This window comes from Bradyrhizobium sp. USDA 4516 (assembly GCF_054055915.1).
Genome location: NZ_JBSRXT010000001.1, coordinates 5526937 through 5584607, shown reverse-complemented (window position 1 = coordinate 5584607; position 57671 = coordinate 5526937). Strand labels below are relative to the sequence as shown.

Sequence of the window (57671 nt, the reverse complement as noted above, 5' to 3'; positions counted from 1 at the left end):
GGCCTTTATCGGCGTGTCGTCTTCAACGTGCTGATCTCCAATGTCGACGATCACCTCCGCAACCACGGTTTCCTGTGGCTGGGAAAGACAGGATGGTCTCTCTCGCCGGCATACGACCTCAATCCCGTTCCAACTGATCTCAAGGCCCGGGTGTTATCGACGAACATCGATCTCGACGAGGGCACCTGCTAGCTCGATCTGCTGGAGGCCGCATCGGAGTTCTTCGCGCTCACCCTGCCGCAGGCCCGCGCGATTATCAAAGACGTCGCCGTCGTGACGGCAACCTGGCGCGAAACCGCTAAGACGGTCGGCGCCCGCACGGCCGAAATCAACCGCATGGCCAGCGCCTTCGAGCACGAGGATCTAAAACGGGCGCTGGCGCAATGACGAGAACGTTCCTTCACAGCTTCGAGCCAGCGACAGCGAGCCCCATCACCGGCGGCAGACAAAGCTCGAGGCAGCCGACATCAAGCGCTCGTCGCGGCCCGCAAGGGCGGCGCGGCGACCGCCTCGTTCGAGGCGAGCCATGTCAGGGACCCGGAAGCTGGCCACGCCATCCCTCGCCTCGGCGCCCTTCGCAGCCTGTCTCATGTCAACGTGCTGGCGCCGGGTGAGCGCCTCTCGACAAATGCAGTCACTGGCTGCTCGTATATCCGATCTGAAGGGTGCTTCGATCATCGCCTTCAGCTGCGATCGCCACATCGTCCCCTTGCAAGAACATGGCTTGCTCTCCCGCCGACAACTCCGCCCAAAACCCGTCGATTGCGGCAACAAATGATTTGCCTGACTCTGCTGTGATTTTGTTTACCTCAGCCGGAATGAATTCCCTCCCTCGGAAGCTTCGTGGCAGTCGGTTCCGGGCAGAACTCCTGACGATTTCGTCAAACGGAACGTCACCTATCGGATTGGCCAGCGTATGGGTCTTGGTGGACCAATGGACCGCGCCGTTTTGCTCGCGGCTTCCTAACAAGCAATCGTCAGCGTGCAGAACGAGCGCCGTCCCTGTGTTCGGTATATGGGCGAGCACGTAGCACGCGCTGTCCCGCGGAAATCGCCGAGATAAACTAAGATGAGTGCGGCGCAATTGCGCGCTGAGGCATTCTGCCGTTGCGGCTTGGTTTGTCGCGACGTACCGGTCTACAACATCGCGGATAATCTGGCGAGCAAGGTCACCGCTTGTTGGGCCAGAGGTTGAACTGTCGAGAAGGAGACATAACACGGCGTCGGCGCGCACTCCGACTCCTCGGCAATCCCGGTTATCGCGCGTTCTCTTTCCTTGCTCACTGCGCCAGTTGATCTCCATTCCCCTCTCGCTTGCAAGCATCGCTCTGGCTTATGGCGACAAAGCGCTCTCGCACAATATCGACCCGGCCTTCAGGTCCCTTGATATTGCCATCGAGAAAATGATCAAAATCCTCATGACCTAAGAGCGCTTTGAACTTCTCTGCAATGTAGCAACGAATATCATCGTCTGCGTTTTGGATTTCAGCCACGAGTTCCTCTCGACCGTCAACGACGAGAAGGATGTCCTCGATGTCACGGCTGCCTAGGAGATCATCGTTGCCGCGGCCGAGATATGCTTCCAACTTTGTCGCCACGAACAGTTCGGGCGTGAGGCGCTTGATGTTCAGTACCACATTCAGGGGACATGTGATCGCCGTTTCGATGCCTTTGGCGTACCAGCGATTGCTAAAGCCGAGAATGCTTTGATCATCCGGCATGAAATCGACTTGGAGGTCGCCGAGCCTCATGCGGCAAATGACCTCGTCTTCGGGAGATTCCACGAACCCCTTCTGACGCAACTGGTCTTGCAGTTGAGCCCATTGCGCATGTCCAACGAGATCAACGATGAGATCCACGTCATCGGTTGCCCGAACCCCTTCGAGCACGATCTCATCAGTAATGAAAAGGGCTGTTGTGCAACCGCCGACAAACACGAGCCGCTCGCGCAGTTCGTCTCCCAGAGACTGCACGACCGTTTCCAGCATGTGAAGCAATTGGCCTTTGATGGTGGTCATTTCTTGAGAAGCCTTTCCGATAGACGCTCGGCTGCGAGCCCAGCCTCCCTTTGATTTCCAAGCCTGACACCATCAATAAGGGCGAGATACTCATACAGGCGATCGTCTTTTTGGATGGCTTGTGGCACGCTTTTGAACAGCGGGTCTACCGCCTGCCCCATGTCTTTGCCTTTGGCGTATGGCCAAACGTAGATGTACTCGCCAGCGCTGATCAGAAGGTTCTTGAGTGGGGCGGCCGCAAAGGCGGTGGGGATGCCCCGGGTCATCGCACCCGGTTTTGCCGGGAAAACGAACTTTAGTCCGTGCACGACGAAATTATAGAGATTGCGGCGGTTGGGCTTGGCCTGACCGGATTCCCGATCTTTGACTGCAAGTCCCGACGAAACGCTCCGCTTGATCGAGGCATTAACCTCTGTCTTGCTGATACCCAGGGCCGATTCCAACCCGCGTACTGAGTACGGGTCATCGTTATGGGCAACCTCTCCGGGATGCGCATCGTCCTCATTTTTGGCCTGCTCGAGGCTCACGAGCTTCAACAATATAACAAGGTCTTGACTTTTCATGAAAATTCGCCGTCGTCCGCTGTCCTAGGACTGCGGACAGTCAACCACAGAGCGGTCGTTTCGATCAAGAATAGAATGTACCTGTGGCGCTACGAACGACGGGAGGTCTATTTACCAACTAATAGTGGCACCTTTGATCATTAGCGACTTCAAATTGTTGACACTTCAAGCTTGCCCTTGCTGGCCAGCCGAATTCGTATAAGCGCCACGTGCCAGATATTCTATCGATCGCGGCCGAAGACATGCTGGCCACCAAGTGGAAAACTGCGAGTTGGCGCAGCGGGACCAAAGGTCGGTTGAAAGCCCGATTTGCTGCTGTCCGTGTGCGCACCGCCGACGAACCTCCTCAGCGAATATGGGACAAGGGTCAACAGCATCTGCCAGGCGACGAAGCTTGGCTCATCGACCAGCAACACGCGTCCGGGGACAAAAAATACTATCGCGCCAACCTGCCCGCCGCGACAGATCTGCGGACACTAGCCGCCACCATCAAGGCACGATGGATTTGCGAACAGGCCCATCAGCAGCTGAAAGAAGAACTCAAACTTGATCACTTCGAGGGACGATAACGCAGCGACCACGTCATTCAAGCGGCGGGCGTCGACCATTGCTTGTCTTGATGGAGCAGAGCGAAAATGTGATCCTCCGCGACCGGTCGACCGATGAGGTATCCTTGCACTTCATCACAATTGGTTTGACGCAAATAGTCGAGTTGCTCGGTTGTTTCGACGCCTTCGGCGACCACGCCGATCCGCAGGTCCCGCGTCAGTGTGATGATCGATTTTACGATCGCCGCATTATCCGGTCGTCTCAGCATGTCCCGTATGAAAGACTGGTCGATCTTGATGCGAGTGTAAGGCAGTTTCAGCAAATAAGTCAGCGACGAATATCCCGTTCCGAAATCGTCAAGTGCCACCGTCACTCCCAATTGCAGGAGTGACGTCAGGATCGATGACGCCGGCGCGTACTTCGAGATCAGCATCGACTCGGTTATTTCGATTTCGAGACGATGAGGAGCAACTCTGGCTTGGGAGAGGGCCTGCACGATTGTCTGCAGGATGCTGGTGTTATGGAATTGAGCCGCCGAAAAATTCACGGCTACCCTGAGGTCCGACGGCCAGTTCGATAGCGTCGCGCAGGCGCGTCGGACCACCCACTCACCGATTCCGTGGATCAGTCCGGTTTCTTCGGCGATTGGGATGAACTCGGTCGGAGAAATTATTCCACGGACGGGATGCCGCCAGCGCAGCAACGCCTCAAAGCCGGTGATTCGGTTCGCGTGAATATCAAAGAAAGGTTGGTAGAGGAGGAACAGTTCGTCTCTGTCGATCGCGAGCTCCAGATCCCGCTGCAACGCCCTGCGCTCGTGCGCTGATTTGTCGTCGTTGATCTCAAAGAAGCAGATCGTTCCCGGCCCCGCTTGCTTGGCACGATAGAGCGCAATGTCGGCATTCCTGAGGAGCACATGAGGTACGTCGCCGTCGCGCGGGGCCACTGCGATTCCGACGCTGGTCGCCCCCGTGATCTCGCATTTTTCGATCGCGAATGGTTCGGCGAAGGCGCCGACAAACCGCTCGGCGACTTCCAAGGCGTCCTCCACCTTGGTCAGATTGGTCATAACAAGCGCAAATTCATCGCCACCGATGCGCGCAACTGTATCGGTCTGGCGTACGCATCGCTGTAGTCTCACCGCCGCCTGCACGAGAAATTCATCGCCAGCGAGATGGCCGAATTTGTCGTTCACGTCCTTGAAGCGATCGAGGTCGAGAAGAAGAACCGCGAATTCCTCGCCCGTGCGGGCGAGCCCGTTGAGGGCACCTTCTAGGCTCTCATTGAAGGCAAAACGGTTCGGAAGTTGGGTCAGGGTATCCCGTCGGCCCCTCCTTTCGGCCTCCAGTTGAGCAATGGCGCGTCTGGTAAATTCGAAGGAATGGGCGAAAACGCCGCGCAGGAGCACGAAGCCATAGGCCACGACCAGGATAGCGACGAGCAGATAGGCGAAATCGTCGTTTCTGCCGAGGCAAATTGCCGTACCCACAAAGATCGGAGCCGTGAACGCAACTGCCGCCACCGGAATCGTGGCGAAGGCGAATGCGCCACCTGCAAGCATTCCAGAGCAGAGACATGTAATGACGAGCTGCCCGCCATTGGAGGCGTTCGCGAAGAAAGCCACCGGCACAATTGCCCAGGCGGTTCCGAGAACCAGCGCATTCCGTACCAGCCGGTGCATGGCCTGGCGCGACACGAACTGGGGCTTCGTCATCAGTCGTGATGAACGCGCTTTCAGGCCTATCGATAGCGCGCCGCAGACGACAGTCGCCGCCCAGATCAGGGCAAAGTTTCTGTCGGGCGAATGCCAAAGCGCAATTGCGAGCACGGTCGCATTGCAGGCGTTGGCCAGCATGATGCCCAGCGAATAACCAAGCACGAGGGAGATCTGCTCGGCACGAATGTATCCTGCAACCGCTTCATCGGTGGCCGGCCCACCAAATGCCACCAAATCTCCGGCTAGGAGCTTCGAGAGCCAGGAGTTCAGATATGTCCTCATTCCGGGACCCTGCAGGACTGGTTGTAGCGTTGGCGCCAGCTCTGGAAGGTCGCGGCAAATCTTTGACAAAAGATAAACTCTTGATTGTACCAGCCGCCTCGCGACACCTCGCGGCGCGCCGGATTCATTGTTGAGGCTTGGACCGGTTAAAATTGAAGACGAGCTCTGTTCGTTTCGTACAGAACCGTTGCTTTATCGGATCGCAAATCAGAGCTTACACGCATGCGGAAAGCCTCAGCACCGCCGAATAGAACGACGGGTGCGAGATCGATCGGGCCTGACGAAGGGATGGCGGCCGCGCGCATTCCGCGGTTGGGGCGCGTGCTCCGACGACTTTCTCTTTGGGGGCGCCCTCGCGGTTCGCTGTCCTGCTGCACGGCACGCCAGCCACTAAAAGGGGCGATCTTTCGGCAAAGGTGCCAACGATTTTCAGCGCGTCAAAATCGCACTGCAGCTCTCTTACCCATTGCGGTATCAATCCCACCTATGCTTTCGAGCATGGGTGGCGCCCGAGCTGATGGCGGTCACTTGCAACCTGCGTCAACTCGGCCGCGCCAAGGGCGCGATGGTCGTCGGCTGCTCGATTGCAGCGCGCATTGTGCCGAGCGCGGAAAGAATGTCATCAACAATAGCTTGCGCCGCTTCCTGCGATTGCGATCCGACCAGCAGCCGGAGGATTGATCGCCACACGGCCATAGAAACTCAGCGCTGAGATCTCGCGCGCTGGCGGCAAAATCATCCTATTGCTTGGCATGCCAGTCGTGAGGCCCGCCAAACACCAGCACGGCAATCAACGCAGATTGCGGTCCGCCGGCAGGTTGCGCATGTGCGTACGTGCCCGATGCAGTGGCCTGGCAACGTCTATAGGTTCAGAACTGGCAATTGCCTGTATAGCCCCAGCTGCGCCTTTGCAGACAGTAAAGGTCCGGCGGTGGCGGCGCTATGTGCTTCGCGCGGTTTGGTGTGGCTGCGGTCGCTCCCGATGCGAGGCCGACCAGGACGGAAAAGGTGACAATAACTATGAACGGAAGGAAAGGCATACGGTCTTTTGACCCCCGCCATAGATTCTTTCCGATAGCACGATCAACCTCAGAACAACCTGTTTGCGTGAACAGACCGCGCAGCTAACTAAGTAGTCTAGCCCGACGGGCAATGAGTCAAAGCGCGATGTCTGCATGAAACGTACGAACCGCACCTGTGATCGCTTACCCGCCGAGCGGACGCCTTCATGGAACTCTGCGCAAGTCTCCCCAGCCGATTGCGTCCTAACGCCACATCGGAGGTGCACTGGCCAATGCCGCTCGGCCAATTTTCCTGAGAGCATCGGACCGACGTCTCTCCGCGGCTGGCGGCTTCCAGGAGTTTGCAGGCGACGTGAGTTCGGCACCATGCTCGTCACGCGATACATCTTCGCACACTTCGTCCAGAACCGGTCGCAAAGGGCAGCCAATTCGGAATCGACCATACGAAATGACCCTCAATCCCTCGACAATGATCATGTGTCAGCGTGTAGCGGGATAGACATCAGGTTGATTGAACCTCAGGACCGGTCTACGCTTTCGTTCACTCCTGTAGGGCTTAGCTATAACGAGTATTCGGTCAAACCGCGACGCTTGGGCTGCTCTGAGTGACGCATCAAAGACGAGGACGGCGAAAGCTCCAGCTGCGTGATCCAGTCAACCTCACTCGATGTGACGTTATCAGCCCATCGCCGAGCCCATGTCCCGCGGGTCCGCGCGCGGTCACTCGCAGGGCTCTGCATCGACAAATCCAGCCAGAGCGTGGCCGCTCAGACAATGGCAGCGGCCGGGCGAGCGATCGCCTTGCCGAAACCACGGCATTAACGCGGCCTGTGCCACGTGCGCATTCTGTCAGAATACAAGCGCGCTTCATGTCTGAAACCCGCCTCCGACTGTCTTCGAAAGCCACATTGCGTAAAAACGACGCATGAGTGCCCTTCTATAGTGCTGGCCCAAATCCTGCACCGGCTCTCTGCGCCAGGGAGTTTGACGACGGCAACAAGATGGGAGTCGCGTTTGGACCTCGATCCGTCAATCGACAATGCGGTTGCCGCACCCGAGATCGTTTGTCTGCACCACGCTGGGAGAACGGAAGACGTTCCTGCTTGCCACGACCTCGCGCGGCATCGGTCATGCGACCGGAAAACTGCCTTCAGAGGAGGGCCGGCGCATCTTCACTTGCACGCGGCACCCCTTCGGTGCCGCGCGATGTTGGTGGGATTCGGAGACAGACAACCCTGTCCGCGTAAATCTAGGCATTCGTCGGACGGTGCCGCGCGCCACCGTCAGGGTCGCGGAACGGCTTGCTGGCGCACCGCTACACCTATGGAGCCGCGACGCCGGCATTTCGCCATAGACATCGGACCATGCCCGGCGGATGTCGTTGATGGCGTCGTTCGAAAGCTGGATGATGCTGCTCAATCTCAATCAGCCTGGCCTGCCCCTCCTCCCGCAAGTCCTCTTTCCCGAGTTCAAGGCGGCCTCGGTAATGATCGTCGACATGACTTGATCAGCAACCTGGCCGCGCGCAACCGTTTCCCGGCACGGCCATTGCCTCCCGCGTCAACGGTTGCCTGCTCACCCTGAAGCAAGGCGTCAATACATGATCGATGAACTGGATCTGCGAACCTTCACGCCACATCCGCAACGCGACGCTGTGCTCGGCGAAGTGCACGCGCGCCCTTTCACGCGCCTTGTTTCGCCCTTCAGCGTGATCCACTTCGCTTTTCTTGCACAGGGCGAGGCGGCCACGAGCGATCGCTGTCGTTTTATCGATTTTTGCCTCGAGCGCAATCTTACGCCGCCTGAGCAATCGGCGAAACTTCATCAGATTGTCATCGGGCCCGCTACGCTACGCTGGGAGCAGCATTCGGAATTTACAACGTTCACCTGGATCTGGACTAACGCAAATTGCTCTGCCGCAGACCAATTTGACAAAGTTGATGGTACCGTCCGATCGCTGATCCGTGCGTTGCGTCAGACCGGACAGTTGCTGGTCGCGATCAGGCTGGAAGTGGAGCAGGACGCCTCGCCGACCAGGCGGGCCGAACAGATTTTTGACAAGAACAGCCTGGCCATGGTTGCGACAAAGAGCGGCGCAGGCGTTGCGGCCTCAGACTTCCGCGTAGACGAAAAAGGCTTCACGAAAATCCTCGTCTGCGACCTCGGGTTGACGTCGCACGATCTCGGCGCCCTGGTGCAACGGCTCCTGGAAATCGAGACCTACCGTCCATTGGCGCTTCTTGGTCTGTCGGCGGCCCTTGAGCTTGCACCATCTGTTGATCGGATCGACCGCCGTCTTGTTGAGGCACTCGAGAAAATGCAAAGCGGTGAAGGGCTGCAGTTCAACAACCATCTGCTTGCCGAGCTGACGGCGCTGGCCGCATCCTTCGAAAGAGGCGCGACCGGCAGCCTGTTTCGCTTCGGCGCGAGCAGGGCCTATAACGAGCTGGTCCAATCGCGACTGTCCATCATTGAAGGCAACGATGTCTCGGGCTATCCAACCTGGTCGTCGTTTCTGGCGCGCCGCATGGCGCCGGCGATGCGAACCTGCGCGACTGTGGAGGATCGTCAGGCGACTCTGTCGGTCAAGCTCGCGCGTGCCGCCGATCTGTTGCGAACTCGGGTCGACGTCGAAATCGAACGACAGAATCGTGACCTGTTGCAGGCTATCAACGAGCGCGCGAGACAGCAACTTCGGCTGCAGTGCACGGTCGAAGGATTGTCGGTCGGGGCGATAGGATATTATGTGGTCAGCCTGTTTAGCTATCTTGCCAAGGGCGCGCACGATGTCGGACTGCGAGTAGAGCCCTCGTTCCTGACCGCAGCCTTCGTGCCGATCGCGGTCGGCGTCATCTGGCTGGTGAGTTACAATATCCGAAAGCGACACCTCAAGCACGACGACGCGCCTTCGGTCGGTTGAGACTAGAGCTCCTTGAGGGAATCGGTGCGTCCGTCCTGCGAAGCTGGCATGGTCGAGGTGCGACACTGCCGCAAGATCGCGGCCGGCTCCCGCGCAGGGTAATGCCCCGCCCGGTCCAGCCGGGCGAGGCATTGTGGATCGGGTCAGTCGCCGTTGCGACGGCTGGGACGGGACCAGATCAGGCTGAAGCCCTCGTCTTCCTCGTCGGCGAACAGGTTGGCGAAGATCGGAGCGGTGAAGCTCGGATCGTCGAGCTTGAGGCTCAGATAGTCGCGACCCTCGTTGGAGCGCTTGGACCAGCCGGCCCCGATCTCGGCCCGGCCCACGTAGATGCGGTGGCTCGGAGCGTTGTCGTTGGAGCGGTTGGTCTCGGCGACGATACGGACGCCCTTGGCTTGCAGGCTCAGGGTGACAATCTCGCCCTGGAAATCGTTGCCCACCTTCTTGAAAGAACCGATGTTAGCCATGTCACTTCTCCTGTTGTGTTTCGAGCCCGCGACCACCGCGGCCTCGATGGCGATCTAAAGGCCGAGGACGATCGGCGACGCACCCCTTGCGGGCCGGAGCGCAGCGGAGGACGCCGTTGTGGCGACTTTCTTGCCTCGCGAGGAATGGGCGAAGCCCAGGGGAAGAAAGTCGCATCAACGGCGTTGCGGCTCAGACGATCGAGGCGGAGCCGGTCTTCGGCCAGATCAAGCCATCCAAGAGGCCACGTGCGTCCGCGGGCTGGATCGCAAGCTCGGAAGAAGACTTGGCAAATCTCGGTTGGGCTGCACAAGAAGTTGGAACGACTCGGCGAACAAAGAGAAACAACCTGCCGCAAAGGGCGGTGTCGTCATGAGAGAACAATCGAGAACGGCTCAACGTGCCAGGCGACGAGGTGGGCCGGGCCAAAATCGGCGCAGCCTGGTCGAAGCGTTCCGAAGAGGGCCGCAATACCTGTCACTCCAGTCACTCGTCCCCCGTGCAAGATGGCGATCCTGCGCAACCTGTTCGATGAGGAAGCTGACGAGGGATCATTCTTCGCATGGCCATGAGAATGGTTGAGACTGTTGCTCCACCAGTTCAGCCGGGTCAAACAGGCGGGCCTTCGCAAGCAGGAACAGTCACCTGCCGCCAACGCAAAACGCGTCAGCAGCCCGATCTGCGCAAGCGTGAGCACCAGGTGCGACGAAAGGGGTCGGCGGCCACTGGCCGCCCGACGGCCGCCCGATAGAACAAACCAATGCGTGGTGTGGTAACAACAAGACCAGGCGCGATCATGGTGGCGGCTTCATTCAGATGGATTGCGATCGCATCTCCACCGCCGTCACAAGCCGCAACTTTGGACACAAAGCTGGACGCGCCGGAGTGCCAGGCGTCCAACTCCGCTCGATGGTTTGAAAAAGACGGCGCTCACGCGCCGCCGAATTTCCAGACGGGAATGCCGAAACGCCTCGCCTTGTCGGCGAGGTTGTCCTGGATTCCCGTACCCGGAAAATGCATGACGCCGATCGGCAAGAGCTCGAGCATGGCATCATTGCGCTTGAAGGGTGCCGCCTTGGCGTGCTTCGTCCAGTCGGGCTTGAAGGCGATCTGGGGCACCTTGCGGGCCGTCGCCCATTTGGAAGCGATCAGTTCGGCCCCCTTGGGGGATCCGCCATGGAGCAGAACCATATCGGGATGCTTGGCGTGAACCTTGTCGAGGCGATCCCAGATCAGGTGGTGGTCGTTGAAGTCGAGCCCGCCGGTGAGTGCGATCTTCGGTCCTGCCGGCAACATGACCTCGGTCTGGGAACGGCGCTTGGCGGCGATGAAGTCGCGGGAGTCGATCATGGCTGCCGTGAGCGTGCGGTGGCTCACCAGCGAGCCCGACCGAGGACGCCAGGACGAGCCGGTGTGAACCTCAAATTGCTCCATCGCCTGGTCGCGGAAGAGCTCCAGGCAATTTCGGCGCTCGATCAAGGTGATGCCCTCCGCCGTCAGGCGCTCGAGCTCGACCGATCGCACCTCTGCCCCATTCTGCTCCCGCTGGCTCTTGTGCTGCGCTTGTTCATTGTCGTCGAGCTGGCGTTCGATGCGATCGACGGCCCGATGGAACAGATTGACGGTTGACCAGAGGAGTTCGCTGAGATCCGGTTCGAGCCGTGTATCGCTCAGCGCGGCAACCAGGATATCGAACATATCGACGATGGTAGCGGCGATCATCTGGCTCTCGGGGAGAGGTCTTGGATCTGGCTGATCGTCGAAGGGGCGATAGCCGAAGAGCTGCAATTCGCTGAGGACGTGTTCGGTCGGAGACGGGGCATGCGTCGGTTCGATGTCGTCGTGATCGGTCATCGCAAGGTGTCCTTTTGGCGGAGCGGCCGCGCCCATCGCGGCCTTCGTGGCGATCACTCAGACGGCGGGCGGAACGGGCCAGAACCCGGAGCGGCTTGTCCGCCCAGGCCCGCAGGGCGTGGGCGGTAGCGGAGGGCCGAAGCGGCAGCGGAGGGTGGCGAAGACCGGCTATTTTGCTTCGCGATGCAAAGCACGCTCGCCAAATCGCGATCGTGTCTTCTCATTGCCCGCGCGCGGCGGAAAATAGCCGGACGCAGCCATTGCCGGTCCGTGCCGCTTGCCGTCCGATCGCCCACTAGAAGGCCGGAGGTCGCGTCCTCTCCACCAATTGGCCTCGGCTATGACCGATCTTTCGCCATCGGTCGAACTACCGCGACTCCCCGGCCTCGATCGTGGACGAGCGCAGGAAGCGGGCGGCATCGTCAGGAACGAGTTGAAGCCACAACGCTGCCCGGAGGGCCTCAAGGCCGAAGATGTGCAGATCTTCATTGAAGTCGCCGAGCCGAGGCGACAGCGAGATCGCTTCAACGCCGGCGTCGTCCGCGCGCCGGGTCAGGATGGCCTGTACGGCGTCCCCGGCGGCATCGGCGTCGCGGGCGATATAGAGCCGACGCAAGCCGGGCGGCAGCAACATTGCTGAGAGATGATTGGCCGAAAGCGCTGCAGCCATCGGCAAGGTCGGCAGGACGCAGCGCAGCGACAGCATCGTCTCGATGCCCTCGCCGGCAGCAAGCACGTCGTCCACCAGGCCGAAACGAACAGCGTTACCGAGCAGGTCACCCATGGCCCGCCGTGGGGTGTCGATGGGAGCCTTGCCGAGCCGGATGCGATCAAAGCCGTCCGGATCGAGCCAGGTGCGATGCGCGCCGCAGATCCGCCCATTAAGATTCGTGACGCTGGCTATCATCGCTGGCCACGTTTCCATCGGCAGATGCTCGTCCGGCCGATAATAGCAACGTGGATGGAAGCGCAAGCTGCCGCCATGGTGGATACTGACTATTCCGCGACGCCGCAAATAAGCTTCAACCACCGTACTGTCGATGGGGCTGGACATTGCGAACAGGCGACGGGCGGCTTGCTGCGATCCGGCTCGCGCTGCTGGACTGACGGCGTTCGGGGCGGGTTGCCGCTCGCAACGAGGTAGCGTTAGAAAGCGTCTCGCCTCCTCGGCCACTTTGCGAAAATCTCGTAAAGCCATACTTTCGCGGATGATGTCGAGCAGGTCCCCATGTTCTCCGGTGGCGGCATCGGTCCACTTTCCGGCAGGCCCCTTCGTCGATTCCTGGAGCCGCACGAACAACGAGCGTCCTGGCGTGTTGCGGACGTCGCCAACCACCCAGTACCGCCCCACCCGCTTGCCATTGGACAGATAGTGTCGGCATACGCCCTCGGCCTCGCGTGCGAGGCGGCGTGCCAATTCTGAGGCATCAAAGACCATCACGCGCCCTCCCGCTCAACGAGGTGCGCAGCCGGGTAGCCACCGAGCACCTTCGCCACGACGGCGACACTACTTGCGTCGGTGAAAATGCCGGCTTTGACCGGGCTTACGTCCTTCCGGCTCAAGACGAGTTTACGGAAGAGGATGTCCCGCGACGGCGACGGCTTGATCTTCCTCTGAACGGCGCTTGCCATGTCAGCTTCTCCGAACCGGGCGACCGTGAGCCTCTCTCTCGGCCTCCAACCCGTTCGCGGACAAGTCCGTCCTGCTCTCGCTCTGGCTTTCGGCGGCAAATGGCGTTCGTTGGCGGCTGCCGTGCTATCGGAAAAACCGGGTCGCGCCGTTCACATCCCGGATCGGATGAAGCTCACAATGGCAGCCGGCGGTGGCAGAGGCGCCCTATGTTGACTGCCCCTGAGCCAATAGGTTTCGTGGACACGAAGCTGAACGCACGGACGTGGGTTGGTGGCGGCGACCGCATGAGTCAGCCGATCGTGTTGTGCCGAGAACCCAGATGTTCCGAATGTCGTCGTCGCAATCCCATTCGCAGGTCTCAATCGCGCAAGAATCCGAAACCGCCAGGACCTGTCGGCCCGCGATGGACATGACGGCGAGAAAGCAGCGCCCATCACCTGTGAGGCCAAAGGGTAGACGTACCAGGCCGGAGACCTGGATCTCCGGCCTGGCTGACATTACGCTGCCCGGTCGAGCAACTTCTTGGCCCTGCCCTCCATGTCCAGGCGGACATCTTGATGCGGCTTGTCACGCGCGACGGCGGTGATGCCCTGCACGAAGTCGAAGATGCTTTCAGGCGGACGGCCCTCCTCCGCCAGCACTGCGTCTATCACCTTGCCTGTCTCGGCCTTGGAGAAGCCGCGGCGGCGCAAGAACTCGGTGCGATCCTCGTCACTGCGTGCCACGATCCGCTCGCGAGCGGCCTTGATGCCGTTGACGAAAGGCATGGGTGAGGAGTTGGCGAAGTTCGACAGCGCCGGGGCTGCCTCGTGAGCAAAGCGTGCGGCTGCGTATTTGGAATGGCGGATGGTGATCTCCTCGAAATCTTCCACGCCCCACAGATTGCGATTCTGGCAAACCGCACGAAGATAGAAGCTCGCCATGCCGAGCGTCTTCGCACCGACTTCCGAGTTCCAGCAGTAGAAGCCTCGGAAATAGAGGTCGGGCGAGCCGTCGCGAAGACGACCAGCTTCGATCGGATTCAAGTCATCGACCAGAAAGAGGAAAACGTCCCTGTCTGATGCATACAGGGTCGTCGTGGCCTTGGAAATGTCGACGCAGGGATTGTAGATGCCGCTCGACCAGTCGAGCACACCGGGCACCTTCCACCGTGTATCGCCTGTGCCGTTGCCGGCAATGCGCTGTACGGCCTCGACCAGTTCGTGGTCGTAGATCCGGCCATAGTCGGGACCGGTGACGGCGCGAAGCTCGACACGGCTATCCTCGGTCTCGAGCGTTTTGATCTGCTCGAGGCGATTGGCGTTCAAGCCATATTGCAGGTTGATGGCTGCGAGTGACGCAGGGAGCTGCCGCAGGTAAGCGGCCGGAGCGCCGACCTGGCTTGCAAGCTGACCGAAGCTCCAGTGCGTCGGCGCAACCGGTGTGTCGGAGCCGGGCAACATCAAGGCCAGCCGCTCAGGGTCGGCACGGCTTGCGTTGACCTGGATAAGCGCGCTTTCGACCACGCGTGTCCGGCTGCGGTTCGCGCGATCGTGCACCGTGCGCGCCAGTGCGTCGAGCGACAGGTAACGCTCATCCGCCGGGCGGGAAAACCACTCCGAGGACACCCGACCGACGCGCTCGCCGCGACTCACATCCACTCTATATCCGCCGCTCGCAATGCGGCCGGCATCAACAATCTGCGTATTCATGGCAGCAACCTCCATGACGGGCGCCGGAAGACTCTCCTCCGACCCTCAACCCGTCATGGCCAAGGCCACTCCACTCTGCCTCTCCCTTTTTCATCGGCCGCCGAGGCCCATGACATTCCGCGCCGCCGCAGCTACCGTCAGGGATGGAAGCCCGAAGGGTGAAAACCCGGCACAAGCCGGGGTTTCAGCGCCAGCCAACAGCCCGCTCCCGCAGGGAGACGGCAATGAACCCAGCAGCCTGGTCCGCGCGCATCGACGTCGCCCGATGCAATCAAGTTCGAAGGACCAGCGGCCGTGAAGACGCGTGGCCCAAGGTATCCAGCCGCCAGACATTTGAATGACCCTAAACGTTATTTCGATGGCGGCTCGCAGGAGGTCGTTGCGGTCGACAATCCCCGTAAGGCCGTCACTAGGGGCGGCCCTGCGACGGATTTCGCACCAAGCGAGGACCGTCGCGCAAACGCAGACTCACGATAGGGACGATTCAACCGAGAATCCCGGCGACGTTCCCCTATCCCGGCCAGCACCGTGAGAACCGCCAAAGCCGGCCTTCGGATTGCGGTAGACTGCGGAGCCTAGCTTACAGGATGCTGACAAGCGCGACGACAAAAGCGGTGCCTGCCTTGAGATGACTGCAGAGGTGAGAACTTCAAAGCCGCCAGACGCGCGCATCTATCTCCCCCGGCCGGGGACTCCGGCGATTTCAGCAGCGCAGATCCTCGACTCCTCCCGACGATACGGATGTTGTATCGCCACAGGTAAGACAACAACTTCGCGAATTTACCCCAAATCTCCTAAACGATGACCACACAAGAGAGATTAGATGAAGCCACGCTGCTCGTGCGCTTGACACGATGCACGCGGTGCAGGCGGACGGCGCGGCGTTGAGCCGAAATCGTTCGTTGCGAGCAAATCGATCCAGGAGACACGAATGAAATTGGTGAAGACCTCTGTACTCGCATGTGGCCTTGCGGCTTTCCTTGCGTACCCAGTCATTGCGCAAAGCCTTGCCGCGGACGCCAAGGCTCGCAAAGGCGTGCAAGGAACAAGCACACAGAGCGGGATGAGCGATGATGAGGACTCCTCACCTAAGCTCAGGACTGCGGGCGCAAAAGCGGGCAGGAAGTCGACCAAGGGCGCAAAGAATGCAGACGACGGCAACGCATCCGACAATGAGGCAGTCGACGACACCGCAATCAGCAGCACGCCGATAAGCGGCAAGCGGCACTGACGCGAAGCCCTGTTGGGATAAACCTCCGGTCGCGCTCTGCGGCCGGAGGTGCCGGCTGAAGCGCAGCAAGATCGGGTGGCAAGATTGTGATGGTCGCCAGCCTCCAGTAAGACGGCGAACGAAGGAAAGGTCCAGGCGTAAACTTGCGCGGCTGTGCTGGACGGACGCCCTTGCCCTGATCAACTGCAGCGTAACGGCTGCAATGCTCAATAGGGCGAACAGCTAGATGATCTCGAAGTACCGCCGACGTTCAAAGTCAGTGACCCGATGTTGAACGGCCTCCCACTCCCAGCGGCGGGAGCAGGAAAAGGCCTCAACAAACCTTTCCCCGAACACATCATTGGCCGCCGGGGACTGTGCAAACCAATATGTTGCCTCGGACAGGCTTTGAGGCAGCCTCCCGGAGCGAGAACCCATCTCCATGCTTGCATCACCGACGATCGAAGTCGGCAAGACCGCATCTGTCTCGACGCCCAGCATGCCCGAACCGACGGCACATGAGAGAGCGAGGTACGGGTTCATGTCTGCGCCGGCCAGCCTGTACTCAAGGCGATGTGCAGACGGCTCTCCCGGAATGGCCCGCACCGCGCATGAGCGGTTGTCAATTCCCCAGCTTGGGCAGACCGGCGCCCAGTAGCCGGGGACCAATCTCTTGTAGCTATTGAAGTTCGGCGCGGCGAGGACACAGAACTCATTCATGTAGTTCAGTTGTCCGCCGATAAATTGCCTCATGATCTTTGAGACGTTGCGAAACGCGTTATTGTCGTAAAACGCATTCTGGCCGTCCGAGGACATCGAGATGTGAATATGGCCCGACTGGCCGGGCCATTCCTCACAAACCTTGGCCATGAATGTCGCCATCATGCCTTTCGTCTGCGCCCAGGCTTTTATCATTGCCTTGAAGATGATCGCGCGATCCGCAGCTTCCAGGGCATCACAATGATGAAGCGATGCTTCAATCACGCCCGGCCCTGTCTCGAAGTGCAAGCCGCTGAGAGGTATTCTGGCCTTCTCACAAAGCGCCAGGATCTCGCCGAACAGCTCCTGGTGCGCGACAGAGCGGGCAATCGAGTAACCGAAGGGACCTCGCGTGAACGGAGCCCATTGGCCGAACGGCTTGTCCTCAATTGTGTCGGCGTTCTCGTTGAACAGCATGAACTCGAACTCGAACCCGGCCGTGCAGCCGTATCCGTGATCAGCTGCCCTTTTCAGGACTTTACGCAGGATACCTCGCGGGCAGATGTCCTCATGTGCGCCCGTAAACTCGGCAAGGTAGAGATCCTGATCGCCGAGATAAGACACCAAACGACCGGTGCCAGACAGAACACGTAGATCGGCATCTCCGAATGCTGAGAGCGGCTTTTGGGTGAATCCTGCGGGAATGACCCGGTCCGCACAATCCCACGCCAGCACCGCTTCAGAGAACTTGACGACTTTATCCCCGTCCGAGAGATCTTCACCCAAGACGTGCTTACCTCGAAGGATACCGTCAAAGTCGCTTACGCCAATCATCGCAGCACGAGTTGAATTCGTGCGAGCCACACGGATGTCGGTCATTCGCCGCCTTCCTGCGCCATCAGATCGAACACCTGGTTCATCCGCAGCGTACGCAACTGGCGATAGTCATCCTCAAGCTGTACCAGGTCGTTGTTGACGAGGTACACGATGCCTGGTGTGGACGCCAAGTCGATCGTCGGGATCAGCTTTTGGCCTATGGGAACGAATGCAATGGCATCCGCGAAGCTCGAGAGGTTGCGGATTGCATCTAATCCGGAGTAACCCGCAACGACGCCGCTCATATCGGAAATCAACGAGACGCACAGTGCATGAGCCTGTCGCTTGTAGGCGCCACGCAACCTCATACACTCACCAAAGCCCTTGGGATCCGCGTACCGCCAGGCCGTTAGCGACATATGATTGTCACCCAATGCCATGGTCCGGGCTTTTGCCGACATGGTTCCTTGCAGTCTCGCTCCGAAGTCGACCAAAACTGGTCCGCGATCATCGACGATGATCTCTGCATGCGCGGGTCCGTTGACGATCTGAAGCGCCTGCAACGCTCGCACAAGATAATCGGACAGCTCCAGAACGATTGGCTCCTTGGCTCCCAGCAACCACTCGCGGGAGCAGACCGATGACGCTCCCTCGACGAGAACGGTCTCGTAGGTCCAGGCCTCGGTGACGAACGCTTCTCCATCGATCGAGACGGCATTTACGGTATACTGCTGACCGTTTATTTTCTCCTGTGCAAGCGCCAGTTCATTGAACGCTCCGACCCGGTTTGTCTTTCCGACGATGGCAGCCAGAGCGCGTTGAACATCTGCATCAGTCGAGCAAAAGAACACGTCCTCCGTGCCTGTGCTGTTCAGCGGCTTGATCACGATCTCATCGAAGTTCTCTTGACGCTTCCAGCTTGCGATCTCAACGGCATTGTCGGACACGACTTGCCTGATCGATCGCACGCCTGCCGCGGCCAACGCTTCGGACATCCGCGATTTGTCACGCCGGGCGGCTGACAGAGCCGTCCCATTCGAAGGCAAGCCCAGCCGCTCCGAGATGGAATCGGCGAGCTCAACTCCGGTCTCGGACCCCGCTATAACGAACTCCAGCTCCCTGCCGCGGAGCGCCTGAAGATGAAATTCAACGATCTCGTCGTGGGCCATGCATTCGCGGGGACGAATGACTTCGTCATACAGGTCCGCATTGAAATGCGACTGGAAGATGGATGGAATCTGTGCAGCTGACATCACGTGCACCGTTCCAATTCCGTACCGCCTGAACTCTTCAGGTAGAAATCGGCCAGTCGAATATGCGTCGACGATTACACATTTGCGTTCGTTCATGCGGTCCTCCGATACTGCGAGTAGACGTTGCCGACAGCGACAATCGTGATGAGAAGATTTCCAACGAACGTATGTAGCGAAGGCACGATACGAGAATCGAAGTACTGGAACAGGAACGTGATGACAGGGGCGGTGGACAGCACCATGTTGACGGTGAAGGGCTCGACGCGGCGGATACCCTCCTGGATCAAGAGCAAAGGAACAATGATCGTGGAGAGCCCAATCGCTGCGATCGCAGGCCAATGCTGCGAGATCTCAAGCACCATGGAGGAATAGTCGACCAGTCCCAGCAGCAGGAGAATCGTTCCGTAGAACCGATGCGCCAATACCTGTCGACCAGAAAACCCGTATTCGAACAGCAGTTTGACAAGTATATTTGTAAGCGCCAGCGATAGGCCGGCCACGATTGCGAGGACGATACCCAAAGACGATCGAGGCCCCCACTGCACGCCCGCATTGCCGCTGACCGAGATCCAGATCATGTAGCCGCCAATTATCGCAATCGTGGCGCTCACGACGATGTCGGATGCCGGAGGGATGCCCTTCCGCCTGATCAGCGCGTTCAACCACACTGTTGCGGCGGGTCCCAGCGCCACCATGAACGCGACGACGATCGCAGGTTCGGCGTATTTCAGGCCGACAAACAATCCGATCCAGCTGATCGCGGTCACGAGGTTGAGCGACACAAAAGCCACGAGCGCTGGCTTCGTGGCTCGTGCCTTGCCCGTCCCGTGACCAGCCAGCAGATTGAACGACAGACATACCGCGGCAAAGGACACCAACAGAGCGACGAACAGGTCTGCTTGCTGAAAATACGATGCCGCATACACCTCGCCTGCCGCGCTCAGGACGACGTAAAGCGCCACAAAGAGAACTCCCAGAGCGAAGCGGCTGGTCGATCGTCCGCCGTTGCCTCGATGCTGCCGCGGCGCAGCGCGCATCCCGAACCATGCCGGCGCGTCGGTTCCGGTGCACTCCCCTTTTGATCTGGGCGGACCGCGTTTGGTTTGAAATGTCACTGTCCGCCTCTTGTGCTTCTTTGTTCGGCGTAGGCAAGGCACGCCTCTCCGAATGCCGTGAATAGTCGCCTGCTCAGCAGATCGGTTGAAGCGTGCCATTCGGGGTGCCATTGCACAGCGATCTGCAGCGTTGGCGCGCCCACGACCGAGACCGATTCGACCAGACCGTCAGGCGCCCACGCCTCCCGTCTTAGCGCAGTGGCCAGCACTTCTATGCCTTGATTGTGCAGGGAGTTGACCTGCGCTTCGACAGCGCGCGCGATCGGAAAGAGCGCACCGTCGGGACATATCCTGATGCTATGCGCGACATCATACTGGCGATCTCTCGGGCGGTCCGGCTTCTCGGCATGCATCTGGCCACTCCCCAGACTCCACTCGCTAAGGGATGAGCGAAGCGTGCCGCCGAAATAGACGTTGAGCTCCTGCAGCCCCCGGCAGATGCCCAGGATCGGCATTCCCTGCGCAATGGCATTCTTGATCGCTACCGCGGATAGCCTGTCCCGGGGACGATCACGGATTCCATTCTCGATGTCCTGCTGATCAGCTCCCGGACAGGACGCAGGCGCCGTCAAAACCGCAGGATCGACATTGGATTCGTCTCCCGTCAACACGAGTCCGTCGAGAGCCTGCATGATCGCCGGAGCGGTTTCAACCGACGCATCTTCAGCGTCGATCGTCGGCAATATGACGCACGCCAGTCCCGCATGATGAAGCAGGGCCTTGACGTACTTGCGCCGCAACCAATCACGATGCACGCCATCGACCAACAGACGGTTCGAGGTGATGCCGACCACGGCACGGGCTTTGTATGGCCGTTGCAATGTCACGCGAGTTGTCCACTCGGGTTGGTACCGCGCACAGACTGCTCATACAGACGCCGGTTTCGCTCCTTCAACTGAGTGATGACGCTTGGCTGACCTTGCGGCCCCTTGACGAAGAGCCCTCCCCAGCTTGCGGCAACCTTTGCGTAAGCTGGATCCTGCATCCTGATTTTCTGGGCTTTGTGCAGCAGCCAGAACGGGATGCCAGGCGAGAGGTGGTGCTCGAGGTGATATTCATCCAGGTTTTGCCCCAGGATGGCCCGCTCCAGGAAATTCCCCTTCCGATTCCTGGTCAGATAGACGTTCTGCGTTTCGGTCTCGCACATGGGCGAGTGCTCGGCGAGTTCGACAAACCAGCCAAGGACCTGGAACGTGGTGAGATAGGGCACGATCCAGAACAGGACCACGATGTGGAGCAGCCCAAGGGCATATGATCCGCCCAGGATGCAGATCCAGAAAAGATAGAAGCCATATTTGTCGATAAGTATGCCTGAGCGGCTCTCGTCCTCGGCATCTCTGATCGAAAAACGGTTGGTCCAGAGATACTTCAGGTACGCCACTGTCGCACCGCCAAATATCGGCTTCCAGATCAGGTTGAACGCGTACCGCTCAGGTGGCTGCACGTCGTAAACACCGTTGGCCAGGAAGAACTTCAGATCGGGGTCCTTGTCAGGATCGCCGAGATAGGGATGATGCAAATAGACGTGTGAGATCCGGTAGGCCCAGTGGCGCTGGAACAGCGGATAGGCGGCGAATAGAATCCCGAGGACGTAGTTCCAGGTGGTATTCTTCGCGAGCGTGCGGTGAGCCGCATCATGGGCGATAGTCGTCAATCCGCGCTGGTAGGCGCCGATCAGAAGAACTGCGAGTGGATACAACCACCATGAGACCGACACGGTCGCGAGCGTGCACGCTGCGATCACGGCGTAGTCTTTCGCGATATACGCCGCTCCCGTTATGTTATCGGGCCTCAGCTCGGAGAGCTGCTTATTGATCTCGCGGCTGAATGGAACGGCCTCATAGCGTGACGACCTCAGTTTCCAAGCTTCTGGCTGATTCATGAGAATTCCTTCCTGATCGCCTTGCAGGTTGTCAGATTGCGGAGAGCGCTTTGTGCAGATCGCGGACAATGTCGTTGACGTCCTCGATGCCGACGCAAAGCCGGATCGAACCGCCAAATATGCCAGCGGCCTCGCGCTTTTCCCGTGGAACGGTTGTGTGTGTCGTGGAGACAGGATGCGTCACCAGTGTGCGGGCATCTCCGACATTCGAAACGTGATACATCAAGTCGACGTTCTGGATGAACTTGCGTCCGGCCAGCTCGTCCTCCACTTCGAACATGACCATTGCGCCGTGCCCGTATGCCGGGTTGAGCGTCTGGTCGACGGTTTCCCGATCCGCTCCTTCGAAAAGCCCCGGATAGAAGACACGGCGTACCTTTGGATGCTCCTTGAGAGCGCCTGCGACGACCCTGGCGTTGGCGCAATGCTGCTTCATGCGAAGCGGCAGCGTCTCAAGCCCCTGGATCAGTTGGAAGCTCGCAAACGGAGCGATCGCAGCCCCCGTATCGCGCAACCAAGTCATGCGGGCCTTCAGCAGAAACTCGCTTTTTCCAAGATCGTCGACATCTTGCAGCGCGCTGCGCCAGATAATCCCGCCATGCGCCTCGTCAGGACCGTTGAACAACGGAAAGCGGGAGGCGCCGCGGTAGCTGAACTTGCCGTTGTCGACAATCAGTCCGCCCAGTGTGGTGCCATGGCCGCATATGTATTTCGTCGCGGAGTACGTCGTGATCGCAGCACCGAGATCTGACGGCCGACAGACCAGTGGCGTCGTCGTATTATCCACCACCAGGGGAACGCCGTACTTCCGACCGATCTCCGCCAGCTTCTTGACCGGGAGCGGAATCAGACAGGGGTTCGAAATCACCTCTCCGAACAGGCATATCGTGCGATCATCGATGGCACGTTCGAACGTCTCGGGCCTTCGAGGATCCGCCGTCCTGACGCTAATGCCAAGACGCTTCAGCGTGTTATGGAGCAGGTTCCAGGTATTGCCATACAGATATGGCGAGGCGACGACATTATCCCCGACCTGCCCGCTTGCCAGGTTGACGATGGCAAGGAAGGTTGCCGCTTGCCCTGATGCGACGGCGAGCGAATCCCTTCCCGTATCGACCGCCGCATACCTTCTTTCCAGCGCGCGCGTCGTCGGATTGATGATCCTTGTATAGGTGAACCCATCAGCCTTTACGTTGTAGACATCGGCAATGTGGTTCAGATCGCCATCGAGTTCATAAGCCGTGTTCTGATATATCGGCACGGCCACAGCTTTCGTCACCGGGTCGCGACGGTAACCCGCGTGCAGAACGGCAGTCTCGGGGGACCATGGCACCTGCGCGCCCGCTGCCACGCGAGGCGGCACCTTGACGAGGGCCTGGGATGTCTCCTGGGCGGATATTGGTCGCGCCGCGGCACCCTGACCAGGGCGGAAGTATGTCCGGAAGGCGCAACCCAACTGCTGAATCCAACCGGATTGAATTTCCCCGATGCAGCCGATCCGGAAACTCCGCGTCGCAACGTGCAGCTTGGAGTAGATGTAAAGGTTGTGGCTCGCCAGGTGGCGATACAGCCCATCAAATGCTGCCTGATCCGCCATCCCCGACGGCGCAACGAACGCAACGCAGACCGGCGACTGCACGTTCGCGGCTAGCAGCGGGGAGACCACTCCCTCGAGCTCCTTGAGGAGATCGTCCCTGACCTTCTCATACCTGCGGCGACGGGCAGGAACGCTCTCTTCCTCGAGGATCTCCAGTGCCCTGGTCGTTGCCTGAACGATATGGGTGGGAGGTGTCGAACGCCATTCACCTGTGCGCTCCAGCGAGAGCCATTGGTCTCTCACGTCGAGCACAAATGACCTCGGCTCTTGAACCGCTTTCTCCAACAGTTCGCGAGAGGCGATGACAAACGCTACGCCTGGAGGCCCCTCTATGCACTTGTTGCTCGACGTGACCAGGACGTCAGGCCCCCCCTTGCTCAGGTCAATATCGATGCCGCCAAAAGAGCTCATCCCGTCGACGATCGTCTTCACGCCACGCCGTCTCGCCTCCTCCACGATTGCATCCAGCGGATTGACGATGCCGGTCGTGGTCTCGCAATGAACGAAACACAGGTGCGTAACGCCGGGATTTCGGTCCAGATGCTCGCCGATCTCCTGAGGATCCAAACGGTCGGTCGCCCGCTTGGCAAGCGTCTGCGCTTCGACACCCCATAGCCGCAGCATCTTGTATATGCGCTCGCCATAGATGCCGTTTATGCAAACGAGTGGTTTGTGGGCTGAAGACACGAATGTTGACAGAGCGGCTTCCATCGCAAAAGAGCCGCCTCCCTGAATCGGGACCACCGAATAGTCGTCGGCATTTGCCAGCAAATTGAGGATCAGCCGCCGCATGCGGGCGGTCACTTCCTTGAACTCGCAATCGCGCGATGCAAGGTCAAGCTGCATTTGGCTTCTGACATCCAGCGATAACGACAATGGACCAGGCGTCAGCAAAGAACGCTTTCTTGTCACACTATTCCCCCTCAGTTGTATTCATCGATGCATCTGGAGCCGCCCCCAGCAAAGAGACGGCGAGCGCCGTTCAAGAGCTTTGCGCCCTGCGCGATAGAGCCCGGGTGCGCTTCGGATCGGCAGTCGAAGAAGCTGCCCGGGGACAACCTGCACATCCAGTCGCGGACGCGAAGTGATGTCTCGCAAGGCTCTTGAGCGATGTCATTCAGATCTCCCAACAGTTCGCATTATGACCGCCCCTCGAACCCCATTTGGCGCGACGCGCCACTCTGATCCGGCCATACGCATCTCGCAGATTTGAGCGCGAGTGTCGGCTTGTCGCCGCGCATTGGCGGCCCAACCGGCCGGCATACGCGCGCCATTCCGGCAATATTGAAATCGGATTAGCAGTGCGCGTCGGACCGTGGCGGCCGGGCCGGATCCCGGCACGGCGCATTTGATGCTTGCCGCTTCCTGCGTGAGCCTAAGACTTGAGACATTCGCACACTGTCGCTCGTTGGAGGTTTTTTGTACGCTGACGACCCTCGCCGTCTATTTTTCAGATCGTACAACTTGACGTTAGGTGCGTTTCAACCCTCTCCGGAATTTTCTCGCGTGAATTTTTCCTGACGTGCGCCTCCACCTTCGTGAGACAACACGACGTGTGCGGAGATTCTCGAAAGAGCTCCGTAGTCGCCTGGAGTTCAATGACGCTGTCGGAATTCACCTGAGCTAAATGGCCACGGACGGTCAGCCCTGCCTACTCCGCCTGCGTTGCCTGCGCGGCGCTTTGCCACATCGGCAAACAGATACACGGGTCTGTTGGCGCTGCGTGTCCGTCAGCCGCGCCCGGTTCTGCAGTTCGTTAACCTTGAGCTTGACCACATAATTCAACCTCTGCCCGGCCGACGCGCTGGGAAGCTTCCGCTCAGGGCTGTGGCGGTTCAGCCGGTCCTTTCGCAGGCTGCGGACAAACAATGACGCAGCTGGAAGACAATGGAGGACGACTGCTGCTTTCTGGCGTCGCTCCTCCCGATCAGATGATCGCTCATGCTCCGATGCTCGTTGGCATGCGCGAACGGCAATCCAGGGTGACTCTATCGAGCAACTTGCAGCTCTTTGCGTCAGCTTGGGGCGGCCCTCGCAGGTGACCTATCATTGACGACGCGGTATTCGCGAGCTCCTAAGACCATTCGATTGTCTTCGCGAAACTCCGGCTACGGTACCGTCATCTAGTGCAATGTTGCGCGGATTATGCCACCCGCGTGGTGAAAGCTCACCCTTTTTCCGGTCGAGACACTTGCCGCTGGGATCGGGTTTCCAGGACTCTCGAATGAGCGTGCGGAAAACCAGACTTTGGAACGGAACGATGAGCGCATGTCCAACAAAGAGTAACCAGCTCGCTCGGGTTCGACGGCAGGCTTTTCTGACAGAACGATGATGGTCCATAACGCGGGTTGCTGAGGACGTTGCTTGTTGATTAAACCTCCTGAGTGCCGCACGTTTAAATCGCAAGTCGTGCGCGGCCTGTCAGCAATCGGCCGCACGATTTTCCGTCGTGTCTGCCTGGCCGCTGCGCTCTGTCGAGTACCGCCTGTTTGTGTCTACTCTTGCATCGTGACCCTCTTGGCACATGAATCGCTAAGAACCTCATCGGCTTGGCTGTTTATCTTCACGCCCCCAAGGCGGCCAAGCTGGCGAAGCAAACTTGGCGCGGGCGGCTCCTCCAAACACCCGCGCCTTCTTTCCGAAGCGTCGTAAACCGGGGGATTTTGGCACCAGGTCTCTGAGAAGATCGACTCATGGCCCGTAAGAGGCATTAAAGAATGCATGCCGGTTGTGGGTGGTCGAAAGGACAAATCGAAGCTCGCCTGGTACTTGCGGCGAATAAAAGCTTGCTCATGAGCCAGCCCCTCACGATCACTTCACCGAAGTGTGCCGCAAGGCACGGGCTCAAATTCATTTCGGCTCTCCGGAAGCGCTTCGCTCTACAACTTCCGAGAAGCGCGTCTCACTGGGAAAGCGATTCGCGCGCCTTGGGGCCTAACAAAATTCGCGATGATATGTTCTTGTTACTCACCAACGCACCTCAAGAAGATTGATTGGCTCGCTTAAGCCGGATTCCAACTGTTTCATCGTTGACGACCCTGGTGATAACGATGCTGTAGGTCCGCCGTCGGTATAATTCGGCACTTACAGGTTTTGGCCAAGGAGGCGATGACTGCGCAGTGTTGGACATCGCCATCAGGACCTGCGAACGATGCGCGCTCCGTGAGCGTGATCGGGCAGATCGCGCGCGGCGGCGTTATTGTCGAGCTCTATTCGGCCATCTTCGACGAAGCGCGTCACCCCCGCCCAGCGTGAGAGCCCGCATCAGATGGCGTCCGCAAGCTTGCTCCTTGGCTGATCAAGCCGAGTTTTGTTCGCAGCCATTTTTGGACTGCGTCGTCTAGCGGCCGGACGACGCCGATCCACGCCTTGATCGGCGAGAGACCGGCCGCATGTGCTCTGTCCCGTAGCATCAGCGACATTGTGTTTATGCGAAGGCGGCCTTGCTCCTGACCAGGCCTGGCATCGGCCTTATTTCATCAGCGCTTCGACCTCTGCTCGAAAAGCGTGGCGCGAGGCATCTCGTGAATAGAACATGTGGCCGCCCGGAAACACAACAAGTTTGACGCGCGGTGTGGAGGCAAATGGCGGCAGTTGATCGAGCACGATCTGTGATCCGAAATATGGCGTGGCGAGGTCAAACAGCCCGTGCGCCACCAGCAATTTCATGTTCCGGTCCGTCGCCAAGATCTTGCGCAGCTCCGAAACTGACTCCGGAGGGCTGCGGCCGAAATCCCAGGCCTCCCTGACCTTGGGATTGGCCAGTTCATAGGAGCCCTCCGGCCGCCAGGCAAGCTTGCGCGTAAGGAGATCGACAGTGGCGCTGGTCAGAGGCGCCACCAGCGTATCGCTTGAGGGATCGCCTGAAAGCTGGAAATCAGACTCCGGATATGGATCGAGGCCACGCACAGAGGCATCATACCTGCCGATTAACTTGCCATTCTTGCGGTCGAACTCACGGCGGAATTCGGCGACTTCGAAACGGCCGGCGAGCCGACGGCTGACCGCTTGGTCGATGCCGCTCAGCATCGCGACCTTATCGGCCAGACGCGTAGTTGCTTCCTTGTCGGCCTGGCCTTTGATGAGATCGACCAGAAACTCGCCGCGCGCATAAGCTTCCACGTCGGCGAGATCGGCTCGGTTTACCGAACCTTCGGCTTCACGCAGGGTCGCGACATAGCTGGGCAGCGTGGCGACGTACTGCAGCACGCTCCTGCCGGCGCTGTAGTCGAACACTGGCGAGACCATGATCAGGCCCCTAACGCCTATGCCCTGCCGCATCTGCAACTGGTCGACGACCTTTGGCCCACGAATGCCGCCATAACTTTCACCCGCGATGTACTTCGGCGACAACAGCCGGTCATGCTTTTCGAGCCAGCGACGGATCACCAGCGCGAGCGCGTTGACGTCGCCCTCAACGGAATAGAGCCGCTTGCGCGCGTCATCGCCGGTCGCCACGAAACGGCTATAGCCGGTGCCGACAGGATCGAGAAACACCAGATCGGTGAAATCGAGCCACGTTTCCGCGTTTGGCCTCACCTCGGGAAATGTCGATGGCGTGACCTCGTCAGCATTGATCGGCAGCCGCCACGGTCCGGCATTGCCAAGCTGCAGCCATGCCGATGATGATCCTGGTCCGCCGTTGAAGAAGAATGTCACCGGGCGCGTGCCGAGATCAGCGCCCTCAAGCTGATAGGAAGTATAGACGATATCTGCCTGCGGCTCACCCTTATCATCGAACAGGCGGATGGAACCGACGGTCGCGACGAAAGAAAGCGTCCGCCCAGGCAGCTCAAGCGTGTGCCTGGTGCTTGAGTCCGGCGGCAGGCGATGCTGCTCGGTCAGTGACGACATACCCAGGTTTTGCCCGCCACCACCCTTCTGGCCGGCCGGTATTGTGACCTGGGCGGGCGACGGATTGTTGGCCCAAGCGCTCCCCATCGCCTCAGAGGCAAACAGGATCAGCGCAAGAGAGGTGAGACCCGGAGCGGTCAATTTCATCGCGTTTCCCCTGCCCGGCGCGGCCCTTGGTGCGCGAGGCGTATCTGTCAAAATGGCTCTAACGAGTAGCTCATGCGGCTGAACAACAAAGCTACCGGATCGAGTAGTCGTCACCATCGATCGAGACGCAAAACCCGTCATTCCACACACTTCCAAGACGTGCCCGTCACGGTTTCAGCAAAGCGCCCCAAGAGGGCGCATGGTCGTGCGTGTGGACTTTGCGCACAAAACGAGGCGGTGGCTGCGAGGCAAGTCGTGATCGACAACAGGCGGAGCAACTGCTTCGAGAGTAGTTCGAGAGCCAGGCCACATCAGTGAAGCGCATTGTCGATCTGTGTGCTCAAGAGCAATCGCAGTATCCGGCCCTTGGATGCCAATCAGCTCCCTGATTTACAAGTAGAATGTCGGCGCCGCGTCACGCCATCAGGGCAATGTGGCACGGCCGGCGACGATGCCAGACAAGCCTGCAGCGACCTAGACTACTGCATCTCGACCGGGTGAGCGGTCCGATGACTGGGCGCGGGAACTCTTCCACCGTGGCAGGCCAATGGGGATGAGCGGCACGGCTGATGAATAACGGTCGAGTTCTATATCGGACGCCGCCGAGCACCGGCCACATTGCCCGGCATCCATAGCGCAGTCGCATCGGCGTTTCACCGCCCTCGACTAACTCGGCGTGCATTTTGGACTGCCGCCATAAGCCGCCACCTCCGCCCAACAGTCGGCGGTCTCATAAATCCGCACACTCGCGCAATGGGGAATGCGATCAAAGAACCAACGGGCGATGATCTCGGCGGTTGGGTTCTCCAGTCCGTCGACATCGTTGAGCAGTCGGTGATCGACGAGCTTCAGCAGCGGCTCCAGCTCGGCATCCATCTCAGCGAAGTCCCTCACGAAGCCCCTCGCGTCCACCCCTCCGCGCATCACCACTTCCATACGGTAGTTGTGGCCGTGTAGGTTCTTACATTTGTGGCCATCGGGGAGATTGGGAAGGCGATGAGCTGATTCAAAACTATAGGTGCGGCCAATCAGCGTGATCACTCCATCATCGCCGTTCATTCCGTAAGTCCCTCGCGCCAACAACTTGCTCCGCAGAAAAGGGCCTGCTAACTCTTGCCGGCCCTTCCTTATCAGATTGACGGAGCAATGCCAGGCCGAGCAAGGCCGAGAGAGCAGAGCCGAGGCCCGGCAGTATCAGCGTGACCGCGTAACCTAATCTCGCCACGGCAAACCCACTCGCCGCGAAGCCGACCAACGCTGACGCCGACATTACCGAGGTCAGAAACGTGACATCTGTGCCCGCCTTGCCTGGTCGGGCGAGCCCGAGAAACCAGTTCGTGAATGTAACATGCTGAACAGCGAGTGCCGCGAACACGATGCCGACGCTCACAACGGCGCTCACGCGAACGCTGATGTAGCGATCAACCATCGCAAGCGCACCGAAACTTATCGCCATGACTGCGCAGCCCCAGATCAAGCCTCGCTGCGGTGCCATTCGACCGATGATGGCGCTGGTCAGCGGCGCTACCAGCGTATACGTCAATACGTTCGAAAGCGCCCCGATCCATCCAATGTCTGCCGCGGCGAAGCCGAGGTCAACAAGCCGTAACTGAACCGTCGCGAACGCCACAGCGATCCCGATAACCGCCGGCGCGATCAATGCGGCCGTCGTCCACAGGCCAGGGTAGCGAAAGATCGCGGAGATCGAGGGGCGCTGCGTCGAGCTCCATCGGTCGCTGCGTTGCAGCGGTTCAGAAATAGCGAATACCCAACCAGCGAAAACGGCTAGCAGCATCGCCAAACCCAACAAAGCTGGACGCCAACCGACCATCTCGATCAATTGGAGGCAGACGGCGCCGCCGATTACATGGCCGATGGCCCGGCCCCAACCCAGCAGCGCTGCGCCGAGCGGCCGTTCGCTGGAATCGAGAGCTTCGGCTATATAGCCCAAAGTTGCGATCCGCTGCGTGGCGGCAATGGTCGCAAGTACCAGGGAGACAAGAAAAAGCGACACAAAATCGGTCTTCGGGTTCAAGAATGCCATTGCTGCCAACACAATGGTACTGGCGACTTGGGTCAACAGGATCCACGAACGTCTCAGCCCGAGACGATTGAGGCTCCATCGATCCACCACCGGGGCCCAAAGGAAGTTAACGGTGAATGCAAAGAAAGCGGTGCCATACAGACCGACCAGTTCCAGGCTGGCACCGTTGCCCCGAAGGATCACGGGAATGGCTGAATAGATGAACGCGATCGCCAGATACTGCTGACTAGCCAACGCGACCATCCCAATGAGTGGCACGTAACGATTTGCCATCTGCCTATTCCTCCCGAAATCGATTTCGCACGTGCCTTAAGAGAACGGTTTGAAAAGACAGCGGCTAGCCGTTATCAGTTCGGCTCAGGCCATACTCAATGAATGCACACCGCGCCTGACCGTCATCTTGTTGAGCCCAGTTGCCTTCCCAGTAGATGGCGCTGTTGACGTCACATTGGCAAGCAAGGCTCCCTGGCGGACGCCGGTCGTAGCCATCGCCGACCCAGCGCCTCTCCAGGTCCGCAGGCAGGTCGACAGCTTCATCGCTGGTTAAAAATCCACAGTCCGAGGAGAAGCTGCACTTGCCCGTGGCGTTGACCTCTCCAAGGGTCGCGCTTGCCGGCAGCAGCGCCAGCGCAGCGACGACAGCTGTGCCTGCCCTCATCATCACGTCTTCACCACGCGTTCGTGCAATCGGGTAATGGCGTCGAGCGCCGACAGAATCGCTCCCTCCTGCCATGGCAGCTGCGAGGCGTGCTCGCCCGCCAGCGCGATGCGGCCGTCGATCTGGCACAGATTGCGGTAGTGCTGCGCGCGGGCGGCCTCGGTCCACTGGCCGGCGCAGCCGAGCGTGAACGGCACGCGATGCCAGGCCACCGCGACGCCGTGCTCGAATTCCTTCCTGTATTGCGGATGGATTGCGGCACCGAACTCGACCGCACTAGCGACCCGCTCGGCCGGCGGCATGGCGGTGAACTCGAACGAATTGGCGCCCCCATGCATGTAAGCGCCGAGCAGGATGCCGCGACCGCCACTGTTGAAGCCAGTATTCGGATAGGCGATCTGCTGGATCGGCAGGTCGGTGTAGCTGATGCCGCCATAGATCGCCTCGTCCTCTTCCCAGAAGCGGCGTTTGAACTGCAGGCCGATCTTCACGGAGGCGACGTAGGGCACGGAATCGATCGCACTCTTCATCGGCCGGCCGACATCGATCGGCAACTGGCTCAGGATCGACAGCGGAATGGTGCAGATGCACCAGTCGGCGGTCGCCTGCTGCACGACGGATGGACTGGTCGTGTCGACATAGCTCACGGTGACGCGGGAGCTGCTCTGCTGGATCTGCGTCACCTTGGCGTTAGTGCGGATCAGATCGCCGACCTCGCGTGCGAACGCCTTGCCGATCATGTCCATGCCGCCGACCGGCTGGAACATGGTGGTCTGGAAATCGTAGCGCGCAAAGCCTTGCAGATAACGCCATATCCGCGATCGTAACAGCTCCTGCAGCGAGACCGGATCGCTGGGCAATGGATCGGGCATCAAGCCGCCGCCGGGATCGCGGGCATAACCGCGGAACTCGGCGGAGACGAGGTTGGCGTTGTACTTGTAGTCGCGATCGAGCGCGCCCCAGTCGCGCAGCGCCTGCAGCAGGATCTCCTGATCTTCCGTGCTGACGAAGTCGTCGAGCCTGCCCTGCTGGCTGACTTTCGCCAGCAACTCCGCCACGCCGCCCTGGAAATCCGCCTTGATGCTGCGAAAGCGCTGCGGCTTGCCGCCGAATGCCCGCGTCGCGTGCAGAAAGGCATTGTGGTTGAGCTGGATGAAGGGTTCCAGCGTCACATTGAGCCGGCGGCAGTAATCGAGCAGCGCACGGTGGTGATAGGGAATCCGCCACGGGCCGGGATTGAGATAGAGCCCCTGCTCGAACTGACAGGCCTGTTTGAAACCGCCGAGCTCCGTAAAACTGTCACCGCCACGGATCGACCAGTTGCGACCGCCGGCGCGGCTGTTGAATTCGAGGATCTGGACCTTGTAGCCGGCCTTGCGCAGCTCCAGCGCCGCCGTCATCCCGGCAAGCCCCGCGCCGAGAATCAGCACCGAGGCGCCCTTCACATCGCCTGCGAGCTTCAGCGGCCCCTTGTAGGCGGATTCGGACGCGAAGCCGAGGCTCGTCATCGCGTGATACATCGCCGAACTGCCGGCAATGGTGCCAATCAGCGCCAGCAGATCACGCCGCCTGATTACAGATTCGTTCTGCACCCGCGCTCACCCAGCCGCTGACTTCGTTGGCGAAGGGAAACGGCTCCTGCGATCAGTTTCAAGAAAGTGCACGCGTTGCACTGCAGACTGGTGGCGCTGCCGCGGTGCGCCTGCGAGATCGTCTTCGATTATCTCCATCCCCATTGGTCCTGTACCGCGTCGATCGTCGTCGATGAAACAATCATAGCTATCCATCCGCAGCCCCTGAGGCGGGCAGGCCGATCCGCGGTCGCTTCAAATACAGGAAGCTGGTCAGTACACCTGTGTTGATGAACCGACGTCCGCTCACCTCTGGCGGCGATTCGCGAGCCATCGATTAGAGCTCGATGCGTCGAAGCCGCGGACGTTCGTTCCTCGAGGCGCTTGCCGGACATGTATAGCCGTTCGACGGAAAACGAAGCAGTTGATCACGCGACACGAGCCCTTGAGCGACTTCTTAAGTATTCGACTGAGTCTGTTGTACACCAGCAAGAGCGATGCCAACATTTCACGACATCGAAGGCGGAGAAGCGGACCACCCCAGATGTGCGGTAGGCCAGACGATGACTGATGTCCTCAGAGGTGTTGGCGCTCTTTCATTGGCGACTCTCAAGCTCAAGATCAGCAGTTTCTGGTTCTAGTCCCACGACCAAGCCACTCCGCCGACGATTGCGGACACAGCGAACCAGTGGAGCGCCGGGACTAACCGCGCTTGGCCATGGAGCGCAAATGCAGTTTTGAACGCCTGCAATCGGTTATTTTCGACGTCGCTTTTGGACCGGTGGTATTGAACCCGACATTGTTCGATGTCAGACGCACGGAGCTAATGACGCCGAAGACGGGCGATAATTAGCTCGATCTTGTCCATCATGTGCAACGATAGTCGCGTCGGCCGAACGCGGACCGTCGCAGTTGCCCTCTTGCATTGTACAGCTGAAGATTGCGGCATTGGCTCGCCCGCCTTCTTGGTCAGCCCACGGCCTCGGTCGCGCCGGCGACACCAGTCACGCAGCTTGTGTGCGTGAAGCCGTTTGTCGTAGCCATTTTCACGATGACGACCGTCGCGATCCAACCGTCCACTTTGCTGTGCTTTGGAACGCGCCTCCGTCTGATGTCGTTTGTACCGGTACCCCTGCGCTCCGGAGCCATCAGTCATGATCTCTGCTATCAACCATGCGGAATGGCTATGTCATTCGTTAAGCCAAATGGCATCCGCCAGACCTGGTGCGGCTCAGTTTAGCCCCGCTTGTGGCGACAATCCTGTTCCCACAAAACTGTCAAGCCCGAGACAGAAGAGATGAATCATGCAGGAGCTCCCGTGCCATATCACAACGAGCGGGGACTCGTCGACCGAGATGCTTTCGCGCATCGGGCGCGCATAAGCCTGCAAGCTTCCGCGCCCCGAAGCTCATCTGGTTGTATGAGCTCACCCCGGCTTGAGCGGCTCTTCGAGTCCTTGCCAGCGATAGATCGCAAATGACAGCGCCCAACTGACCAGGAAGATGCCGACCACCAGATAGCCGAAATTGGCGAAGCTCCCGTTGAGATCGTCCACCGCGCTCCAGAAAGTGCCTTCAAGCGCCAATTTGTTGGCGAGCAGGCCGAGTGCCTCAATGCCGCCGATCAGCAGCGCCACGACGACTGAGATGGCCGTAATGGTCAGATTGTACCAGATCTTGCGGATCGGATTGAGGAAAGCCCAGCCATACGCGCCGACCATCAAGACGCTGTCGGTCGTATCGACGAGCATCATGCCTGCGGTGAAGAGAGCCGGAAATATCATCACCGTACTGAAGTCCAGCCCTCCCGAAACCTGCCCGGCTGCGACGGTGAAAAGGCTGATTTCCGTCGCGGTATCGAATCCGAGGCCGAAAAACAGACCGATCGCGAACATCTGCCAGCTCGCCGTCACCATGCGAAACAGCGGGCGCAAGAGTCGGGACAGCAAGCCACGACCGGACAGAAGCAGATCGAACTCATGCTCTCGGACGTGTTCGCCACGCCGCGCACGCTGAAAGCTCCGCCAGACATCCCGTAGGATCACAAGGTTGATGGCGGCAATCGTCAGCAAGAAGAAGGCCGATGCACCGGTGCCGATGGTACTGCCAAGCGAAACTCCTGGAAACCGCTTTGCAGCGCGAGCGCTGCAGCTGCAATCGCGGCGACCGCCACTCCAACCGACAAGGAATGGCCAAAGGCGAAGAAAAGTCCGACCGCGAGGGGATGTCGGCCATCCTGCATCAGCTTGCGAACAACATTGTCGATGGTCGCGATATGATCAGCATCGACGACGTGCCGAAGGCCGAGCACATAGGCCAGCACTGCTGTCGCCAGCAGCGTCGGCCGCTCGGACAGCGCCACGATGGCCCAGGTCCAGGCGAAGCAATTGATGGCCAACAAGAAGGCATAGAGCGAGATGATTCGACTCCGCGAGGCAGCCGATGCGTCGTCTATGGCAAGCTTTGGATATGTGAACATGATCTTGCTTCGGCAGCGCATCTAAGCATGAGTTTGATCACGAACGTCCCTCTTTGCATAAGCGCCGCGCACGCCAAAGCCGGTCCGGCCAGGCTGAAGACGAACCGACGGATACAGCGTCCGATGATCATGCCCATTCGCGGCACGAGACAATTGCGCTGGTCGCAACGGCAGTGGAGTTGAGTGGCATTTCCTACTTCTCAGGGCTGGTCCCCCTTCGCGGTGCAGTTTTCGTGCCGCTCTGCTGGGCTAACGTGCTGGACCGCTTCGTGCGGCTTCTATCCTGCCGTCAGCTCGTTGTCGCGCGATTGCGCCGCCGCATTGACGTTGCAACCTCGATCTGAGCCGTAGTCGAGTTTAACGGGCCAACCAATGCCTCAGAGCACCCCGTCCGACGCATTTGCGCACGGCAACGGCTGGTAGCAGGTTTCCTGGCTGGAGTTCGCGGCTCTTGGCCACCTTCTCAGGATCGCGAATCCCAGTGGCACGAAATGGTCATCGCCTCGCCGCTTACAGTTGCGTCGGACAGCTCCGGCATGGGCCAGGCAGGACCCGCCGAACGCCCTTGAATAGCCTTTCGAACACTACCGATGACAAAGCGAAATGGCTTCAGAGGGCGTGTCAAGTAATCGTTGGCGAACTTCGTGCGACACCGCAGCTCAGGAAAAAGCGGTAACTTTGCTCCTCAACCTCGGATTGCGGACGAGATCGAAGGCGTCAAGACACTGCGGCTCTGTTGCTCAAGAACTCGGCGCGGCGCTCGCCGCTCGCGCAGACACACTGCGGTTGAAACACTCAGGCGACTGGAAGGCTGACTTCCTCTCTGTCCTTGGTCATGGCGTCATAGACCCGGACCTGGAGCATGGGACGGCGCTTCTTAAGCTCTTGCGCTCCTGCCCAGGCGCCGTCTCTTGTCGCGAATTCGGTTTTCAATTGACCGTCGACTTCGAGCACATAACCGGAAGCGGGCAATCGACGAGTGGATGCAACCATCTTAATCCTTTAGCATCGGCGAATCCGATCGATGCTCCCAGTTAACCCGAGTCGCCATCGCCAGACCAGTAGGCAGGTAAGCGGCATCCGCGAGGAAGAAGCGACAGGTTTATCGCCGCTCATCGCAGAGGAGTGCGCGCGCCATCACGGCGCCGACGACGGCTTCCGCTGCTTGCTCTGGGGCCTGCTCCATCGTCCTGAGATGAATTTCCGGCCTTATCGGCGCTTCGTAGGACGCATCGATGCCTGTGAAGTTCTTGATCTCACCGGCTTTAGCCTTTGAGTAGAGACCTTTTGGATCCCGCCTTGCGCATTCCTCGATTGGCGTATCGACAAAGACTTCGATGAACTCGTCCTTGCCAATCAGGCTGCGAACCATATCTCGCTCGGACCTGTAGGGGGAGATGAACGAGCAGATCACGATCAAGCCGCTGTCCAGCATCAACTTGGCAACGTGTCCGACGCGCCGAATGTTCTCCTCCCGCTCAGCCTTCGAGAAGCCTAGGTCCGCGTTCAATCCGTTCCGGAGGTCGTCACCATCTAGCAGCATGGCATGTCGCGACATTGCGAGCAGCTTCTGATCAACCATGTTGGCGATCGTCGACTTTCCCGCGCCAGACAGACCGGTGAACCAGACGACGCAAGGCTTCTGATCCTTGAGCGCGGCGCGCTCACTCCTGCCCACCGAAAGCGCCTGCCAGGGAACATTGGTGGCCCGCCGCAGCGGAAACGCAATCATACCGGCGCCAACCGTACGATTGGTATAACGATCAATGACGATAAACGATCCGGTTTTCCGATTGACGTCGTAAGGATCGAATGCGGCGGGCAGTGCGGTCGCAACATTGCAGAACGCGATCTCATTGAGAGAAAGCGTCTCGGCAGCCAGGTGCTCACATGTATTGACATCGATCCGATGCCTGATCGTGGTAATGCTGCCGGCGACCGTCTGCGAGCCAATCCGCAGGATGTAATTTCGTCCGGGAGCGAGCGGCTCGTTGTCCATCCAGATCAGATAAGCAGCGAATTGGTCGGCGACGCAGGGGCGTTCGGTTGGCCGCGACAGAAGATCGCCACGGCCGATATCGATCTCGTCTTCCAGCGTAATGGTGACGGCATCGCCGGCTTCGGCGTCGACAAGGTCGCCGTCCCGGGTCACGATCCGCTTGATGCGGGTGGTCCGTCCGGACGCGGCGACAACGATCTCGTCGCCTGCCGAGATCGTGCCGGAAGCCACCGATCCGGCGTAGCCGCGAAAATCCGTGTCGGGCCGGTTCACCCATTGGACCGGAAAGCGGAAGGCCTGGCTTGCAGTGTCGGACTGGATATCGATGCTCTCCAAATGCTCCATCAGACATGGACCATGATACCACTTGGTATGAGCGGACCGGTCAACGACGTTGTCGCCGTGGCGGGCAGAGATCGGGATCGGAACAATCGAGCTAAAGCCAAGGCCGGCGGCAAAGGCCAGATAGCTGGTGACGATCCGATCGAAAGCAACCTTGCTGTATGCGACAAGGTCGATCTTGTTCACTGCCAGCACGACGTGGCGAATGCCAAGTAGCGAACAGATGAAGGAGTGGCGGCGGGTCTGAACCAACACGCCCTTGCGGGCATCGATCAGGATGATTGCGAGCTGCGCATTCGAGGCGCCGGTTGCCATGTTGCGGGTGTATTGCTCGTGACCGGGAGTGTCAGCCACCATGAAAGAGCGCCGCGGCGTCGTGAAGAAGCGATAGGCGACGTCGATCGTGATGCCCTGCTCCCGTTCAGCCTCGAGCCCGTCCACGAGCAGCGCGAAGTTGATGTCGGCGCCGCCGTGCCTGATGCTGTCGCGTTTCACCGCCGTGAGCTGATCTTGGTAGATCATCTTGCTGTCGTGCAGCAACCGGCCGATCAGGGTCGATTTTCCGTCGTCCACCGAGCCGCATGTTATGAATCGCAGCTGGTCCCTTGCACTAGGGTGGACAGGTTTCGACATTGCTATGGAAGTCATCAGAAGTAACCTTCCCGCTTCTTCTTCTCCATCGAAGCGGCTTCATCCGTATCAATCAGGCGTCCCTGACGCTCCGACACCGTCGCTGTCTGCATTTCTACGACCACGTCCTCGATCGTCGTCGCATCGGATTCAATGGCTCCGCTCAAAGGATAACATCCCAGCGTACGAAAGCGGATCATGCGCATTTGCGGCGTCTCATCGCAGTTGAGTGGCAATCGCCTGTCGTCGACCATGATCGTCGCGCCATTTCGGCACACCGTCGGTCTTTGCTTTGCGAAGTAGAGCGGGACGACCGGGATTTTTTCGAGCATGATATATTCCCAGACGTCCAGCTCGGTCCAGTTTGACATCGCAAACACGCGCATGCTTTCGCCCTGGCGTATCCGCGTGTTGAACAAGCTCCAGAGCTCCGGCCGCTGGTTGCGGGGGTCCCATACGTGTCCGGCCGAACGGAAGGACAGTATCCGTTCCTTGGCGCGGCTCTTTTCCTCGTCACGCCTGGCTCCGCCAAGAGCGGCATCAAATCCGTAAAGCTCGAGCGCCTGCTTCAGAGCGTCGGTCTTCATCACCTGGGTATGAAGCGCCGAGCCGGAGTCGATCGGATTGATCCCGCGCGCAATGCCCTCCTCATTCACATGGACGATCAGCTCGACGCCGAGCCGCTTGGCCGTCGCGTCCCGGAAGCTGATCATCTCGCGGAACTTCCAAGTCGTGTCGACGTGAAGCAGGGGGAAAGGCAATTTTGCCGGATAGAACGCCTTGATCGCAATGTGCAGCAGCACGCTCGAGTCTTTTCCGATCGAGTAAAGCATGACCGGCCTTTTGAACTCGGCGGCCACCTCACGCATGATTTCGATCGATTCAGCTTCAAGACGGCGCAGATGTTTTGGCAGCATATATGTTCTTTCGATGCAGGATCTCGGTTCTGCAGCGCCGGCCCAGAGGAGGAATGTCGGGTGCGAGCGAGCTCGCCGGTGCGTGTGGCTATCCAGCTATCAAGTGGCCGGTTGGGCGGCAGACTGACTGAGACACCCCGGGGCATGTCGCATTCCACCGTCGTACCGCCGGCGCCGGCCTCACACGTTATTGGCGCAGATCAGCTCGTTGGGCGGAGGAATCCTGGCTAAATCAGCCAGCGTGTTTTGATCGCAAGCATCCAGATCACCCTAAGCCATATTGATGATCTGCTCAAGCCGCGCGACCTCGCCACGCAAGATCTCGATAGCCGCATCACGAGTCCGAATAGCATCCAGCCCTGCAGCTCGATCAGCTTCTGACGCCAACAGTGCCTGCTGCAGCTGCGCTTTCATTGGATCGGCCAGCCGCAGATTTTCCGCAACGCTGGCAGGGGACAGATCTTGCGCCTGCACCACGGACATGTCGCACGTGGAACGAAAGTTCTCTGGAAGCTGCGGAGTGTGGACTTGCTCGGATTGTGATGGCCCGGACGATGCTCCGGCCTTGCCAGTTCGCAAATCCCACCAGGTTCGGAATGTGTGTCGATAGAGTTCAGTTAGCTGAGGCCCCCTATCCACAACTCCGGCTTGCTGTGCATGCAGCAGTTCCGCCTCATATCCGAGTTCTTTCAAAAGCTCGGTGCCGACCAGATCGGTCACGGTTTGCATTTCTTCGATGCTTAGTTGGGATTGCCATGTCTTGACAGAGCTTTGATCGACCGCGTTTCGTTCTAGGATCTTTCGATCCCCAAAGCTGCTGGATCGAAGATAATCTACTTGTCCCATGCTCGCCGATGCGGCCGCCGCGGGATCACAGCCGAGCCCGCTTAGCAGGCGCCTAATCTCTTCGTCTGGTTGCGTCACGAGCAGCTCATATCGCACCAGCTGTGTGCGCGGGCGGGTGCGGTGCGCGGCGAGCCTCGGAAGGCCCAGAACCAAATCGGCAAATGAAGATATTAAGCCATCGGGCAGACGAAGCATGAGATCGGCGAGACTAGATACGCTGACCGAGTAGGAGCTTTCGGCTCGAAGCGGGATGCCCCACGTGGATTTCAGTGAAGCCGCGATGGCATAAGGATTGCGCATCAAAAGGATGTGCGGCGCTTCTGGATAGACACGTTCAAGGAATTCGAGCGCCGCCCAATAGCGTGGTGTTTTGTCTATAATGAGCCGCTTGCCCGCTGCTGCCAGATACTGACCGTATGCTGCATCGGCAAAACGGCTGGCAGTCGTCCGATCGATGCGCCCCAGGAATTCGGAGGTTGCGCTCTCAATCAGCAAAGATCCTGCCGGGTGGCGTTGATCCACCCTTCCGAAGGCTTCAAGTGCCAACATCAACCAGGGTTCAGGCGGGGCCATGATCTCTGGATGGCTTTGGAGCAGGTGTGCCAGGAGTGTTGTCCCGGCTCGTGGAAGTCCGAGGAGAAAGCAGACCACAGGCGAACCGCCAGAAGCACAACTCATAATTCAGGCCCCATACTTGAAAAGCGAACCGCGTTCGATTGAGCGAAATAAAGCCGGCCGTGGCCTCAGTTGAGGCGACCGCTTGCAAACCAAGCTTACTGCTACAAGGATTTCGCCTTGCCGCTCATGATTTGAAAGCCGTTAAGTTCAATCGATTGGGCGGGATCGCTAGCGTTTGACAGCTGCGATCGCTCCCGATTGCTCGACAGTAGAGACCAAGTCAAGAACCAGGCAACTGCACGAAGATTTGCTGCGTATATGAGAAGGATGGAATGAACTATACGGAAGTTTACCGGGTAGCGACCGCGGCGCATGGGACGATACGAAATACAGTCGGCGCGATGCTGTTTGCCAGGCCGTTGAAAACATAAATGCGACATACACCTCGCTGATGCTCGGCGTACACCGGAGAAGTTCGCCAAATAGAGCGGACAGGCCGGCGAGCGGGACAAAGAACGAAAACGTCTCAAATGGCAGGTCGGATCAAACCTTTTCAGCGCGCGATAATGGTCCCGGCGCAACTGCCTGCCGCTGCTCGGCCAACACAATGAGCGTTTTGTACGTCTACCCGCCTGCCCGTGGCAAGTCCCACATCCGTCCGAACTGTACCAATTATCTGACTTGCTTGTTCTCGCGGCGTTGTCCCGATTTCTAATCCGCGCTATTGGAAGTCTGTAAAGGATGGAACCCTGACCCACGATGCCGCCGGATTTACCTGGTCCAGCAACCGCGCCTTATCGTATCTCCACTGACGGACAGGAGATATTCCGGCCGTTCATGTGGGAGATCAGATCGATCACTGCCTGTCTCGAAGAACTCGCCAAATTCCGTGCCAATGTGCTTGGCATCACTGGGCCACAGTGGATGATCCTGATGGCAGTGGTCTATCTGGGCAAAGAAAAGGGCGTGCCCGTCAACCTGGTGTCACGCTTGATGCATGTCGATCCTTCCTTCGTCACGACCCACTCAAAAATCTTGGAGAAAAAGGGTTTCCTGCGGCGCAAACCCTCCACAGCCGATGCGCGAGTAGTCCAGATGTCGCTGACCGCCAAAACGCGCAAGCATCTCGCGAGTTTGACACCTCGACAGGAAGCGCAGGATGTGCTGGTTTTTGACGAATTCGGCCTCGACGGATCAAGCGAGTTCATTACCAGTCTGGCCGCAGTGAGGCATCGCTTGGAGAAGGCCCGCTCTGGCATCCAGAAGACCAAAACGAGCGATCGTCAGAAATGAAGCTGGCTAACCATCCGACTCTGCCGGTCTTCGAATATTTCTTGAGGCGTCGCGGTCGAAGGTGGTTATGGTCCCTTTACACCGCAGAAGGCGCGCAGGTGATGACGGGTTCAGGACCTAACCGCTCCACGGCCATCTATCAAGCCAACAGAGCACTTTTTCAATTGCTGCTGAGCGCGCCTTATCGCTTGGGAGCTCGAGCTCACCAACAGGCTCGGCGGCCTCCGCCTACGCCAAAGGTTTAGGCTGGCATGAACTTCGAGGAATGTCCTTTCGTAAGATGTTTTCCATGTGGTTCGTGCGATAAGCGCATGTGGTACCCAGCAGGACCAAGGCAGCATCGCCGAAACTGAAGAGGCTGCTGGCCGGAGGATGCTGGATTCAGCCTTCTTCCGAAGTTCCTCTAACGCTAATCAGCTTCTCAAAAGCTAACGCTCCCAGCACTGGGCGAAGTTTTGTTCGTGTCCAGGCCGACAAGTCATTCGCGGAGCAAAGCCTTTAGCGGCTTCTAAGCTGCTTACAACCAGCTGAGCTTGGCTGCGCAGACTTGCGGACAGGCCTGGGGTTTGGCTGGAGAGCGGCATGGATGGTTCGCACTCCTGGCAAATGCACAAGAATGGGTGCCAGGATTTCCTCGCGAGATCTCGGCGAGCCAAGAGGGTGACGATGCGCGCCTGCAGGCAAGCTTTGAGCATCAGCTGCACCGGTTGCAACCTGGCTCACGCGAGGACGGCGGTGGAGAGATCCAGCTAAGCGAACTCGCCCCTTTACGGGCGATACCGCCTTACCCCAACGCGCAGGATAACCTGGGCAGTGGCACGCGCTACACCTTGGAGCGGGCGGCGCACGAACCGACCACAGCGCGATCCGCCGCATTCTTCTAATCTTTAACGGGGAACGAGCGATCATCGAAACAATTTCCAGCCCGGAAACATTCGAAGCAGGTCCTCGTAAGATCGTCTCGTCATTCTCGATCATACCGGGCAAAGCGGCCTTCGGTCGTACATCCTTTAACCTCAAAGATGACGAAGCGCTGGAGCCCGTTCCACGAAAATGACAGACCAAGCGCGTGAAAAGCTCTTTCCACAGCAATTGGCAGGCCAATCTGGAAAACAATTTCAACGGCCGTAAAGGGCGGCCTGCGAGCCGCCCTACTGTGCCGGCTACCAGCGCTGCTAAGTAAGCTACCGCTGATGTCCGAGTCCTATTCCGAGATTTAACGCCTTCTGGCGCAGCGCACCGACGCTGCGTTTGGTCATTTTTGCAATCTTTATGACGGGGGTCCGAGCCTTCGAATGGACTTTGAGCTCTTTAATATCTGCCTTGGTCCACTCGCGCCGCTTAACGCGTTTCTTGGTTGCTTTTTTCACAATGAATGCTCCTTTTGAGAGGAGCGGCTTGTAACATAGATTTTTCGGAGCGACGACCGTAAAAATGAGGCAATCATAGGAACTCGCGTCACCATATGTGTTCAGGGACAAGGTGCCTCGACCATTGTAAACTCGTACAGATGCCGTCTTGAGAGGACTTCGCCTGTTCGAAGCTAAGCGCGCAGACTAACATGTTGCTGGAAGGAAGTGCGCAAGCAGGGTGTGGTAAGCCTGAACAAACTCGGAATCGGGCATGTTCGTGATTTGTATTAAGCGTGGAGGCATCAACGATCGAGGACTATGAGACATCGTAACAGTCTCTAACACGGTCGCCCTAGCACGCTTGGCGCGCTGCACTGTCTAGACGGCCTGGGCCTCCCTTGCGCTGGCGAGAACACCAAATCGAATCTCCTCTTCGTAGCCGTCGCCCGGTTTCGGCTCCAGGCTGGAGGGACAAGCCTGTTCTTATGAACAGCCAGGTTTCACCTCTGTTGACGCGGGCCGAGAACGGCGAACGCTGTGATTTAGCGCCCTGCGATGACCTCTCATAGGGAGGCTGTGAAGATGAGCGGCCAGCGTTTCAGCTTTTATGGCGCGATCTTCCTCCAATTTTCTTTTGATGTGATGTATGCATATTTGGCGAGAAAGACGAAGTCGATGCTTGATAGTCCGCGATCGGAGCTGTTGCGCCGCGACAAATGCGGCCGCCTTATTGGGCACCAAGTCAATTGCGCGATTAGATGGCTTAGCCTCACCGATCCAAAGCGGACCGGCCTTATCGATCGAGCTTTTTTCTCGCCGCGAGGCCGGGCTCAAGCTTGCCGGATAATGCGACGTCGTCACCCGATCGATTGGTAGACAGAATTGGGATGACTAATGAGGCTGCAGCTGCGGGCGCCTTTTGTTGCGTCCGCGAAAGCGACAGCCTCTGCGGCCACCGACTTGCAGGTATCGCGGTGTCTCGGTAGCCCGACGTGCTGCCGAGCATTTGTTGCTGATCATGGCGCATTGCCCTGATCAACAAGTTGTCGCTGCCTGTCTTTGCGACCGCGTGTCTCGCAGTTGCGCCGCGGACCACCGGCCGAGCTGGCACTATCCCGCACAGCGCCGACCACCACTTCCGCAATCACGCTGGCCCATCTGCACTATTTGGACCGGCGCTTCGTCGGGCTCGTCATCGGCGAGGGCGCGCCAGGCCGCGCCATCGAGATCGTCATACTGACCACTGTTCAGCGACCACACAAAGCCGAGCAGGCCAACGAAGCCCAGTGCAAGAGCAAGTGGAACCAGATAGAGCAGGACCTCCATCAGATTGCTTCGCTCCTTCGCGCCCGCAGCGCATTGAGCATGACCAGCACGGACGAACCTGACATCGCCGCGGCGGCAATCAGCGGCGTCACCAGGCCGGCGATCGCGACCGGCACCGCCAGGACATTGTAGACGACAGCGAGCCAAAGGTTTTGCCGCATCAGCCGCTGCGCCTTGCGCGAGGTCATAACCGCCGTCATCACGGGCCGAAGACGCTCACCGAGAAAGACCGCATCAGCGACCGCCTGGCTCATATGAGTGGCCGTAACAGGCGACATCGAGGCATGAGCCGTTGCGAGCGCGGGCGCGTCGTTCAAGCCATCGCCGACCATCAACACCTTGTATCCCTCGCCCGTCAGGCTTTCGACCCGGGCGACCTTATCTGTCGGCGAGACGCCGGCACGCCAATTTCGAATGCCGAGCGTCGCGGCCGTGCGCCGAACTGCTGGCTCGCGATCTCCCGACACGATCTCTACCGTGACCCCAAGGCTCGCGAGGCCCGCGACGACCTCGGGCGCGTCTGGCCGCATGCGTTGGCGGACGGCGAAGACGTGCTTGCTGTCGCCGTGGCTAAAGGCGACGATAGAAGCCTCTGGATCACGGCAAAGAGTCTCATCAGCCAGGCTTTCAGCGCCGCAGAAAGACGGGCGGCCGAGCCGGATCTCCGAGCCTTGATAGTAACCCCTGACGCCCTGCCCCGGCTCCTCTTCGATATCGGCCAGCGGCTCGCTTGCGCCGGCAGCTCGCGCCAGGGCAGCGGCGACAGGATGGCGGCTCGATAATGCAAGCCGGCCGGCCAATTTGACGATATCGTCGGGAATGCCGGCGAGATTGGCGACATCGAGCTCCGGCAACGTCAGCGTTCCGGTCTTGTCGAAGACCACCCGGTTCACCTCGGCCATGCGCTCGATCGCATCCCCGGCGTTGAGCAGCACGCCGGACCGGAACAGCACGCCGGCCGCCACGGTCTGCACCGCCGGTATAGCCAGACCCAGCGCGCAAGGGCAGGTGATGATCAAGACCGCGATCGCCGTGACGATCGCATCATGGAAGGTTGCGCCAGAGGCAAGCCAGCCCAGCATCGTCACGAAGGCGGTTGCGTGAACAATCGGTGCATAGAGTCGCGACGCCCGCTCGGCCAGGCGCAGATAGCGCGAGCGCGCCTGCAGGGCATGATCAAGTAGCCGAGAAATCTCGGCGAGCATCGTGTCCTCCGAGGCCGCCACCGCGCGGACGCGCAAGGTACCCGATCGCACCAATGTACCGGCGAATACTGCGCTGCCGGGCGCCACGAGCGCGGGCAAGGTCTCACCCGTAATGAGGCTTTGATCGACCTCGGAGCGGCCCTCGATCACTTCGCCATCGACGGTACAGCATTCGCCCGGTCGCACCAGCACGACGTCCCCCGGTTTGATCGTTGATGCCGGAACGGTCCTGATCTCAGTCGGGCTTATGAACTTCGCGGCGGTCTCCGCCTTGAGCGCGGCAAGATTGCCAGCAAAGGCGCGGGTGCGCCGTCTCATGTTCTGGTCGAGATAGCGGCCTGCGAGTAGGAAGGCGATCAACATGATCGCCGCGTCAAAATATGCATGTTCGGCATGAGCGATGGTCTCGATCAGCGAAGTCGCCAACGCGAGCAAGATGCCGATGCTGATCGGCACGTCCATATTGGCCCGGCGAGCCCGTAGCGCGCTAAAAGCTGAGGAGAGGAACGGCTGCGCCGAATAAGCCGCGGCCGGCAGCACGATCAGCGCGGAGAGCCAGTGAAAGAAGTCGCGCTGCTCCGGCAGCATGTCTGAGACATTGCCGGACCATACCGGAATCGAGAGCATCATAACGTTCATCGCGGCAAATGCAGCCACAGCCAGCCGCCGCAGCAAGTCCCGCGCCCGCTCCGATTCCAGTGTCTCCGCATTGTCCCGCTGAAAGGGATACGCCCGATAGCCCAGTTCAGCGAGCCGCTTGATGAATAGCGCTGGATCAAGCGCGCCTGCTTTCCATTCCAGCGCGAGCCGGTTATCGGTGAGATTCACGCGCGCCGAGGTCACGTCCGGAATGCTCGATAGATTGCGCTCGATCTTGCCCATGCAGCCCGCGCAATTCATCCCTTCCACCGCAAGGTCGAGTTGGACGAAGCCCGTGCCTGTCCTCTTCAAATAGTGCGAAAAGTCGATGTCCGCCTGCATGCTCATGTGCCCTCAGTCCAATACGATGCGGTTTTTCGACAGAAACATGCGGCGACCGTCAGCGCCGCCTTCGATCACGAGATCCCACTGCCCGATAGCGACCCCCTCGGCGTCTCCTCGGTAGGTTCCAGCACTGCCTTCCGCCACATTGATCTGGCGATCGGCGCGGCGGTTCACCGGTCGCTCGAGCCGGGCCATGAAATTCATTCCTACGAGAGGCGCGCCTGCGCGGTCGCGCGCCTCGATCGCAAGCACCGCCCGGTCATCGGACTGCCGTTGGACATGTACCTGCACCTGCCAGCTTCGCTCGTTCTGCTCCCGCGCCGCCAGGATCTCACGCTGATAGGCGAGGCCCGCGCTGTAGGCGCTGTCAACCTCCGTTCCCGGTAGCGTCGTGATGGCAAGGCGCATCATGATCAAATTGGCGCCAATCACCACCGAGAAGAAAGCGAGCATGGCGATCAGGACAAAGCGTCCGGTGATGGGCCGCGCGACTGGAATTGATGCGGTCATTGGCAAGATCTCGTCAGTAATTCCTAGGGGAAGACGAAGTGATCCGTTGTGGAGGCGACCTCACCGAGGCCAATGTCGGTGACCCGAAATGTCACCGGCATCGACCGTTCCGACGTGTCGTCGGCCGGAGCGGTCACCAATAAGCGCAGTTCTGTCGTGGTATCGCGAGCCAAGATAATCATCGGTCGTTCCACGGTCACAGAATCTACGCCGACGACGTGGACGGACGTTTGGGGCGGCCCATCGATGTCGATCGCGATGACGCGGTCGAAAGCGCGCTTGTTAAGCAAGCGTACCGTGTAGCCGTTGCGAATCGAACCATCGCTGAGCCTGACCGCCATCGGATTACGATCGTGCAGCACGTTGACGTCGAGCAGTGTTCTGGACCACAACCCATAAAGTATCATCGCACAGACGACCGAGATCAAAGACGCATATACGATCGTCCGTGGACGTACCGGCTTGAAGACCTCCGACTTGCCTTCCATGCGGCGCCTAATATTGATGTCGTTGTCGTAACCAATCAGGCGATTTTTGCGCCCGATCTTCTTCATGACGGCATCGCAGGCGTCGATGCACAGCCCGCACTGGATGCAGCCGAGCTGGGCGCCGTTGCGAATATCGACGCCCGTCGGACAGACCGCCGCGCATTGATTGCAGTCGATGCAGTCTCCGATCTTTTCGCCGCGCGCGCGCAGATCGAATGACTTCTTCAATGAGCAGCGCAGTTCGCCGCGATCGTATTTGTAGGTGACATTGAGCGCCCACTCGTCGGTGAGCGCGGCCTGGATGCGCGGCCAGGGGCACATATACACGCAGACCTGTTCGCGCATGTAGCCGGCCAACAGGTACGTCGTAACGGTCAGGATCCCGATCCAGACATAGGCGATCGCGGGCGCCTGGAATGTCGCCAGATCGCGCACCAATGTATGCGCGTCGGCGAAGTAGAGCACCCAGGCACCACCGGTCCACCAAGCGATCATCAACCAGACCGCGTGCTTTAGCACGCGCTCGGCCGCGCGCTGCGCTGTCATCGGGCGTGCGGCGGCCCTCAGCCGGTCGCGACGGTCGCCCTCGATCCAACGCTCTACCGCATAGAACAGATCGGTCCATGCCGTTTGCGGACAGAGATAGCCGCACCAAATACGTCCGCCCAGCGCGTTCATCAAGAATAGTGCCAGCGCCGCAAGCACGAGCAGCCCGGTGAAGTAATAAAGCTCCTGCGGCCACAGCTCGATGAAGAAAAAGTAGAACCGTCGGTTCGGGAAATCGAGCAATACCGCCTGGTCGGGAGCGCCTAAGCCACGATGCCAACGAACGAATGGCAGCAAATAGTAGATCCCGAGACAGACCACCATCAGCCGCCATTTGATGGTGCGGAAAGTGCCGCAGACGCTCTGCGGATGGACCTTCTTATGAGCTGTATAGAGAGGCCCCTCTTCGCCGATCGGCGGGTCGTCGCGCGAACCAGTCTTGTTCAGGGCTAGCTTCATGGCCGACCTTACATCTGGCACGGGCGACTGACGGAGCCTCGTCGATGGGCCGGTGACTTCTCGGCTCATCTCACCTACTGTCCACCACCGAGCGAGTGCACATAGACCGCAAGTGCCTTGATCGTGATGGGATCGAACCGCCCGCTCCAGGCCGGCATGATGCCCGCGCGGCCATAGCTGATCGTCTCGATCAGAGTCTCCTCGTTCGAGCCGTACAACCAAATGTGGTCCGTCAGATTCGGCGCGCCGAGCTCCTGGTTACCTTTGGCGTTCTCGCCATGGCAGGCTGCACAATTCTCAGCAAAGATCCTTGTGCCGGCCGCGGCATCGAAATTGGCGACTGTTGACAGGCCGGACAGCGATCGCACGTAATTCGCTACTGTGGCGATCTCATCTTTCCTGAGGATGCCGTCGCGGCCGAAGGCCAGCATTTGCCCCTCATGGGCCTGGGCATGCCCGGACCGTGCGCCGAACTGGATGGTCTGCTGGATCTGATCGAGCGATCCGCCCCACAGCCAGTCATCGTCGTTGAGATTGGGATAACCCTTGGCACCTGCGCCGCCGCTGCCATGGCATGGCGCGCAATTGTCTGCGAACACCGTCTTGCCCCGGGCACGGGCCAGCGCCAGCAGAGCCGGATCCGTCTCGATCTCCGTCAGAGACGCTTTGCCGAGAACCGCCATTTTCTCGCCCCGCAGTTGCTCGAGCCCGGCAAGATCGCTGACGACACTCGCGCGGGTCGAATAATGAAATACGCCGGTCGTGTAGCTTGAGAGGAGCGGCCAGGCCGGATAGACGACCCAATAGGCGATCGCCCAAAGGATGGTGGCGTAGAAGGTCGAGATCCACCAGCGCGGCAGCGGCGTGTTGAGCTCCTTTATGCCATCCCATTCGTGTCCCGTCGTGGAGCGGCCGGAGATCCGATCGAAGTCGTTGCGGTCAGTCATGGTCTGTCAATCCCGGCACAGCGGCATGCGCGCCGCAGAATCAAAACGCCGCTTGTTGCCGGGCCACAGCGCATAAACAACAACGGCCATGAAGATGCCGACGAACAACGGCGTCCAGAGGGTCACGACGAAGCTTGACGCCAGGTTCTCGATGGAAATGACGGCTTTCATCACAAGATCCTTCAGCGCAGATTGGCTTTTTCGTCGTAGAGCTTGAAATCGATCAGCGTACCGAGCATCTGCAGATAGGCGATGAGCGCATCGAGTTCGGTCGGATTGCCAACGCTTCCGTCGAAATTGCGCACAGCTGCCTTCGGATAGCGTTTCTGGAACGAGGCGAGGTCTGCGCTGTCAGGATCGAGCTGGGTCTTCAAGTCAGTGACGGCGTTCTTGATTTGATCTTCGGTATAGGGGACACCGACCGCCCGGTTGGTCCGCAGATGTGCGGCCATGTCCGTCAGGTCGAGCTCGGTGTGCGCCAGCGTCGGGTATCCGGGCATCACCGACCGCGGCACGATGGCCCGCGGATTAGTCAGATGCGTGACGTGCCATTCATCGGAATATTTCGCGCCGACGCGTGCGAGGTCCGGGCCGGTGCGCTTCGAGCCCCATTGAAACGGGTGATCATACATGCTCTCGGCGGCCAGCGAGTAATGTCCGTAGCGCTCGACCTCGTCACGCAGTGGCCGGATCATCTGCGAGTGACACAGGTAGCAGCCTTCGCGTACGTAGATGTTGCGGCCGGCGAGCTCAAGCGGGGTATATGGTCGTACGCCATCCACGGCCTCGATCGTACTTTTGAGGTAGAACAGCGGCGTGATCTCGACCAGCCCACCGATCGCGATCACGGCAAGGATGCCTGCGATCAGGATGATCGAGTTCTTCTCAAAGATCTTGTGTCGGTTCCAAAGAGACATGCGATGACCTATTCCGCGACTTGGAGCGCTCCAGTGTCCTGGATTTGATCGGTTTGCTTTGCGTTCACGGTCATCCAGAGATTGGCGGCCATGATCAGCGCACCAATCAGGAACATTGCGCCCCCCGCGGCGCGGATGATGTAGAAGGGATGCATAGCCTCGACCGACTCGATGAACGAGTATTCGAGGAAACCTAGCGAGGTATAGGCGCGCCACATCAGGCCCTGCAGGACACCAGACACCCACATCGCCGAGATGTAGAGCACGATCCCGATCGAGGCGATCCAGAAGTGCCAGTTGACGAGCTTGAGGCTGTACAGCTCGCGATTCCAAAGCCAGGGAATCAGGCAATAGAGCGCACCGAACGATACAAAGCCGACCCAACCCAGCGCGCCGGAATGCACGTGGCCGACGGTCCAGTCGGTGTAATGGCTGAGCGAGTTGACCACCTTGATTGCCATGGTGGGGCCCTCAAACGTCGACATGCCATAGAAGGCAACCGAGACCACGAGCATGCGGAGCACAGGGTCCGTGCGCAGCTTGTCCCAGGCACCAGAGAGTGTCATCAGGCCGTTGATCATGCCGCCCCATGAGGGCATCCACAGCATGATCGAGAACGTCATGCCCAGGGTCTGCGTCCAATCCGGCAGCGCGGTGTAATGTAGATGGTGAGGGCCGGCCCAGATGTAGAGGAAGATCAGCGCCCAGAAGTGGATGATCGAGAGGCGGTAGGAATAGACCGGGCGCTCGGCTCTCTTCGGAATGAAGTAGTACATGATGGCCAGAAAGCCGGCGGTCAGGAAGAAACCGACCGCGTTGTGGCCGTACCACCACTGAAACATGGCGTCCTGCACACCGCCCCAGGCGATGTAGGATTTCGAACCGAACACGGAGACCGGTAATGCGGGATTGTTGCCGAGGTGGAGCACCGCAATGGTGACGATAAAAGCGAGATAGAACCAGTTGGCGACGAAAATGTGCGGCTCTTTCCTTTTCACCAATGTCGCCAGGAAGACGATGAGATAAGTGACCCAGACGATGGTGAGCCAGAGATCGGCGTACCATTCGGGCTCGGCGTATTCCTTTGACTGGGTGGCACCGAACAGATAGCCGGTGCCCGCGATCAGGATGAAAAAATTATAGCCAACTACCACGAACCACGGCGCGAGATCGCCGGCGAGGCGCGTGCGGCAGGTCTTCTGCACGACGTAGAAGGAGGTTGCGATGAGCACGTTTCCGCCGAACGCAAAGATCACGGCCGACGTATGCAGCGGGCGGAGTCGGCCGAAGCTTGTCCAAGGTAGATCGAAATTCAGTGCGGGCCAGGCAAGTTGCGAGGCGATAAAAACGCCGACCGAGAAGCCTGCGATACCCCAGAACATCGCCATCACTGAGGCGAATTTGATCGGAGCGAGATTGTAATTCGGCCGGCCTTTGATCTGCGCCGGTGGCAAATGCGCCGGGCGTTCATAGTACCGATTGAGGATGACGGCTGCGGCCGCCAGACTTGCGGCGGACGAGATCAATGCGTGGAAGGTAAACGCAGGATCGCGCCCCATCGCCCCCGCGAAAAAGCAAACGTAGGCAGAAACAGCGAATACCGAGAACAGGCCTGCTTCACCCATGGTCATGGATTTCGATGCGAGGGATGGGCTTGTCATGTCTTGGCCTTCTTTGAAAGCGGGCTTGCCAGGAGATTACATTTTCCGGGGACGGGGCGATCGAGCGCGATCAATCGTCAAAACAGCGCGGAGCGCTGCCGATCTCACGCGCGAGCGCGCGCAGAGTATGTTCGTTGGGGCAGCCTTTGAGGGGATTTACAGACTTATACCGCTCGAGGTCGGCGGCGCAGCGGATCTTGGTCTGACAAAGGCCGCATACCCGCTGCAAATCGCGCAACACGTCTCCATGGCGGGAGGCTAGCGCATTCTCGGAAAAGCCGGCAAGTGTGAGGCGCTTGCTTAAGAGTTCAGGATAGCCCGGACTTTGCGCCATCTTTCGAAAGTCGGACGTGGACAGATTAAGTTCACGTGCGATCGCGTCGATGTCCTGCGCGCTCAAATAGGCCAACTCGGCTGTCCGGGACAGGTTGGCTCGTAACCGGGTGAGCAGATTCTTGAACCCCCAAGGGCGAGCGACATATCCAGATTGGCTAACCATGTGTCATACCCCTCAAAGCAGCCATAGCTGCCGGCGGCAGACTTGTTTTTGACATGCATCAAATAAGGCCCGTCTATGCGACAAAATCGTCGATCCGGATCGCTCCTGCCGGACGACGATGCGCTGCGAGCCCACAGAACCGCAGGCCGGCAAATGTCGGGCGAGGTCTCCTAGGGTGTCGCGGACAAGAGGGCCGCCTGCTCAATTGGCGGAAGCATCGCGAGCTGTTCTCTCGATCGACGCTCGGGAAGACGTTTTGTAAGTCTCGTGCCTGAATTCGCGGATTGTCTCTACGATCAGAATTCGAGGACTTCCCTAGCCGAGCTCAACCACCCCATGCCGGAGGCAATGCAGGCGGGGTTCGAAGCTCCATCGCATCGGCGAAGATGGTCCAATCACGAACACCTTTTTGCTTGCAGAAATCGGTTTCTGCCTGCTGTGCAGCAGCACTCAACGAGGCTGCATGCACCTGGAACGCCGCCTGACAGGCACGATGCTCGTGACCGGTATCGTCACAAACGGTCTTGATGAACCGAACGTTAAATGAAGGCATGATATCCTATTCCCGTGCGTTTGCTTATCTTGCATTCTGCCAGCCGCGCCGGGCGAGTGTTTGATTTGTCTCAAGCAGCCCCCAAAAAGATTCTCGCTGCATCGAGATAAGGTCGAGAGTGATGCGAGTGCTCTTTCGTCCCGAAGAAGCTGCAAATCACCAAGCGTCCAGGTTTGGCGGATCACATTGGTTGAGTGGCTCAGGAACAGTAGCTTCTCGTCTTCTCACGCTTTGGGCCGGCAGAGTTGAGACGCTGATCCAGACACTTCTCAAGAGACGATTGTGAGCAGAATGAACCGTTACGCCTGCGTTGGCGATCATCGATCAATTCCAACTTCAACCGCCGGCAATGTGGAAGCTTGTGACACCGGTGCTTAGCAGTGTCACAAAGCGTTCCTGACAGCTCTGGCTGATTGCTGGGCAGCGGGCAATGGCATTTCTGACCAGCGCCGGCGGCCGAGGACTACCGGCGGCGAGAACTGCCCGCACGTGAGCAAATGAGGCGAACCGGCCTCGTCTCGCTCGTGATAGTCCACCCTGCCGCCGCAACGGCAAAGCCGATCATCAGGCTAGTCGCAGCCAAGGTTTCGATAAGCCCAAGGTTGAAGACTTCGGCGCCGTAGCCGATCGCTGCGATCAGCGCGGGCAAGACCAACGACAATGTAAGGCGAGCAATCAACTTACTATCTCCTTCGCGACTCTCGCAGCTCAATGACGCGCGTTGTCATGGTGCAATGCCCGTGCGCTGCGCCTCAACATTTGCACATTGCGCGTCCTGCATTTTGATTTCCATCAAACTCGCTACACGCTGGCGATTGTGTCGATCGATGCGCGGCTCCGTCGAATGACTCGCGTGCGACCGGCAACGCACTGACCGTGGCCGCTCGCCCTCGCCCCGTTTCTAAACGCGCATCAGCTTCTTTTTGACCTGCATCAATACAGCAGTGGCGGCTTGCGGATAGAAACGACCTTCCAGTCAAGCTCAGACACCTGGCAGATAGAAAGCCTTGGCGCCCGATCATCTTTTCGTATCCAAGTACCGGCGAGTGGGCTCAAGGACTGCTGCCGGACGCACCCGAGCCGGCTACACCCGGAAACCTGCGCCGCCTGTGATGCTGGCCACTTCATCGGCCCGCGGATCGGCGCGGTGCTCGGGCCGAGCGCAGCTGGCCCATCTGAATGCCATCAAGCGAATTCCGGCGTCATACCGTTCCCGCACGGACACGCCGCCAGACTCGCAAGAGCGCGCTGGAGGGCATCAAGACTCCACGCCCCACGCTGACTTCGTGGGACGGGGAGACTTCCGACCGACAAAGGATGTTCGACATGACAGACCACGGCGACAATTGTCCCGCCGCGGGCACGCTTGCGGGAACGGCAGTCCACTCCAGCTGCTGTACAACAGTAATCAATACCAACCGGCGCTGGCTTGAACTGGTCCGGTTCGACTCGACCGGATCTACGGAACTGCTTCGCAGCCCTAATACTTCGATCGGCGATCGGATCACGTCCCAGCACGACAGGATCGGCGGCGCTACGCCCCAAAGCATCCGGACCGCAACTGGCGTGATCGAGACCATACGCCGCTTGCGCGAGATCAGGCTGAGGCTGTTGGCGCAGTGGCCGAGCGATCTCGCCCGTAGCATTCGGAAAGTTGCCTGATTTTGTCAGTCAGCGGCGATGAACACCGTCCAGGATCTATTGGCAACTTGACGTGGGAGCGCATTGAAACGGCGCCCTTTGATCGGGAGCTGGAGATCGCGGTGATCGAGGGTAATACCATTCATCGGTTGGTCTTTCCTTGCCGCCGGATCTTCGGCGGCTGGATCAAGGCCATGACCGGAGAGCACGTCGCTGTGCAGCCCACGCACTGGCGCATCTGGCCGAGATAGCGGCGGCCGCGCTGCACACAATAGATAGCGTAACGAAACGCGGCTGCATCCGGTCGCCTCACATAAACAAACTATGTACAGTCGATCGAATGAGAGGGTTTGCCGGGAAACATGTCCGACCACATCTGGTACCGCTATGGCACAGCCGCGGCGGGCGCCGCGCTGGCGCTCGTGCTTCGTGCGGCGCTGGATCCGTATCTTCAGGACCGCACGTTCACGATCATCTACCTTCCAGTCATCGTTTTTGCCGCTTTCGCTGGTGGCCGCGGACCGGCCATCTTCGCTACGCTGCTCTGCCTCACCATCAGCGCGGCATGTCTTGGAAACAACCTCATCTCCGATTTTGCAAGCATTGTCGATATAGCCGGACTCGCGGTACTTGGCCTCCTGCTCGGCTTCATGGGCGATCGGCTGCGGCGAGAATCAGAGCAGGCGCGCTACCGGCAAGCCCATCTGCAGTCGATCCTGGACACCGTGCCGGAAGCCATGATCGTGATTGACGAGAAGGGAATCATTCGCTCATTCAGCGCCGCGGCGGTGCGTTTATTCGGTTTGTCTCCGGACGAAGTGGTCGGAGCGAATGTATCCAGGTTGATGCCGCAACCCTACCGCGCCGAGCATGACCGCTACATTGAACGCTATTTGACTACCGGAGAGCGGCGCATTATCGGCCTCGGCCGTATCGTGATCGGCGAGCGAAGCGACGGCTCGACCTTTCCAATGGAGCTTGCCGTCGGTGAGGCCAAAGTGCGCGGTGAACGATTCTTTACCGGTTTCATCCGAGACCTCACCGAACGACGAGCGCAAGAACGCCGATTGCAGGAACTACAGTCTGAGCTCGTGCACGTCTCGCGGTTGACCGCCATGGGTGAGATGGCCTCGTCTATTGCCCACGAGATCAACCAACCGCTCTCCGCAATCACAAACTACATGCGCGGCGCCGCGACGCTGCTGGCGTCAGACAAGCCGGACGCCAACCGTATTGGTGATGCCATCGAACATGCTGCCCAGCAAGCTCTGCGTGCCGGCGATATCATCAAGCGCCTGCGGGAATTCGTTGCCAAAGGCGAGACGGAGCACACAATGGAGAATCCGCTCACCCTGCTTGAAGAGGCGGTCGCTCTGGCCTTGCTGGGCGCCAAGGAGCAAGGCGTGCGGGTGACGATCCGCAGCGATCGCGATCTGCCATCGATGATCGTGGACAAGATCCAGATCCAGCAGGTCGCGCTGAACCTGATACGAAACGCGATCGAGGCGATGGTATCGAGCCCGCGTCGCGAATTGACCGTCGGAGTTACCAAAGTCGACGGCCTCGCCAGGTTTACCGTCGCCGATACCGGCTCTGGCATCAGCCCTGATGTCGCCGACCGCCTGTTCCAGCCCTTTGTCACGACCAAAGAGCATGGCATGGGTGTGGGACTATCAATCTGCCGGACGATCGTCGAGTCCCATGGCGGCCACATCGTTGTGGAAGCCAATCCGGGCGGCGGCACGGTCTTTCAGTTTACCCTGCCATTTGCGGAGGCTGATGAAGAAGCATGACCATGCGGCGCATTCTTGTGATCGACGATGACGCCGCGATGCGGGACTCGCTCGCGTTTCTGCTTGATGTTAGAGGCTTCTGCGTGGCAACCTATGAGACGGCGAGCGGCTTTCTCGGTGACGCCGCGAGCGGTCCGGTTGACTGCATTGTGTCGGACATCCGCATGCCGGGCATGAGCGGCCTGGAATTGGTCCGCAAACTGAAGGCCGATCGTGTCGACTGTCCCGTCATCCTGATAACTGGTCATGGCGACGTAACGCTGGCAGTCGAAGCGATGAAAGCGGGTGCGGTCGACTTCATCGAGAAGCCCTTCGAAGACGAGGTGCTATTGCGTGCGATCAATAGCGTCTTGGAAGCAAGGCCAACCAAGCCAGCTGACGATACGACGAAACTGCAGGCCGAAGCCCGCCTGGCAGACCTCTCATCGCGCGAGCGTGATGTCCTGCAGGGACTACTGGTCGGCAAGATCAACAAGGTGATCGCCCATGATCTTGGTATCAGCCCGAGAACGGTCGAGGTTTACCGGGCGAACGTCATGGCAAAGACCAATGTTCGCAGCATGTCCGAGTTGATGCGAATAGCCATCGCCGCCGGGCTCTAGCAACATCGCAAGCGACGGAATGCCCTATTCACGCATCGAGCTGGTAAGCAGATCGCGCCGAGCAGGTCATGTTCCCGATGCGGTGGAGCCTCAAATCGCCTGCGGATTCTTTGCAGGGCGCAAATTTTGCAACACAGGCGAGGACTATTCCTGGCCGTGGACTATCGTGAGATCCGCTTCTTGCCAGTTTGATCGTGGTCAGGAACGTTCAGCGGCGCATATGAAGCGGATCAAATGCGGGCCCGGATTGTGCTCCGAGGCAGGGGGTCTTTGACTTCGGAGAACGACAATGCTCGGGAATATACTGGTTCACCTTCCGACGGAGCTCCCGGCGCGGGCTGCAATCAACGGGTCGATTTCCTTCGCACTGAGCACCGGCGCGCACCTTGACGTTGTAGCCATCGGTTACGAGAGAACCATTATTCCGCTTCTTGCGATCGGCGTAACGGCCGCCACTTCGGTCTTCGACGTCGAGCAGGCGCTTGCATTAGAGCGAGCCGAAGCA

The 57671-nt window shown here is 59.3% G+C and carries 45 protein-coding genes, 3 pseudogenes and 1 riboswitch (2 of these 49 only partly in view); of the genes and pseudogenes, 10 read left to right on the top strand and 38 right to left on the bottom strand.

What is annotated here, in order from left to right:
* Nucleotides 1–387, top strand: a pseudogene (locus ACVI1L_RS25505) (HipA domain-containing protein); its annotated part reaches 33 nt to the left of the window's first position; the annotation flags it as partial.
* A 247-nt stretch (nt 388–634) separates the two neighbouring features.
* On the opposite strand, the gene ACVI1L_RS25500 reads toward ACVI1L_RS25505, so the two are convergent.
* The 3 genes from ACVI1L_RS25500 to ACVI1L_RS25490 are packed head-to-tail and all read right to left on the bottom strand — an operon-like array spanning nt 635 to nt 2581.
* Nucleotides 635–1303 carry a hypothetical protein gene (locus tag ACVI1L_RS25500; RefSeq protein WP_456784168.1) on the bottom strand — a complete coding sequence of 223 codons (669 nt, stop codon included), beginning with the start codon at nt 1301–1303 and terminating at the stop codon, nt 635–637.
* On the bottom strand, nt 1281–2018 hold the full coding sequence (locus tag ACVI1L_RS25495) for a hypothetical protein (RefSeq protein ID WP_456784167.1): 738 nt from the start codon (nt 2016–2018) through the stop codon (nt 1281–1283). Before ACVI1L_RS25495 ends, ACVI1L_RS25500 begins: the two co-directional genes overlap by 23 nt.
* Nucleotides 2015–2581, bottom strand: a complete 567-nt coding sequence (locus tag ACVI1L_RS25490; RefSeq protein ID WP_456784166.1) for a hypothetical protein — start codon at nt 2579–2581, stop codon at nt 2015–2017. The genes ACVI1L_RS25495 and ACVI1L_RS25490 overlap by 4 nt, the downstream gene beginning before the upstream one ends.
* A 200-nt stretch (nt 2582–2781) precedes the next feature.
* On the opposite strand from ACVI1L_RS25490, the pseudogene ACVI1L_RS25485 reads away from it, so the two are divergent.
* A pseudogene (locus ACVI1L_RS25485) lies at nt 2782–3147 on the top strand (IS701 family transposase); the annotation flags it as partial.
* Between the two features lie 20 nt (nt 3148–3167).
* Here the strand turns inward: ACVI1L_RS25485 and ACVI1L_RS25480 are convergent.
* The gene (locus ACVI1L_RS25480; RefSeq protein ID WP_456784165.1) at nt 3168–5129 is read right to left on the bottom strand and encodes a putative bifunctional diguanylate cyclase/phosphodiesterase; all 1962 of its coding nucleotides are present in this window, start codon (nt 5127–5129) and stop codon (nt 3168–3170) included.
* A gap of 2406 nt (nt 5130–7535) precedes the next feature.
* Here ACVI1L_RS25480 and ACVI1L_RS25475 point away from each other — a divergent pair.
* A complete protein-coding gene (locus ACVI1L_RS25475) occupies nt 7536–7658 on the top strand; it encodes a hypothetical protein (protein ID WP_456784164.1) in 123 nt (40 codons plus the stop codon).
* Nucleotides 7659–7751: 93 nt separating this feature from the next.
* Entirely contained in the window at nt 7752–9071 is a 1320-nt protein-coding gene (locus ACVI1L_RS25470; RefSeq protein ID WP_456784162.1) for a DUF3422 family protein, read from the top strand.
* A 143-nt stretch (nt 9072–9214) separates the two neighbouring features.
* Here ACVI1L_RS25470 and ACVI1L_RS25465 read toward each other — a convergent pair whose 3' ends face one another.
* From ACVI1L_RS25465 to ACVI1L_RS25445, 5 genes are all read right to left on the bottom strand, one after another.
* Entirely contained in the window at nt 9215–9538 is a 324-nt protein-coding gene (locus tag ACVI1L_RS25465; protein ID WP_456784161.1) for a DUF736 domain-containing protein, read from the bottom strand.
* Between the two features lie 928 nt (nt 9539–10466).
* Nucleotides 10467–11390: a DUF2493 domain-containing protein gene (locus ACVI1L_RS25460; RefSeq protein WP_456784160.1), complete on the bottom strand. Its 924-nt coding sequence runs from the start codon at nt 11388–11390 to the stop codon at nt 10467–10469.
* A gap of 367 nt (nt 11391–11757) precedes the next feature.
* Nucleotides 11758–12828, bottom strand: a complete 1071-nt coding sequence (locus ACVI1L_RS25455; RefSeq protein WP_456784159.1) for a DUF7146 domain-containing protein — start codon at nt 12826–12828, stop codon at nt 11758–11760.
* Complete coding sequence (locus ACVI1L_RS25450; protein WP_456784158.1) at nt 12828–13022, bottom strand: hypothetical protein; 195 nt, start codon at nt 13020–13022, stop codon at nt 12828–12830. The genes ACVI1L_RS25455 and ACVI1L_RS25450 overlap by 1 nt, the downstream gene beginning before the upstream one ends.
* 498 nt (nt 13023–13520) lie before the next feature.
* The gene (locus ACVI1L_RS25445) at nt 13521–14714 is read right to left on the bottom strand and encodes a DUF932 domain-containing protein (protein WP_456784157.1); all 1194 of its coding nucleotides are present in this window, start codon (nt 14712–14714) and stop codon (nt 13521–13523) included.
* 931 nt (nt 14715–15645) lie between these two features.
* Between ACVI1L_RS25445 and ACVI1L_RS25440 the strand changes: the two genes are divergently transcribed.
* Entirely contained in the window at nt 15646–15945 is a 300-nt protein-coding gene (locus ACVI1L_RS25440) for a hypothetical protein (protein ID WP_456784156.1), read from the top strand.
* A gap of 222 nt (nt 15946–16167) precedes the next feature.
* Here the strand turns inward: ACVI1L_RS25440 and ACVI1L_RS25435 are convergent, their stop codons facing one another.
* The 18 genes and pseudogenes from ACVI1L_RS25435 to noeE all read right to left on the bottom strand — a co-directional run bounded on the left by ACVI1L_RS25435 (nt 16168) and on the right by noeE (nt 40450).
* Nucleotides 16168–17502, bottom strand: coding sequence for a glutamine synthetase family protein (locus ACVI1L_RS25435; protein WP_456784155.1), 1335 nt, complete (start codon nt 17500–17502; stop codon nt 16168–16170).
* Entirely contained in the window at nt 17499–18788 is a 1290-nt protein-coding gene (locus ACVI1L_RS25430) for an ATP-grasp domain-containing protein (protein ID WP_456784153.1), read from the bottom strand. The genes ACVI1L_RS25435 and ACVI1L_RS25430 overlap by 4 nt, the downstream gene beginning before the upstream one ends.
* Entirely contained in the window at nt 18785–19807 is a 1023-nt protein-coding gene (locus tag ACVI1L_RS25425) for an EamA family transporter (RefSeq protein ID WP_456784152.1), read from the bottom strand. The genes ACVI1L_RS25430 and ACVI1L_RS25425 overlap by 4 nt, the downstream gene beginning before the upstream one ends.
* Entirely contained in the window at nt 19804–20634 is an 831-nt protein-coding gene (locus tag ACVI1L_RS25420) for a gamma-glutamyl-gamma-aminobutyrate hydrolase family protein (RefSeq protein ID WP_456784151.1), read from the bottom strand. Before ACVI1L_RS25420 ends, ACVI1L_RS25425 begins: the two co-directional genes overlap by 4 nt.
* Complete coding sequence (gene rtxC, locus ACVI1L_RS25415) at nt 20631–21689, bottom strand: dhydrorhizobitoxine desaturase (RefSeq protein WP_253640530.1); 1059 nt, start codon at nt 21687–21689, stop codon at nt 20631–20633. The genes ACVI1L_RS25420 and rtxC overlap by 4 nt, the downstream gene beginning before the upstream one ends.
* 31 nt (nt 21690–21720) lie before the next feature.
* On the bottom strand, nt 21721–24132 hold the full coding sequence (locus tag ACVI1L_RS25410; protein WP_456784150.1) for a 2-aminoethylphosphonate--pyruvate transaminase: 2412 nt from the start codon (nt 24130–24132) through the stop codon (nt 21721–21723).
* A gap of 2289 nt (nt 24133–26421) precedes the next feature.
* Nucleotides 26422–26532 (bottom strand): annotated as a pseudogene (locus tag ACVI1L_RS25405) (hypothetical protein); the annotation flags it as partial.
* A 225-nt stretch (nt 26533–26757) separates the two neighbouring features.
* Nucleotides 26758–28287: a S10 family peptidase gene (locus ACVI1L_RS25400; protein ID WP_456784149.1), complete on the bottom strand. Its 1530-nt coding sequence runs from the start codon at nt 28285–28287 to the stop codon at nt 26758–26760.
* A 666-nt stretch (nt 28288–28953) separates the two neighbouring features.
* Nucleotides 28954–29346 (bottom strand): 6-carboxytetrahydropterin synthase QueD, encoded by a 393-nt coding sequence (gene queD, locus ACVI1L_RS25395; RefSeq protein ID WP_456784148.1) that lies wholly within the window; start codon nt 29344–29346, stop codon nt 28954–28956.
* The gene (locus ACVI1L_RS25390) at nt 29333–30604 is read right to left on the bottom strand and encodes an MFS transporter (protein ID WP_456784147.1); all 1272 of its coding nucleotides are present in this window, start codon (nt 30602–30604) and stop codon (nt 29333–29335) included. The genes queD and ACVI1L_RS25390 overlap by 14 nt, the downstream gene beginning before the upstream one ends.
* Before the next feature lie 64 nt (nt 30605–30668).
* Entirely contained in the window at nt 30669–30992 is a 324-nt protein-coding gene (locus ACVI1L_RS25385; protein WP_456784146.1) for a hypothetical protein, read from the bottom strand.
* Complete coding sequence (locus tag ACVI1L_RS25380) at nt 30992–32581, bottom strand: FAD-dependent oxidoreductase (protein ID WP_456784145.1); 1590 nt, start codon at nt 32579–32581, stop codon at nt 30992–30994. The genes ACVI1L_RS25385 and ACVI1L_RS25380 overlap by 1 nt, the downstream gene beginning before the upstream one ends.
* 1405 nt (nt 32582–33986) lie before the next feature.
* Nucleotides 33987–34631: a HoxN/HupN/NixA family nickel/cobalt transporter gene (locus ACVI1L_RS25375; RefSeq protein ID WP_456784144.1), complete on the bottom strand. Its 645-nt coding sequence runs from the start codon at nt 34629–34631 to the stop codon at nt 33987–33989.
* Nucleotides 34625–35038: a HoxN/HupN/NixA family nickel/cobalt transporter gene (locus ACVI1L_RS25370; RefSeq protein WP_456784143.1), complete on the bottom strand. Its 414-nt coding sequence runs from the start codon at nt 35036–35038 to the stop codon at nt 34625–34627. Before ACVI1L_RS25370 ends, ACVI1L_RS25375 begins: the two co-directional genes overlap by 7 nt.
* A gap of 404 nt (nt 35039–35442) precedes the next feature.
* A riboswitch (cobalamin riboswitch) is annotated at nt 35443–35642 on the bottom strand.
* A gap of 191 nt (nt 35643–35833) precedes the next feature.
* Nucleotides 35834–36031, bottom strand: a complete 198-nt coding sequence (locus tag ACVI1L_RS25365; protein ID WP_076829230.1) for a hypothetical protein — start codon at nt 36029–36031, stop codon at nt 35834–35836.
* A gap of 109 nt (nt 36032–36140) precedes the next feature.
* A complete protein-coding gene (cysN, locus tag ACVI1L_RS25360; protein WP_456784142.1) occupies nt 36141–38027 on the bottom strand; it encodes a sulfate adenylyltransferase subunit CysN in 1887 nt (628 codons plus the stop codon).
* Complete coding sequence (cysD, locus tag ACVI1L_RS25355; RefSeq protein ID WP_253640535.1) at nt 38027–38926, bottom strand: sulfate adenylyltransferase subunit CysD; 900 nt, start codon at nt 38924–38926, stop codon at nt 38027–38029. Before cysD ends, cysN begins: the two co-directional genes overlap by 1 nt.
* 270 nt (nt 38927–39196) lie before the next feature.
* Nucleotides 39197–40450, bottom strand: coding sequence for a nodulation protein NoeE (gene noeE, locus ACVI1L_RS25350; protein ID WP_456784141.1), 1254 nt, complete (start codon nt 40448–40450; stop codon nt 39197–39199).
* 699 nt (nt 40451–41149) lie between these two features.
* Between noeE and ACVI1L_RS25345 the strand changes: the two genes are divergently transcribed.
* On the top strand, nt 41150–41683 hold the full coding sequence (locus ACVI1L_RS25345) for a MarR family winged helix-turn-helix transcriptional regulator (protein ID WP_456784140.1): 534 nt from the start codon (nt 41150–41152) through the stop codon (nt 41681–41683).
* A 1184-nt stretch (nt 41684–42867) separates the two neighbouring features.
* On the opposite strand, the gene ACVI1L_RS25340 is transcribed toward ACVI1L_RS25345, so the two are convergent.
* The 11 genes from ACVI1L_RS25340 to ACVI1L_RS25290 form a co-directional block, all read right to left on the bottom strand.
* Entirely contained in the window at nt 42868–43053 is a 186-nt protein-coding gene (locus ACVI1L_RS25340; protein ID WP_076829490.1) for a hypothetical protein, read from the bottom strand.
* Nucleotides 43054–44145: 1092 nt separating this feature from the next.
* Nucleotides 44146–44361: a cbb3-type cytochrome oxidase assembly protein CcoS gene (gene ccoS / locus ACVI1L_RS25335; protein WP_456784139.1), complete on the bottom strand. Its 216-nt coding sequence runs from the start codon at nt 44359–44361 to the stop codon at nt 44146–44148.
* Nucleotides 44361–46547, bottom strand: a complete 2187-nt coding sequence (locus ACVI1L_RS25330) for a heavy metal translocating P-type ATPase (RefSeq protein ID WP_456785610.1) — start codon at nt 46545–46547, stop codon at nt 44361–44363. The genes ccoS and ACVI1L_RS25330 overlap by 1 nt, the downstream gene beginning before the upstream one ends.
* A gap of 12 nt (nt 46548–46559) precedes the next feature.
* On the bottom strand, nt 46560–47060 hold the full coding sequence (locus ACVI1L_RS25325; protein ID WP_253640540.1) for a FixH family protein: 501 nt from the start codon (nt 47058–47060) through the stop codon (nt 46560–46562).
* A gap of 23 nt (nt 47061–47083) precedes the next feature.
* The gene (gene ccoG, locus ACVI1L_RS25320) at nt 47084–48553 is read right to left on the bottom strand and encodes a cytochrome c oxidase accessory protein CcoG (RefSeq protein WP_253640541.1); all 1470 of its coding nucleotides are present in this window, start codon (nt 48551–48553) and stop codon (nt 47084–47086) included.
* A 74-nt stretch (nt 48554–48627) separates the two neighbouring features.
* Nucleotides 48628–49500, bottom strand: a complete 873-nt coding sequence (gene ccoP, locus ACVI1L_RS25315) for a cytochrome-c oxidase, cbb3-type subunit III (protein ID WP_456784138.1) — start codon at nt 49498–49500, stop codon at nt 48628–48630.
* A 6-nt stretch (nt 49501–49506) separates the two neighbouring features.
* Nucleotides 49507–49671: a cbb3-type cytochrome c oxidase subunit 3 gene (locus tag ACVI1L_RS25310; protein WP_253640543.1), complete on the bottom strand. Its 165-nt coding sequence runs from the start codon at nt 49669–49671 to the stop codon at nt 49507–49509.
* 11 nt (nt 49672–49682) lie between these two features.
* Nucleotides 49683–50417: a cytochrome-c oxidase, cbb3-type subunit II gene (ccoO, locus tag ACVI1L_RS25305; protein WP_253640544.1), complete on the bottom strand. Its 735-nt coding sequence runs from the start codon at nt 50415–50417 to the stop codon at nt 49683–49685.
* An 8-nt stretch (nt 50418–50425) separates the two neighbouring features.
* Nucleotides 50426–52078: a cytochrome-c oxidase, cbb3-type subunit I gene (gene ccoN, locus ACVI1L_RS25300; protein ID WP_456784137.1), complete on the bottom strand. Its 1653-nt coding sequence runs from the start codon at nt 52076–52078 to the stop codon at nt 50426–50428.
* A gap of 70 nt (nt 52079–52148) precedes the next feature.
* The gene (locus tag ACVI1L_RS25295) at nt 52149–52487 is read right to left on the bottom strand and encodes a hypothetical protein (protein WP_456784136.1); all 339 of its coding nucleotides are present in this window, start codon (nt 52485–52487) and stop codon (nt 52149–52151) included.
* A 415-nt stretch (nt 52488–52902) separates the two neighbouring features.
* Nucleotides 52903–53130: a hypothetical protein gene (locus ACVI1L_RS25290; RefSeq protein WP_253640547.1), complete on the bottom strand. Its 228-nt coding sequence runs from the start codon at nt 53128–53130 to the stop codon at nt 52903–52905.
* Between the two features lie 1709 nt (nt 53131–54839).
* Between ACVI1L_RS25290 and ACVI1L_RS25285 the strand changes: the two genes are divergently transcribed.
* From ACVI1L_RS25285 to ACVI1L_RS25270, 4 genes are all read left to right on the top strand, one after another.
* Nucleotides 54840–55022, top strand: coding sequence for a hypothetical protein (locus ACVI1L_RS25285; protein ID WP_050421514.1), 183 nt, complete (start codon nt 54840–54842; stop codon nt 55020–55022).
* Nucleotides 55023–55133: 111 nt separating this feature from the next.
* Nucleotides 55134–56564: a sensor histidine kinase gene (locus tag ACVI1L_RS25280; RefSeq protein ID WP_456784135.1), complete on the top strand. Its 1431-nt coding sequence runs from the start codon at nt 55134–55136 to the stop codon at nt 56562–56564.
* Entirely contained in the window at nt 56561–57166 is a 606-nt protein-coding gene (fixJ, locus tag ACVI1L_RS25275; RefSeq protein WP_456784134.1) for a response regulator FixJ, read from the top strand. Before ACVI1L_RS25280 ends, fixJ begins: the two co-directional genes overlap by 4 nt.
* Nucleotides 57167–57455: 289 nt before the next feature.
* Nucleotides 57456–57671, top strand: the 5' portion of a protein-coding gene (locus ACVI1L_RS25270) for a universal stress protein (RefSeq protein ID WP_253640551.1). Its footprint extends 615 nt past the window's final position; the window shows 216 of its 831 coding nt (coding positions 1–216); the start codon lies at nt 57456–57458; its stop codon lies off the right edge, out of view.

What these genes read in the sequence shown, in the direction of transcription:
- ACVI1L_RS25500 (WP_456784168.1), bottom strand. Translation starts at nt 1,303, where the DNA reads ATGGAGATCAACTGGCGCAGTGAGCAAGGAAAGAGAACGCGCGATAAC.
- ACVI1L_RS25495 (WP_456784167.1), bottom strand. Translation starts at nt 2,018, where the DNA reads ATGACCACCATCAAAGGCCAATTGCTTCACATGCTGGAAACGGTCGTG.
- ACVI1L_RS25490 (WP_456784166.1), bottom strand. Translation starts at nt 2,581, where the DNA reads ATGAAAAGTCAAGACCTTGTTATATTGTTGAAGCTCGTGAGCCTCGAG.
- ACVI1L_RS25480 (WP_456784165.1), bottom strand. Translation starts at nt 5,129, where the DNA reads ATGAGGACATATCTGAACTCCTGGCTCTCGAAGCTCCTAGCCGGAGAT.
- ACVI1L_RS25475 (WP_456784164.1), top strand. Translation starts at nt 7,536, where the DNA reads ATGGCGTCGTTCGAAAGCTGGATGATGCTGCTCAATCTCAATCAGCCT.
- ACVI1L_RS25470 (WP_456784162.1), top strand. Translation starts at nt 7,752, where the DNA reads ATGATCGATGAACTGGATCTGCGAACCTTCACGCCACATCCGCAACGC.
- ACVI1L_RS25465 (WP_456784161.1), bottom strand. Translation starts at nt 9,538, where the DNA reads ATGGCTAACATCGGTTCTTTCAAGAAGGTGGGCAACGATTTCCAGGGC.
- ACVI1L_RS25460 (WP_456784160.1), bottom strand. Translation starts at nt 11,390, where the DNA reads ATGACCGATCACGACGACATCGAACCGACGCATGCCCCGTCTCCGACC.
- ACVI1L_RS25455 (WP_456784159.1), bottom strand. Translation starts at nt 12,828, where the DNA reads ATGGTCTTTGATGCCTCAGAATTGGCACGCCGCCTCGCACGCGAGGCC.
- ACVI1L_RS25450 (WP_456784158.1), bottom strand. Translation starts at nt 13,022, where the DNA reads ATGGCAAGCGCCGTTCAGAGGAAGATCAAGCCGTCGCCGTCGCGGGAC.
- ACVI1L_RS25445 (WP_456784157.1), bottom strand. Translation starts at nt 14,714, where the DNA reads ATGAATACGCAGATTGTTGATGCCGGCCGCATTGCGAGCGGCGGATAT.
- ACVI1L_RS25440 (WP_456784156.1), top strand. Translation starts at nt 15,646, where the DNA reads ATGAAATTGGTGAAGACCTCTGTACTCGCATGTGGCCTTGCGGCTTTC.
- ACVI1L_RS25435 (WP_456784155.1), bottom strand. Translation starts at nt 17,502, where the DNA reads ATGACCGACATCCGTGTGGCTCGCACGAATTCAACTCGTGCTGCGATG.
- ACVI1L_RS25430 (WP_456784153.1), bottom strand. Translation starts at nt 18,788, where the DNA reads ATGAACGAACGCAAATGTGTAATCGTCGACGCATATTCGACTGGCCGA.
- rtxC (WP_253640530.1), bottom strand. Translation starts at nt 21,689, where the DNA reads ATGAATCAGCCAGAAGCTTGGAAACTGAGGTCGTCACGCTATGAGGCC.
- ACVI1L_RS25410 (WP_456784150.1), bottom strand. Translation starts at nt 24,132, where the DNA reads ATGCAGCTTGACCTTGCATCGCGCGATTGCGAGTTCAAGGAAGTGACC.
- ACVI1L_RS25400 (WP_456784149.1), bottom strand. Translation starts at nt 28,287, where the DNA reads ATGAAATTGACCGCTCCGGGTCTCACCTCTCTTGCGCTGATCCTGTTT.
- queD (WP_456784148.1), bottom strand. Translation starts at nt 29,346, where the DNA reads ATGAACGGCGATGATGGAGTGATCACGCTGATTGGCCGCACCTATAGT.
- ACVI1L_RS25390 (WP_456784147.1), bottom strand. Translation starts at nt 30,604, where the DNA reads ATGGCAAATCGTTACGTGCCACTCATTGGGATGGTCGCGTTGGCTAGT.
- ACVI1L_RS25385 (WP_456784146.1), bottom strand. Translation starts at nt 30,992, where the DNA reads ATGATGAGGGCAGGCACAGCTGTCGTCGCTGCGCTGGCGCTGCTGCCG.
- ACVI1L_RS25370 (WP_456784143.1), bottom strand. Translation starts at nt 35,038, where the DNA reads ATGTTCACATATCCAAAGCTTGCCATAGACGACGCATCGGCTGCCTCG.
- ACVI1L_RS25365 (WP_076829230.1), bottom strand. Translation starts at nt 36,031, where the DNA reads ATGGTTGCATCCACTCGTCGATTGCCCGCTTCCGGTTATGTGCTCGAA.
- cysN (WP_456784142.1), bottom strand. Translation starts at nt 38,027, where the DNA reads ATGACTTCCATAGCAATGTCGAAACCTGTCCACCCTAGTGCAAGGGAC.
- cysD (WP_253640535.1), bottom strand. Translation starts at nt 38,926, where the DNA reads ATGCTGCCAAAACATCTGCGCCGTCTTGAAGCTGAATCGATCGAAATC.
- noeE (WP_456784141.1), bottom strand. Translation starts at nt 40,450, where the DNA reads ATGAGTTGTGCTTCTGGCGGTTCGCCTGTGGTCTGCTTTCTCCTCGGA.
- ACVI1L_RS25345 (WP_456784140.1), top strand. Translation starts at nt 41,150, where the DNA reads ATGCCGCCGGATTTACCTGGTCCAGCAACCGCGCCTTATCGTATCTCC.
- ccoS (WP_456784139.1), bottom strand. Translation starts at nt 44,361, where the DNA reads ATGGAGGTCCTGCTCTATCTGGTTCCACTTGCTCTTGCACTGGGCTTC.
- ACVI1L_RS25330 (WP_456785610.1), bottom strand. Translation starts at nt 46,547, where the DNA reads ATGCAGGCGGACATCGACTTTTCGCACTATTTGAAGAGGACAGGCACG.
- ACVI1L_RS25325 (WP_253640540.1), bottom strand. Translation starts at nt 47,060, where the DNA reads ATGACCGCATCAATTCCAGTCGCGCGGCCCATCACCGGACGCTTTGTC.
- ccoG (WP_253640541.1), bottom strand. Translation starts at nt 48,553, where the DNA reads ATGAAGCTAGCCCTGAACAAGACTGGTTCGCGCGACGACCCGCCGATC.
- ccoP (WP_456784138.1), bottom strand. Translation starts at nt 49,500, where the DNA reads ATGACTGACCGCAACGACTTCGATCGGATCTCCGGCCGCTCCACGACG.
- ACVI1L_RS25310 (WP_253640543.1), bottom strand. Translation starts at nt 49,671, where the DNA reads ATGAAAGCCGTCATTTCCATCGAGAACCTGGCGTCAAGCTTCGTCGTG.
- ccoO (WP_253640544.1), bottom strand. Translation starts at nt 50,417, where the DNA reads ATGTCTCTTTGGAACCGACACAAGATCTTTGAGAAGAACTCGATCATC.
- ccoN (WP_456784137.1), bottom strand. Translation starts at nt 52,078, where the DNA reads ATGACAAGCCCATCCCTCGCATCGAAATCCATGACCATGGGTGAAGCA.
- ACVI1L_RS25290 (WP_253640547.1), bottom strand. Translation starts at nt 53,130, where the DNA reads ATGCCTTCATTTAACGTTCGGTTCATCAAGACCGTTTGTGACGATACC.
- ACVI1L_RS25280 (WP_456784135.1), top strand. Translation starts at nt 55,134, where the DNA reads ATGTCCGACCACATCTGGTACCGCTATGGCACAGCCGCGGCGGGCGCC.
- fixJ (WP_456784134.1), top strand. Translation starts at nt 56,561, where the DNA reads ATGACCATGCGGCGCATTCTTGTGATCGACGATGACGCCGCGATGCGG.